The sequence below is a fragment of the Bradyrhizobium guangzhouense genome (assembly GCF_004114955.1).
In the GTDB taxonomy this organism is placed as follows: Bacteria; Pseudomonadota; Alphaproteobacteria; order Rhizobiales; family Xanthobacteraceae; genus Bradyrhizobium; species Bradyrhizobium guangzhouense.
Genome location: NZ_CP030053.1, coordinates 1 through 57,671 on the forward strand (window position 1 = coordinate 1; position 57,671 = coordinate 57,671).

The following is a 57,671-nucleotide window of genomic DNA, read 5'->3' on the forward strand; positions in this document are numbered from 1 at the left end:
ATGATGACGACATCGGAACAGGATCGCTGGTCACGCGTGAAGAGCAGGCTGCGCTCGAACGTCGGTGAGGACGTCTATACGAGCTGGTTTGCGCGCATGGATCTCGAAGGCGTGCAGGACGAGAGCGTGCGGCTCTCGGTTCCCACCCGCTTCCTGAAGAGCTGGATCCAGGCCCATTATGCCGAGCGCGTGCTGTCGTGCTGGCAGGCCGAGATGCCGGAAGTGCATCGCATCGATCTCACCGTTCGCTCCGCAGTGCGCCCGGTCGTTCAACCGAAGGAAACGCCTGCGCCGGTCGAAGCCCGCCGCGCCCCTGCGCCGGAGCTGCGCTCGACCGCGACCGCGCCGGTTTCCGCCAGTCATGACGCGCTCGGCGGCTCGCCGCTCGATCCGCGCCTGACCTTTGCAAGCTTCGTCGTCGGCCGCTCCAACACGCTGGCCCATGCCGCCGCGCGCCAGGTCGCCGAAGGCCGCCGCGGCGACCCCGTGATGTTCAACCCGCTCTACATCCATGCCGGCGTCGGCCTCGGCAAGACGCATCTCTTGCAGGCCGTGACCTGGGCCGGCAATTCCGGCAACGAGCGCAAGGTGCTCTATCTCACCGCCGAGAAATTCATGTACGGCTTCGTCGCCGCGCTGAAGACGCAGACGGCGCTGGCCTTCAAGGAAGCGCTGCGCGGCATCGACGTGCTCGTCATCGACGATCTGCAGTTCCTGCAGGGCAAGTCGACGCAGGCCGAGTTCTGTCACACGCTGAACGCGCTGATCGATGCCGGCCGCCAGGTCGTGATCGCGGCCGACCGGCCGCCGTCCGATCTCGAGAGCCTGGACGATCGCGTCCGCTCGCGCCTCGCCGGCGGTCTCGTGGTCGAGATGGGCTCGCTCGGCGAGGAGCTGCGCCACGGCATCCTCAAGTCGCGCGTCGCAGCCGCCCGCACCCATCATGCGACCTTCGACGTCCCGGAGGAGGTGCTGCATTATCTGGCGCGCGCCATCACCCATAACGGCCGCGACCTCGAAGGCGCGATCAATCGGCTGCTTGCTCACTCCAAACTCAACAACCAGCCGGTGACGCTCGAGATGGCCGAGCGCGAGGTGCGCGATCTGATCCGTCCCTCGGAGCCGAAGCGGATCAAGATCGAGGACATCCAGCGCGTGGTGGCGCGGCAGTATAATGTCAGCCGCTCCGATCTCCTGTCCTCGCGGCGGACCGCCAATGTGGTGCGTCCGCGCCAGGTGGCGATGTACCTCGCCAAGACGCTGACGCTGCGCTCGCTCCCCGAGATCGGCCGCCGCTTCGGTGGCCGCGACCACACCACGGTGCTGCATGCCGTGCGCAAGATCGAGGCGCTGGTGTCCAAGGACAATGCGCTGTCCGAGGAGGTCGAGTCGCTCAAGCGCCAGCTGCAGGAATGAACGCCCAAGGAATATACGCCTAAGGCTTCCTCCCCCACCTCCCGCCGTCCCGGTCATGCCCGGGCGGCGGGTTTCGTTTGGGCGGGTAAATCGTGGGGAACTGGCTCGCGATCCCTTGAATCCCGGGGCCATCCGCGCCACCTTGCGCGACCCTGACGGCTTTGGTCATATCGGCTCGATGACCCGGCCTTCCGGGGTCTTCGGTGCCGCGGCGCGCTGTCCTCCGCCCGGCTTTTTCCATCTTTGGGGATCGGGCGAGTAGTGCAATGAAGGTTACGGTCGAACGCGCGCAACTCCTTAAATCGCTGGGCCATGTCCATCGCGTGGTCGAGCGCCGCAACACGATTCCGATCCTGGGCAACGTGCTGGTGCGCGCCGAAAACGCGAAATTGTCGCTGAAGGCGACCGACCTCGACCTCGAGGTGACCGAGACCCTGCCGGCGGAAACCGCAACCGCCGGCTCGACCACGGTGCCGGCGCACATGTTCTACGACATCGTGCGCAAGCTGCCCGACGGCTCGCAGATCGTGCTGGAGACCGACGGCGATCGCGCGGTGCTGGCGATCCGCGCCGGCCGCTCGCGCTTCACGCTGCAGACCCTGCCCGAGAACGATTTCCCGGACCTTGCCGCCGGCGACCTCTCGCATTCGTTCAATCTCGCCGCCAAGGACGTCAAGCGGCTGATCGACCGCACCCAGTTTGCGATCTCCACCGAGGAGACGCGCTACTACCTCAACGGCATCTATCTGCACGCCGCGGGCACCGCGAAGGCTGCGACCTTGCGCGGCGTCGCCACCGACGGCCACCGCCTCGCCCAGCTCGATCTGGTCCAGCCCAAGGGCGCCGAGGGCATGCCGGGCGTGATCGTGCCGCGCAAGACCGTCGGCGAGGTGCAGCGCCTGATCGAGGACACCGAAGCCGAGATGACGATCGAGCTGTCGCAGGCCAAGATCCGCTTCACCATCGGCAACGTCGTGCTGACCTCGAAACTGATCGACGGCACCTTCCCCGACTATGGCCGCGTCATTCCGCAAGGAAACGACAAGGAACTCGTGGTCGACAAGAAGGATTTCGAGAACGCGGTCGACCGCGTCTCCACCATCTCCAGCGAGCGCGGCCGCGCCGTGAAGCTCTCGCTGTCGCCGGGCAAGCTGGTGCTGTCGGTGACGAATCCGGACTCGGGCAGCGCCACCGAGGAGCTCGAGGTCGAATACGCCTCCGACGCGCTCGATATCGGCTTCAACTCCCGCTACCTCCTCGACATCGCCGCCCAGATCGAAGGCGACGCCGCAGTGCTCCGCCTCGCCGACCCCGGCTCGCCGACCCTGGTGCAGGACAAGGACGACAAGAGCGCGCTCTACGTGCTGATGCCGATGCGGGTGTGAGGCTTACCGGCGTCTATACTTATCACTACATTCGTCTTGGCCGGGCTTGTCCCGGCCATCCACGTCTTCGGAGCCAAGAACGTGGATGCCCGGCACAAGGCCGGGCATGACGGAAAACGGATCAAATGACCCCCTCCCGCATCCATCGCCTGACGCTGACGCATTTTCGCAACTATCGGGCGGCGGGGCTCGAGACGGCGGCTGACATGGTGGCGTTGGTCGGGCCGAACGGGGCAGGCAAGACCAATTGCATCGAGGCGATCTCGTTCCTGTCGCCGGGACGGGGCCTGCGCCGCGCCACGCTGGAGGATGTCGCCGACAACCAGGGCGACGGCTCCTGGGCGGTCTCCGCGCAGGTCGAGGGCGCGCTGGGGCTCGCCACGCTCGGCACCGGCATCGAGCCGCCGCGCGCGGACGCCGCGGTGATCAGGCGCTGCCGCATCGACCGCGAGCCCGTGAATTCGGCGGCCAGCTTTGGCGATCACGTCCGCATGGTGTGGCTGACGCCGGCGATGGACGGACTGTTCATGGGCGCCGCGTCCGAGCGCCGGCGCTTCTTCGACCGCCTGGTGCTGGCGATCGACAGCGAGCATTCCAGCCGCATCAACGCGCTGGAACGCTCGTTGCGTTCGCGCAACCGCCTGCTGGAGACGCGCAATTACGACGACCATTGGTGCGACGCGATCGAGCGCGAAACCGCAGAGCTCGCGGTCGCCGTCGCCGCAACGCGCGGCCAGACCGCAGCGCGTCTGACCGGCATGCTGAATGCGCGCGCGCAACAATCCGCGTTTCCCTCGGCGCAGATCGCGCTCGACGGCTGGATGGAAAATGCGCTGCTGACGGAGACGGCGACATCGGTCGAGGATCGCTATCGCCAGATCCTGCGCAACAACCGCCCGCGCGATGCCATCGCCGGCCGCACCACCGACGGCCCGCATCTCACTGATCTCCAGGTGATCTACGCGCCGAAAAGCATGCCCGCGCGCGATGCCTCGACCGGCGAGCAGAAGGCGCTGCTGATCGGCCTCGTGCTGGCGCACGCGACGCTGGTTGCCGAGATGACCGGCATCGTGCCGCTCTTGCTGCTCGACGAGGTCGTCGCCCATCTCGATCCCAACAGGCGCGCGGCGCTGTTCGACGAGCTGCGCAGGCTCGGCGCGCAGGTCTGGCTGACCGGCGCGGACCCGGCCGCATTTGCCGAGATCGGCGCCGGCGGCGAAGTCTTTGACGTCGAGAGCGGACGCGTTTCGGCCCGGCGATAGCCGTTTTGTTGAACCCGGCTTATTCGGATCGCGACTAGGTCCGTGAGGCCGCGCAGGCGGTGTCGCAGCCGTTGCAATCGCGCGATCGACGCGCGCGATATCCCTGGAGAGAAAGACCATGACGACGGTAAGGCGCGGGACGAAAGTCCCGGCACGATGGCGGCTGTTCGTGTGCGGCCTCGCTTTGCTTGCGAGCGGCGTCGCCACGGCAGGCGCGGCCGGATGGACGCCACATCTGCCGCTGCTGTTTTCGTCCGCGCTCACGCCGGACCCCGACGCCGTGCTGCCCGCGCCGACGAGGACCAGCTATCGCGAGATCGGCACCACAAAAATGCTCGGCATTGACGCGCCGCTGCGGACCAGGCTCACGGCACGCATTCCCGCCGGGCTCGGCGAGGTGCTCGCCTTCTACCGTACCGAGCTCGGCAAGCTCGGCTGGCAGGAGCAGCACGATGGCGCGGACATCGCCAGCGATCACGTCCGGCTCGCCTTCACGACTCCGCTGGGGCCGGCAGCGCTGGCACTCGACCGCAAGGGGTCGAGCACCTCGGTCAATCTGGTGCAGCGAAACAGGGAGGCCGCGATCCTGGCGCATGTGATGCCGAGGCCCGGCCGCGCGGCGCTGATGTTCACCAATCTCGGCAACAAGGAAACCGTGCTCACGCTCGACAATCACACCGTCACGCTTCCCGCCCGCACCGGCAAGGAACGCCCCGAGGCGCCGCTGTTCAATGTTCCGCCGGGCAAATACGCCTACGTCTTGAAGATCGACGGCGAAGCGGACCGCGACACGACGATCGAGCTGGCGGCCGGCGATGCCTGGGAGGTCACGGTCGGCCCCGAAGGCGATTTGTGGTCGCCGCTCCAGCTCTATTGAGTTCGACCCCGCCGGATACCGCTGTTGAACCTGTGAGGTTCCCGCCACGACTAGCTGACAGTGCTGCTCTCGCGAATTCCAGGAGTTTTGCCGATGTCGATGATCAAGCGCGGGATGCAGGTCCCGGCACGCGGGCTGCTGCTTGCCTGCAGCCTTATGCTGATGGCGAGTACCGCACACGCAGCACAATTCGACGCCGGCTTTGTCGATCCTCATACGCTGCCGCTGCTGCCAGGCGCGATCGAGGACACCTCGCGCCCCGATCCCTACCGGATGCAGTACGGCACTCCGACTGTGGTCGCGGTGACATCAGCTGCCGTGAAGAAAATGCTCGTCACTGACGGCTGGGTGCCCTACGTCCGCCCGCTCGACGAGACCAACAGCAATCTCGCCTTCAAGAAGGGGCGGCAGGGACTGTCCGTCTCCTTCACGCAGGGCCTCGGCCGGCCCGATCAATCCGGCGTCACCTACACCCCGAACCGCATCTATTCGAATGTCCCGTTCCCGGACGGCGCGATCGATCTCGTGTTCGACGAGACCCGTCCCTACCTCGGTTGCATCGCGCCCAGCGCTTTCGACGCGACGGTGGAGTTCTACGCGAAGGAAATGGCTGCGATCGGCTGGCGCAAGCTGACGCCCGAAACAGCCACAAGCTGGCCGAACGCGGACCTGAGCGAGACCGTCGCGAACGGTGTACGTGTCTTCTTTGAGCACCCCGAAGGCGACGAGACGCAATTCTACAAGCAGAAGCCGGTGATGCTGACGCTGACCCGCCGCGACGACGGGCGGACCAATGTCGACATCAGGATCGCGCCGTTCGCGTTGCCGACCAACCTCACTACGGAAGAGATGTCCGGCCTGCCGATACCGAAGCCGTACAAGTCGGCAGGCGGCAGAGGCGCCGGCCCGAACCGGCACGACCTGACGGTCGCGGCTCTTGCCGAACCGTCCGCCGTGCTCGCTTTCTATCATCGCGAATTCGCGGCACGCGGCTGGACGGAAGAAGGAAATGCACCTCTTGCCGCAGGCGATGAAGTTGCGCTGAAGTTCTCCTCAACTGAGCAAACCGGCGTGCTGCGGCTCTCGCGCAAATACGACTTCACGATGGTCTATCTGACCGCGCAGGTGAAGGAGAGCGTGCTCGCGGCCCGTGCCAAGGCGAAGAAGGATGCCGACGACCAATTCATGAGGGATGCCGCGGCGATGACGAAGCAAGTCCTCGCCGAAGACGCTATCAGGCGCAAGGCGCAGGCCGCAGCGCTGTCCGATGCGCCCTTGCAGGCGCAGGCCGGCGGCAACACGCCGCTGCCGGTGCCGGTGAACGCACAGGAGGTGGAGTCCGGTGACGGCCGGCTGGAATTCAACTCGGCCTCGAGCGTGAAGGCGCTGGCCGCCTTCTACCGCGCCTCGCTGAAGCCCGCCGGCTGGAAGGAGCAGCCCTCCGTCATCAACCAGCCCAACATGGCGGTGATGGAATTTTCCAAGGCCGGTAAATCGATCTCGATGACCTTGATGCAGATGGGCCCGAAGGTAAACGTCAGCGCCAACGGATCCGGCCTGAGGATGGCTGCCGCCAAGCCTGCCGCCACCAGCCAATCGGCGAGCAACGATCCTGCTGCAAGGCCAGCCGGAGCTCCCGCCCCGCTGGAAGCAGATCCAGACTCCGCACTGCCCGTGCCGAAGCAACACAGCTCGACCTCGCTGGGCACGGCAAAGCTGCCCGGCATCGAGGTGCCGTTCCGCCGCGAGCTCGACGCCAGCGTGCCCGCCGAGCTCGGTGACGTGCTCGCCTTCTATCGCAGCGAGCTGAAAAAACTCGGCTGGCAGGAGAAGCCTGAAGGCGCGGTCACGACCACCGATCGCGTCCAACTCGCCTTCGCCTCTCCGCAGGGACCGGCGACGCTGAAGCTTGGCCGCGCCAAGGGCGAGACGTCGGTCAACCTGGTGCAGAAGAACCCGGAAGCCGCGACCAAGGCGAACATCATGCCGAGGCCAGGTCAGGCCAAACTGCTGCTTGGCAATATGGGCTATCAGGAAGCCGTGCTCACCATCAACAAGCAGACCGTCAAGGTTGCGGCCGGTGCCGGTGGCCCGCAATCGCCGAAAGGGCCGATGCTCGATCTGCCGCCCGGCAAGTACCTGTACGCCCTGAAGGTTGCGGGGCAGCCGGGCCGGAACGCCACGATCGAGCTTGCCGCCGGCGATGCCTGGGGCCTGATGGTGGGGCCGACCGGCGAGGTGCTGCCGCTGCAAATGTATTGATCCCGCCGCATTCGCCTGCGACGGCCGGGTTGAACCTGAGCGGTTCGCGCGGCGACTAGTGGTCCTGAGGCTGCGCAGCGTGTGTCGCAGCCTCCGTAGCGCGCGAAGCTTGAGCACGCGCGACGTCCCTGGAGATTGAGCATGGCGATGGTCAAGCGCGGGCCGAACGTCCCGGCAAGATGGCGGCTGCTGGTCTGCGGCCTCGTTCTTCTCGCGGGCTGTGCGAAGCAGCCGCTGACGGCAGATCCCCAAGTCGAAATGCCGGCACCGAAGCAAAGCAGCTTCAGTCAATTCCGCACCACGCATGCGCTTGGCGCCGAGGCCCCGCTCCGGACCGAGATCGAAGCGCGCGTGCCCGCGGAGCTCAGCGAGGTGCTCGCCTTCTACCGCAGAGAGCTCGGACAGCGCAGCTGGCAGGAGAAGCCGGATGACGCGGTCATCGCCGTCGATCGCGTGCAACTGGCCTTCGTCTCCCCGAAGGGCCCGGCCGTGCTGAAGCTTGGCCGCGCCCAGGGCGAGACCACAATCAGCCTGGCGCAAAGGAATCCGGAGGTCGCGGCCAAGGCCGATATGCTGCCGACATCGGGGAAAGCGCGGCTGATCTTCGGCTATCTAAGGCCGGACGTGGCTTCGCTCGTGATCAACGATCGGACGATCGAGATTGCCGGCGGCGAAAATCATCCGCAGACGCTGGATCTGCCGCCCGGCACGTATCCTTACGAACTGCGCGCGTCGGGCCTTCTGCTGCGCGCCGACACCGTCACTCTGGCCGCAGGCGAGGCCTGGGACCTCAGCGACGATAACAAGCCGTCCCAGATCTACTGAACCCCTGGCCTGTTCTGGGGCGCCATTGCGCCTCGGAACAAGCGTCGGCACCCCCGCAAAATCCACGCCTTTGAAGACCTCAAAAGGGGTCACGAATCGGGCTTTTCGAGGCGCCCGAAATCGGCCTTCGGACACCTTGAAAACCGGCAAAAAATCCCTATTTCGTCAAAGGGTTGCTGGGAGATACTTTGCGCTAGGCGCAAGCCGTCTTTCATGGCACAAATAACCTGCAAATCAGCGCCTTTTGCGCGGCTGATTCGGGCGACATCTCGAAGGCCTCTCATGACAGAACCTGCTCGGCAGACGCCTGCCGAAAACGAGCCCTCAAATCCAAGCGATTACGGGGCGGAATCGATCCGCGTGCTCAAGGGGCTCGATGCCGTCCGCAAGCGCCCCGGCATGTATATCGGCGACACCGATGACGGCTCGGGCCTGCACCACATGGTGTACGAGGTCGTCGACAACGCGATCGACGAAGCGCTGGCGGGCCACGCCACGCGCGTCGATGTCGTGCTCAATGCCGACAATTCCGTCACCGTGCGCGATGACGGCCGCGGCATTCCGGTCGACATCCACAAGGGCGAAGGCATCTCGGCGGCCGAGGTCATCATGACCCAGCTGCACGCTGGCGGAAAATTCGACCAGAATTCCTACAAGGTCTCCGGCGGCCTGCATGGCGTCGGCGTCTCCGTCGTCAACGCGCTGTCGAGCAAGCTCGGTTTGCGCATCTGGCGCGACGACAAGGAACATTACATCGAGTTCGCCCATGGCGATGCGGTCGCACCGCTCAAGGTCGTCGGCGATGCGCCGGGCCGGCGCGGCACCGAGGTGACGTTCCTGGCCTCGAGCGAGACCTTCAAGAACATCGAATATGATTTCGCGACGCTCGAGCATCGCCTGCGCGAGCTCGCCTTCCTCAATTCCGGCGTGAACATTGCGCTCTCCGACATGCGCCACGCGGTCGAGAAGCGCGAGGAGATGTACTATTCCGGTGGCGTCGAGGAGTTCGTCAAATATCTCGACCGCAACAAGAAGGCGCTGGTGCCAACGCCGATCATGGTGCGCGCCGAAGCCAACGGCATCGGCGTCGAGGCCGCTCTGTGGTGGAACGACAGCTACCACGAGAACGTGCTGTGCTTCACCAACAACATCCCGCAGCGCGACGGCGGCACCCATCTCGCCGGCTTCCGCGGCGCGCTGACGCGCCAGGTCAACGGCTATGCCGAGGCCAACGCCAAGAAGGAAAAGATCGCGCTCACCGGCGACGACTGCCGCGAAGGCCTCACGGCCGTCCTGTCGGTGAAGGTGCCGGATCCGAAGTTCTCGTCGCAGACCAAGGACAAGCTGGTGTCCTCGGAAGTGCGCCCCGTGGTCGAGAACGTCCTCAACGAGGCGCTGCAGGCCTGGTTCGAGGAGCACCCGAGCGAAGCCAAGATGATCGTCGGCAAGGTGATCCAGGCCGCCGCCGCCCGCGAAGCCGCGCGAAAGGCGCGCGAGCTGACGCGCAAGAGCCCGCTCTCGGTCTCCTCGCTGCCCGGCAAGCTCGCCGACTGTCAGGAAAAGGACCCGGCCAAATCAGAGCTGTTCATCGTCGAGGGTGACTCGGCAGGCGGCAGCGCCAAGCAGGGCCGCAACCGCGAATTCCAGGCCGTCTTGCCGCTGCGCGGCAAGATCCTCAATGTCGAGCGCGTGCGTCCCGACAAGATGCTGGGCAGCGAGCAGATCGGCACGCTGATCACCGCGCTCGGAACCAGCATCGGCGACGAATTCTCGGTCGAGAAGCTGCGCTACCACAAGATCATCGTGATGACGGACGCCGACGTCGACGGCGCCCACATCCGCACGCTGCTGCTGACCTTCTTCTATCGCCAGATGCGCGACATCATCGACGGCGGCTATCTCTATATCGCCCAGCCGCCGCTCTATAAGGTCTCCAAAGGCAAGTCCGAGCAGTATCTAAAGGACGAGCGCGCGCTGGAAGATTATCTGATCGACGCCGGGCTCGACGATTGCGTGTACATCCCAGGCACCGGCGGCGACCGCTCGGGGCGCGACCTGCGCGCGCTGGTCGATGATGCCCGCGTGGTCCGCAGCATCCTGCGCAACCTGCACAGCCGCTATAATCGCAAGGTGGTCGAGCAGGCCGCCATCACCGGCGTGCTGAACAAGTCGGTCTACGGCAACCCCGAGAACGCCGCCGCCGCGGCGCAGTACATCGCGACCCGGCTCGACAGCCAGGCCGAGGAGGTCGAGCGCGGCTGGGTCGGGCAATTCGTCGAAGGCCAGGGTTTTCTGTTCGAGCGCACCGTGCGCGGCGTCAAGGAATCCGCCGTGATCGACGATGCGCTGCTTGGCTCGGCCGAAGCACGCAAGCTCGACGAATACGCGCCCAAGCTCCAGGACGTCTACGCGCGCTCCGGCAAGCTCCGCCGCAAGGACAGCGAGCATGTGGTGCACGGTCCGTCCGACCTGTTCGAGGCCGTCACCGACGCCGGCCGCAAGGGCATCACGCTTCAGCGCTATAAAGGCCTCGGCGAGATGAACCCGGAGCAGCTCTGGGAGACAACGCTCGACACCGACGTGCGCTCGCTGCTGCAGGTGAAGGTCAAGGAGGTCGACGAGGCCGACGACATCTTCACCAAGCTGATGGGCGACGTGGTCGAACCGCGCCGCGACTTCATCCAGGAACATTCGCTGAGCGCGACGATCGATATTTGAGGCTTGCTTCGCCTCTCCCGCTTGCGGGAGAGGCCGACGCGTAGCGGCGGGTGAGGGTTCTTTCCTCTGGGGGAGTGTCCCGTTGTGGAAACACCCTCTCCCCGGCCCTCCCCCGCTTGCGGGGGAGGGGGCGCACCTCGCTCGCAGCGAAATCAAGCCGAATTGCTCCCGCGCTCGTTTCTCGATAGTTTCCGCCCCCAAAGCAGCCCGCCCCAACCCGACAGGACGGAGAGATCCCAGTGGCGCCCATCCAATACATCGTCGAGGGCGGTCACCGGCTCTCGGGCTCGATCGAGCCGGCCGGCAACAAGAACTCGGCGCTGCCGATCATCGCGGCCGCTCTGCTCACCGAGCATCCAGTGATGCTGGAGAACGTGCCGCGGATCCGCGACACCGAAACCCTGGTCGAGCTGATCCGCTCGGTCGGTGCATCGGCCGAGTGGACCGCCCGCAACACGCTTCACATCCATGCCAAGAGCATCCGCGCCGCCGATCTCGACCCTGAGCTCTGCGTGCGCATCCGCGCCTCGATCCTGCTGGCAGGCCCCCTGCTCGCGCGCTGCGGCGAGGTGATGCTGCCGCCGCCCGGCGGCGACGTCATCGGGCGGCGCCGGCTCGACACCCATGTGCTGGCGCTGGAACAGCTGGGGGCCAAGGTCACCGCGACCGACCGGCTGGAATTCCGTTGCCCCAAGCTCACCGGCGCCGACGTGTTCCTGGACGAGCCGAGCGTGACCGCCACCGAGAACGCGCTGGTCGCCGCTGTCGCGGCCGACGGCGTCACTTACTTGCGCAACGCGGCCTCCGAGCCGCATGTGCAGGACCTCGCCAATTTCCTGGTTGCGCTCGGTGCGAAGATCGAGGGCATCGGCACCAACACCATGGTGATCCATGGTCCGGCGACGCTGGGCTCTGCGACCTATCGGATCCAGCCCGACCATATCGAGGTCGGCTCGCTGATCGGGCTTGCCGCGGTGACGCGCTCGCCCTTGCGCATCGTACGCGCGGGTGTCGAGCATCTGCGCTCGATCCGCATGGGATTCGAGCGGCTCGGCATCGTCTGCCGCGTCGAGGGCGACGACCTGATCGTGCCCTCGAACCAGACGCTGAAGATCCAGGACGATTTCGGCGGCCACGTGCCGAAGCTGGAAGACCAGCCCTGGCCGGCTTTCCCCGCCGATCTGATGTCGATCGCGATCGTCACCGCCACGCAATGCGAAGGCGTGATCCTGATGTTCGAGAAGATGTTCGAGTCGCGCATGTTCTTCGTCGACAAGCTGATCGGGATGGGCGCGCGCATCGTGCTGTGCGATCCGCATCGCGCCATCATCGCCGGCCCCAGCCGGCTGCACGGCGCAACCCTGAGCTCGCCCGACATCCGCGCCGGCATGGCAATGCTGCTCGCCGCCATCTGCGGCGAGGGTACATCCACCATCAACAACGCCGACCAGATCGAGCGCGGCTACGAGCGCATCGACGAGCGGCTGAACGCGCTAGGCGCGAAGATCCGGCGCGTGCCGGAACGCAAGGGGTGAGTTCGTCTGACGTTGGTCTCGTGCCCCGGACGCAGCGCAGCACGTCAGTGATGCGCTGCTGAGCCGGGGCCCATGTCGCAAGCTCGGAGCGTGTGACTCCTAGGTCCCGGCTCGCGCTTTGCGCGTCCGGGACACGAGAGCCATGTTTTGGTCGCGCGGCTGTGCTAATGACGCCGCCATGCTCGACACCGTCCAACCACAACAGCCGCCGCAAACGGGCGTGCAAAGCCATCTCGCGCAGGAATTCGTCGAGACGCTGCGGCTGGCCGTGCCGATGATGCTGACGCAGCTCGGGCAGATCGCGATGATCACCAGCGATCTTGCGCTGATCGGGCGGCTCGGCGAGGATTCGGTCGCGGCTGCGGCACTTGCGCACACCGTCTATTTCGTCAGCTTCACCTTCGGGCTCGGCCTGATGGCCGCGGTCTCGCCGCTGGCAGCCCAGGCGTTCGGGGCCGGCGACGTCAGGCGTGTCCGCCTCTCCTTGCGCGTCGGCCTGTGGGTGGCGCTGCTGATCTCGCTGCCGATGATGGCCTCACCGCTCTATGGCGAGCACATCCTGATCGCGCTCGGACAGGCGCCACATTCGGCCGCGCTGGCGCAGCGCTATCTGAACGGCCTTGCCTGGGGCATCGCGCCGGCGCTCGGCTTCATCGCGATCCGCAGCATGATGAGCGCGGTGAACCGGCCGCAGGCACCGCTGTGGATCACGCTTGCGGCGATTCCTGCGAATTTCGCGCTGGTCTATTGCCTGATCCATGGCCTGTTCGGCTTACCGAAGTTCGGCCTGTTCGGCGCGGGGCTGGCGACGGCGCTGGTCAATCTCGGCACCTTCATCGCCGCGCTCGCCATTGCTGCGTGGCGCAAGCCGTTCGCCGACTACCATCCGCTCAAGCGTCTCTGGCGGATCGACTGGCCGTTGATGCGCCAGCTGATCGCGATCGGCGCGCCGATCTCGTTCTCACTGCTGCTGGAATACGGCCTGTTCTCCTCCGCCGCGCTGCTGATGGGCCTGATCTCGACCACGGCACTGGCCGCGCACCAGATCGCGCTCCAGGTCACCGCCGTGCTGTTCATGGTCCCGCTCGGCATCGGCATGGCCGCGACCGTGCGGGTCGGCCATGCCTTTGGCCGCGACGACCCGGCCGGCGTGCGGCGCGCGGGCCTCGTTGCCGCGGTGCTCGGGGTTGCGTCGGTCTCGGCCCTGACCGTCGCCATCATCCTTGGGCGCTATCAGCTGGGGCGGCTGTTCTTCGGCAGCGACGCGGCCAGCGCGCCGACGATCGAGCTCACTGCGACCCTGCTCCTGGTCGGCGCGACCTTCTTCATCGCCGATGCGCTCCAGACCATCATGGGCGGGGCGCTCCGCGGCATCAATGACACCAGGATGACGCTGGCGTTCGCGGCAACAGGCTATTGGTGCGTCGGCTTTCCGATCGCCTGGATGCTTGCCTTCCACGGCGGCCTCGGCGCGGTCGGCGTCTGGATCGGCCTGTCGATCGGATCGTTCGTCTATGCCGGACTCCTGGTCTTGCGATTCCGGATGCTGACGCGCAAACTGGTGGGATGACAGGACCGGTTCGCGAAATCATTCCCGATGTCGATGCCGGCGCGGTGCTGGCAGGCGCGCAGTTCATCGATGCCTTCCGTGTCGGGGTCGGCGGGGCGCAATTGAGCGCCCGCGAGGCCTGCACCCGAATGGTCGTGCACGGGCCGCGCTGGGTCGATGTACTGACGCGCTTGCGCAACATTCTGGTGAAACCCCTTGGACTGAAGACGTCCGGCGAAGGTGCTCCGGCTCCGCACGGGATGATCGGCCTGTTTCCAGTGCTGAGCGAAACGCCGGAGCGGCTGATCGCCGGCTTTGACGACTACCATCTCGATTTCCGCGTCGTGGTCGACGTCGCCGGCGAGGCGGCGGACCGACGGGTGACATTGACCACGCTGGTGCGGACCAACAATCTGCTCGGGCGGACCTACCTCGCGCTGATCGTGCCGTTCCACAAGCTCGTGGCCCGCAGCATGATGGGGGACATCGCGGAGCCGGCGCGATGACGCTGTCCGTCGACCTGTTCTTTTCCTATCGCAGCCCGTTCAGCTATCTGGCGCTGCCGAAGACGCTGAAGCTGGTCGCGGAGCATGACCTCGCGGTGAACCTGCGGCCGGTCTATCCGCTCGCGGTGCGCGTGCCCGGGTTCTTCAAGAAGGCCAGCCCGAACTTCATCCGCTATGTGGTGCTCGACAGCACGCGTGTGGCGCAGCATGAGGGCATTCCATTCCGCTTTCCGCGGCCGGACCCGATCGTGCAGGACAAGACGACGTTCGATGTCGCAGCCGAGCAGCCCTACATCCACCGGCTGACCCGGTTGGGCGCGATGGCGCAGCTCGAAGGCCGTGCGCTCGCGTTCACGGATGCGATCGCGCGAGTGCTGTGGGACGGTTCGGTTGCGGGCTGGAACGAGGGCGATCATCTCGCCCGCGCCGCGGAGAAGGCCGGCTTCGATCTCGCCGCGATGGATGCGGCGATCAGCGCCGATCCGGATCGCTACGAGCAGGTGATCACGGAAAACGAAAAGGACCACGCCGCCTCGGGCCATTGGGGCGTGCCGACCTTCTTGTTCGAGAACGAGCCGTTCTTCGGCCAGGACCGCATCGACCTGCTGTTGTGGCGCCTGCAGAGCAAAGGGCTGACGAAGCGTTAGCGCACGATGCGCTCAGCCCAGGCCGCTGACAAAATGGTCCATGTAGTCGAGCAGCTCTCCGACATCCTGCTCGCGGACGGCATCCGACAAAACCCGGTCAATTGCGGTTGCCCGCCCTGAATATGCCAGCGCCCAGCCTCCATACCTGCGTTGCTTGATCGCAGGCGTTGCCAGCGTCCGGATATCTGCATGTCTGCGATCCCGGCAAATCGACGCCTTCATCACGGCGAGTTTCTCGTCCGGGCCTTCGAGAAACTGCGCGAAGTGACGGCCGGAGAACATCAGCACGCCGGTGAGCCCAAGCTCTGCGTTTCTGGTTTCCGCAATGCTTCGGATGTTCGCGATCTCGCCATCGGCGCTTTCGCCAAGCAGGCTGCTGCTGACATAGACCCAGGTCGAAAACATGGCTCCGCTCTCAATCCAGATACATCACTCCGCCACCTTCACCGGACCATCCGCCGCGGCCTCCGACCATTCGCCGACGACGCGGTCGAGGTCGCAGAGGTTCTGGTGCATCTGCTCCAGCGAGAAGCCGAGCGCAAAAAAGCGCTCCGCGGTATCGCTCGTGTGGCCGCGGATCAGTCCATCCTGGCGCACCGCGGCGACCGCCTCGGAATAGTGCGCAAGCGCGACGTGCACGGGGTGGATCGGCGGCGCGCCGGCGCCCTCGCGCAAGGCCTCCGCAGCGGATTTGAGGAAGCGCAGGATCGCCGCGCTCACCTCTGCCAGGGGACCTGCGAGCCTCACCTGCACCTCGGCCGGCAGCGGCACCACGGTGGCGCGGCCGATCATCACGACGTCATGGCGCAGCCGCAGGATGGTGCGCAGCAAGGGGCCGGTGTCGGGGCCGCTCGACAGCCGCGCCGAACGCTCGCGCTCGGCTTCAGTGCCGATCGTGTTCATGCCCACCATGGCGGTGCCGATGCCGTCCTGGATCCGATGCAGCGCATCGTTGTCGCGGCCGCGCGTCAGGCCGGCCAGCAGTTCGCCGAAGGCTTCCGCGATCAGATCGAGCAGTTTCGCGGCGCTGGCACGGATCTGCCGGACCGCGCGCGAGGGCAGCACCAGGAAAGAGACGAGCAGTCCGGTCACCGCGCCGACCGAAACCTCGCAGACGCGGTCGATCGCCGAGGCCATGGGATCGGCATGATGCATCGAGGGCAGCACGAGCACGATCACCGCCGTCACCGTCGCCGAGCTCAGATTCGGGTAGATCGCTGCGAGAAAGGAAAGCGGCGCCACGGCCAGCACCAGCAGGCCCAGCAGGCCGAGCTCACCGGAATAGGGAATCAGGACCGCGATCGCGCCGCCATAGATGGCGCCGCCGATCGTGCCGAGCATGTAGTCGCGCGTCGCCTTCAACGAGCGGCCGACGCTCATCTGCGTCACGATGATCGAGGTCAGCACGGCCCAGAGCGGCAACAACAGATGCAGCGCGGTGGCGAGCGCATAGGCGCTGGCGGCCGCGACCGTGACCCGGACCGCCAGCCCCAGTTGCGTTCTGCGCGACCAGACCCGGTCGAACAACTCACTTGCTGAAATCATCGTCTGATGTCCCGGACCGATCCCATTGCGCCGACCAAAAGCATAGCTGATGCCCGCGGGCCCAAGGCCGCTTGAAAGGCAAAATCAGCCCGCCTAACTTGCCGGCCAAAACGAGGAAACACGATGGCCCACGAAACCGCAACGCTCGCCGCGTATGTCGCCAACCTGAAATACCAGGATATTCCGGCGGAGGTGCTGGATCGCGCCAAGGTGCTGACGCTGGACTTTCTGGGCAGCGCCATCCGGGCGCGGCGCGAGGCCGAATCCACCCCGTCGCTGCTGAAGATGCTGGAAGCGCTGTCGCTCGACACCAAGGGCGATTCCACCGTGTTCGGCGATTCCAAGACCTGGACGCCGGCGGTGGCGGCGCTGCTCAACGGGGCGCTCGGCCATTCCCTCGATTTCGACGACACGCATGCGGATTCCTCACTGCATCCGAGCGCGCCGGTGGTTCCGGCCGCCTTCGCCGTCGGCGAGATGGTCGGCGCGTCCGGCCGCGATGTGCTGACGGCGATCGTTGCGGGCTATGAGGTCTGCTGCCGGCTCGGCAACGCGCTCGACCCGACCTCGCATTATGCGCGCGGCTTCCACCCGACTGCGACCGCCGGCACCTATGGCGCGGCCGCGGCGGCGGCGAAATTGTTCGGCCTGTCCGAGCCGCAGATCATCGCGGCCTTCGGCGTTGCCGGCAGCCAGGCCGCGGGCTCGTTGCAGTTCCTGATGAACGGTGCCTGGAACAAGCGCTATCAGGTCGGCGCCGCCGCGATGAACGGCGTGATCGCAGCGACCCTGGCGCGCAACGATTTCGTCGGTGCGACGGAATCGGTCGAAGGCAAGCACGGCCTGCTCGCCGGCTACACCGACGACGCCCATCCCGACAAGGCTGTCGCCGGGCTCGGCAAGACCTACGAGACCATGAAGATCGGCGTGAAGCCGTATCCGAGCTGCCGCTACACCCATGCCGCGATCGATGCGCTGATCGCGATGCGGCGCGAGCACAATCTGACGCCCGACCAGGTCAAGCGCGTCGAGATCGGCCTGCACCGCAACGGCATCACGCTGACCGGCGATGCCGCGACCAAGCGGCATCCGACCTCGATCGTCGGCGGCCAGTTCTCGATGTTCTTCACCGGCGCGCTCGCGCTCGACCAGGGCTCGTTCGGCTGGGACGATTACGCCAGGCTCGGCGATGCCGCGATCGACGCACTCGCCGACAAGTTCGACGTGGTGCAGGACGACCGGCTCGAGGTCGGCCGCACCCATCCGTTCGGCGCGCGCGTCAGCATCACCACTGAGGACGGCGTGCACGAGCGGCTCTATGCCGATCCCTCCGGAGAGCCGAATTCCTTCCCGGATGCGCAGGCGATGCAGCAGAAGTTCCTGACGCTGGCGCGGCCCGTGCTGAACGCGCGGGCCGACAAGTTCGCGGATGCGATCATGACGCTGGAGCGGTTCGACCGCGTGGCAAAGGCGACTGAGCTGGCGCGGCAGTAGCCGTCTAATTCACCCCCGCCATCTTGCCCTTCTCGCGCGTCGTCGCCACGACGTCGCGCACGAGATCGAATACGCCGTCGACTTCCGGCGGCCAGTTCTGCGAGCGGCCCATTCGCACGATCACCAGTCGTTCCGATGGAATGATGATCGTGTACTGCCCGATCGTGCCCTTGGCGAAGAAGGCATCGCGCGGCCAGCCGTGGTCGACGCGAAATCTTGCGCCGAAACTGTTGCCCTGGTTGGTCCAGAAGCCGGCGCCGATGCCGACCCAGCCATGCGGCGTGGCAGACGCCGAGTAGTTCACCCAGCCCTCCGGCAGGATGCGTTTGCCGCCGGCGATGCCGTCGTTGAGATAAAGCTGACCGAAGCGCGCCCAGTCGCGCGCGGAGGCCTGCATCGAGCCGGAGCCCTCGATCGTGCCCGAAGCATCGAGCTGAAGCGTGACGTGGCGCATGCCGAGCGGCGCAAACAATTCGCGGCGCGCGAAGGCAAGCGCATCGGCGGGCTTGCCGCCAGCGGCCTGACGCAGCAGATGCGCAAGAATGACGAAGTTGCCGTCGTGATAGTTCCACGCCGTGCCTGGTGCCGTCGCAAGCGGCGCGCGCTCGGCAAAGCTCGCCATATCGTCCGTGGCGTATTTCATGGTGTTGACCGGTTCGAGCGCGGAGCCCAGCGAGGCCTCCAACGAGCTTCCGAGCGCAATGCCGGCGGTGTGACGCAGCAACTGGTCGACGGTGATCGCATGTCGCGGATCCTCGGGATTTTGCCAGGCGGCGACAGGCGCGGGGCCGTCGAGCTTCAACTTGCCCTGGCGCACGAGAATGCCCGTCAGCGCTGAAATCACCGACTTGGTCATGGAGAAGCCGAACAGCTGTGTCTCCGGCCCGATGCCGTCGGCGTAGCGCTCGGCAATGATGCGGCCGTCCTTCATGACCACGATCGCACGGGTGTGGCGATAAGGCGGCTGCGCAGGTTCGGTGAAGGCGCGGTCGAGCGCGGCAGCCAGGCCCTCGCTTTGCGGGGCCACGATACCGGGGCCGGCGATCTCGGGGAGCAAGGTGGGCTGCTTGTCGTCAGGCGGCAACGCGACCTCGGCGATCCCCTGGCCGTGCTCGAGCGTGCAACCAAGTCCCGCGCGATAGACGGCATGGCTGCGGCCAATCCCGAACAGGGACACCGTGACATCCTTGCGCGTGCGATCGACCTGGAAATCCATCGCCCAGGTCAAAAGACGCGCGCCCGGCATCGCGTCGGTGGTTTCAGCGAGGTCGCGCTGGGGATCGAGGCCGGAGACGAAGATCTCGGAACAGAGCGTATGGGCGATGAAGCCGGTGGCAACCTTGGGTACGTCACGGGCCCGCGCCGCGCCGAGCGCGAGGCCGGCACAGGCAATGGCAGTGGTGAGGAGGAGGATCTTGCGGCGGCGGGTCACGGGCTTTCTCCGGCTATGGGGCGAATGCGGGGATGAAGCCGGAGGTGAGCGAAGTGTGCTCGCCGGATTTGGAAAATGACCTCGTCGAAACTGATCGGGGGCTGGTCGATTTCGAAATTATTATGTGATTTCAAAGATATAAAAATCTAAGCCGCATCGGCCTTGAGGCGGCGGTATTCCGTCGGCGTCACCCCGGTCACCGCCTTGAAGGCGCGGTTGAACGGACCGAGCGACTGGAAGCCGGCGTCCATCGCGATGGTGATGACGGGAACCTCGGCCTGGGTGGGATCGGCCAGCGCGGCCTTGGCTTCCTCGATCCGGTGGTTGTTGAGGAACACATTGAAATTGCGATAGCCGAGCCGCTGGTTGATCAGCCGCCGCAGCCGGTATTCGGGGATCTTCAGCCGGCCTGCCAGCACGCCGATGGTGATGTTTTCCTGACGATAGATCCGCTCGTCCGCCATCAGCCGCATCAGGGCGTCGATGAGCTTTTGATCGGCGGCGTCATCGGCCGCAGGCTGACTGAAAATAACAGGCGGCGCGGGCTCCACTGCGGCCCGAAACAGATCCGCCCCGTCAACGCGCATCATGGCATAGACGATCGCAGCGACCGTGCAGGTCAGCGCGCCGGTATTGATGGTTTCGGCGACAGCGCCGACGTGGTCGCCGGCGGCGGCAATCTGGAGCACCGCGTTCAGCCCGCCATAGAGCGCGATCGCGCAGACAATGAAGAAGCGAACATGGCGGCGGCGCTCGACCAGATCGGCCGGCCAGGAGGCGACCATCTGCCCGACCGCGAGCGCGATGAAACCGAGCACGATCAGATTAACCATCGTCACCGAGAATCGCACATGGCCGCTGGGTGCAATCCAGACGCAGCCCGCGAAGCTGTAGGCCGTCACCAGCGCCCAGATCAAACCGTGCCACCAGCGCAAACGAAACTCGTCGTCGAACAGGGCGCGCGTGAACAGCCAGAACATCACGATGGTGCCGGTCGACAACGCGATCAGCGGTGCATGCCAGAGCGGAACCCGCGACGTGACATCCAGCGAATAGCTTACTGCATGCGCGACCGAGCCCAGCACGAAGGCCGCACCAAGACGGCCAGCCAGCACATTGCGATAATCATGTAACAGCGACACTGCCAGCATCAGCAGCAGCGCGACGCTGGCGGCGCGAAAGGCGAGGTCGAGAGCGGCGAGGGTCATCGATTGATACGGTCGATCGCGGTTACGGTCGGCCGAACATCGTTTGTTGGGCGACTTTTTTCAAGGACCATCCCCGCGCCACTGCTGGAGCGGCATCCACCGCCGTCATCGCCCGGCCAGTGCGCAATTGCGCACTAGGACCGGGCGATCCAGTACTCTGAGACAGCAGTGATTGAATCGAGAGGCCGCGGCGTACTGGATGCCCCGGTCAAGCCGGGCATGAGAGTAGTGTATGTGACCATTGCGCCGCGACGTTTGCCCCTTTGTCGCGACGACTATACGAAATTCTGCTACGATCATAGCAACAAGAAACAGGAGTCCACCATGAGCTGGCAACCCTCTAACGATCCCGTGCTCGGCGATCCCATGTCCTGCGATGCGCTCGATCTCGTCATCGTGCCGCGCACCCGCGATCTCGGTGACGGGTTCGAGGTGCGGCGGGCGCTGCCGCATGGCAAGCGGCAGATGGTCGGACCCTTCATCTTCTTCGATCATTTCGGCCCGGTGCAGTTCGTCTCCGGCAAGGGCATGGACGTGCGGCCGCATCCGCATATCGGCCTTGCCACCGTCACCTATCTGTTCGACGGCTCCATCATGCATCGCGACAGCGAGGGCAACGTGCAGGAGATCGCACCGGGTGCGATGAACTTGATGACCGCGGGGCGCGGCATCGCCCATTCCGAGCGCACGCCGGATGCGCAGCGCGCCTCGGGCCAGAAGATGCTGGGCCTGCAAAGCTGGATCGCGCTGCCTGAAGGCTCCGAAGAGATCGATCCCTCGTTCCAGCATTATGCGGCGGGCGATCTGCCGATGATCTCCGAACGCGATTTTACCGCGCGGGTGATCGCGGGATCCGCCTTCGGCATCACCTCGCCGGTGAAAATGGTCTCGCCCTGGTTCTACACCGAGGTCACCGCCGTTGCGGGCGCGACCATACCGCTCGACCCTGATCATGAGGAGCGCGCGATCTATGTGGTCGACGGCGAGGTCGAGATCGCCAATGAGCGCTACGAAGGTCCGCGGCTGCTGATCTTCCGTCCCGGCGACCGCATCACCGTGAAGGCGCTCAAGGCGACGCGGATGATGTTTCTCGGCGGCGATGCCCTGGAAGGCCCGCGCCACATCTGGTGGAATTTCGTCTCCTCCAGCAAGGAGCGGATCGAGCAGGCCAAGCAGGACTGGAAAACCGGCCGCTTCGCCGCTGTTCCGCAGGAACATGAGTTCATTCCGCTGCCGGAATAGGCTAATCCGGTGTCCGGCCGTGCCACCAGGCGCAGCCGGACTTATTTCCTGAAGGCCAAATCCACGAAAGCCTTGCGATGACCACCATGCTCTCCAGCGACCTGCCCCTGACCAAGATCGGCCGCGGCAAGGTGCGCGATATCTACGCCGTCGACGACGACCGCCTGCTGCTCCTCACCACCGACCGCATCAGCGCCTTCGACGTCGTGATGGGCGAGACCATTCCGATGAAGGGCGCAGTGCTGACCCAGATCAGCGCGTACTGGTTCAACAAGCTCGAAGGCATCGTGCCGCATCACATGATCAGCGCCGACACCGACGAGATCATCGCGGCCGTCCCGGCGTTGAAGCCGCATCGTGGCGAGCTTCTCGGCCGGGCCATGCTGTCCCGCCGCACCACCGTGTTTCCGATCGAATGCGTGATCCGCGGTTACCTCTCGGGCTCGGCCTGGAAGGAATATGCGGCGAGCGGCACGCTGGCGGGGGAGAAGCTCAAGCCCGGCCTCGTCGAAAGCGAGAAGCTCGAACCGTCGATCTTCAGCCCGGCGACCAAGGCCGAGACCGGCCATGACGAAAACATCACCATCGCGAAGATGCGATCAGTCGTCGGCGACGACGTCGCCTACACCCTCGAGAGCATGACACGCGCGATCTACACGCTCGGCGAGGAGCTGGCGCGCGAGCAGGGCATCATCATCGCAGATACAAAATTCGAGTTCGGTCGCGACAAGAACGGGCGCATCATCCTGATCGACGAAGTCATGACCCCGGACTCATCGCGCTTCTGGGCGGTCGATACCTACAGGCCCGGCCAGTCGCAGGCGAGTTTCGACAAGCAGCCCTTGCGCGATTATCTCGACGCCGAACGCCGCGCCGGCCGCTGGAACGGCGACGCCCCGCCGCCGCCACTTCCCGCCAGCGTGGTGGACGCAACCAGCAAGCGATATTTGGAGGCGTATCGGCGGGTGACGGGTCGCGAACTCAAGATCTAGCCCGGCCGCTTCTGCGAACTCCGTCATTGCGAGGAGCTCTTGCGACGAAGCAATCCAGAGTCCCTCCACGGAGACAGCCTGGATTGCTTCGCCCCGCTCGCAATGACGTGGAGAGGCCGGTGCTGCACCCCCAACTGCCATCGCCCGGCTCGACCGGGCGATCCAGTATTCCAGAGACGGATGTGATTGAGCCGGGAAGCCGCGGCGTACTGGATTCCCGGCTTTCGCCGGGAATGACAGCGGTGGGTGGAACGGCCTTCTGTCACAACGCCGCCAGCGCGGCATTTTCGGCTTTCCCCTCAAACATATGATTGACCGTTCACACGCAGGCCCCGGCAGAACTGTCGGATACTTCATATTTGCAAGAATCCCGTTGCGCTAGGCTCGCACTCGTCTACCTCTCCGGGCGGGAATTTTCATGAGCGAGTTTCAGGACGTGACAGATCCGGCAATTGGCTTTGGTCCGGTCGCGGGGCTCAGCCCGTCCGTCAAGCGTGCACTGAATGATATGCTGGGAGGAGGCGCGGCGAGCGTCCTCACCGTGACGTTTGGCCTGTCCTATTCGCTGCTGATCTTTGCCGGCCCGCTTTCGCCGTATCTCTCCTACGGCATCGCTGCGACCTTCGTCAGTTCGGCCGTGCTCGCACTCGTGATCGGGCTCGGCAGCTCGCTGCCCTTCGCGATCGCCGCCCCCGACAGCTCGACCGCGGCCGTCACCGGCATCCTGGCGGCCTCGCTGGTCGAGCGCATCGAAGCGGCCAACGCGGCGGCGCCCCTGCTCTCGCCGGTCCTGATCACGCTCGGTCTGTCGACCGTGCTGACCGGAATCGTGCTGTGCGGGCTGGGCCTGACGCGGATGGGCCGCGCCATCCGCTACGTGCCCTATCCCGTGGTCGGCGGCTTCCTCGGCGCCACGGGGCTCCTGATCGTGATGGGTGCGATCCGGGTGATCACCGGTCAACCCGTGCAATTTGCGACGCTGCTGCGCTTCATCAACGGCGTCACTTTGTCGGAGCTCGGCGCGGCCTGCGCGATGGCGATGGTGCTGTATCTGACCTGGCACCGCTCGCGCAGCCCGTTCGGTTTGCCGATCATCCTCATCGGCGGCATGCTGACGGCGCATCTGGCATTCTGGGTCACAGGCGTCTCGCTCGATGAGGCCCGCGCCTTGGGCTGGACGTTCCAGCCGCCGCCGGCGGCGGCCTTCATGGTGCCCTGGCACATGGACGGCTTCATCCACTATCCCTGGTTCGCGGTGCCCGACCTGCTCGGCAACCTCGTCGCCGTCATCTTCGTCACCGCCTCCAGCACGCTGTTCAACACCACCGGCATCGAGGTCGCGGTACATCGCGAGGCCAATCTGGAACGCGAGCTGAACACGACCGGCGCCGCCAACATGTTGACCGGCGCACTCGGCGGCTATGCCGGCTGCATCTCGGTCAGCCGCTCGATCCTCAATTTCTCGAGCGGCGGCCGCGGACGCCTGTCCGGCCTCACGGCCGCCGCCATCTCGCTGCTGATGCTCGCGGTCGCGCCGGAGTTACTCGGCTTCATGCCGAAATTCGTGCTCGGCGGCCTCCTGCTCTATCTCGGCGCCGACCAGCTGCACAAATGGATCATCGAATCGCGCAAGCGGCTGTCCAGGCTCGAATATCTGTCGCTGATCGCCATCATCGCAATCATCGTCGCCTGGGGCTTCGTGCCCGGCATCCTGATCGGCGTGATCATCGGCTGTGCGACCTTTGCGTTCAGCGCGGCGCGGGTGGAATCGATCAAGTACAGTTTTGACGGCTCGGAATACCGCTCCTCGCTCGACCGCTCGCGCGACGACCAGGAGGTGCTGCTGGCCCATGGCGGCAAGATCCAGGGTCTCAACCTGCAGAGCTATCTGTTCTTCGGCTCCGCCAACCGGCTCTACCAGCACGTCAAGCTGCTGCTGCACGAACGCCCGGAGTGTCGCTATCTGCTGTTCGATTTCAAGCTCGTCACCGGCGTCGATTCCTCGGCCGCCTACAGCTTCGCCCAGATCAAGCGCAGCGCGGCCGATCTCGGCGTCGAGCTGATCCTGGTGCACCTGTCGGCCGCGGCCGAGAAGGTGCTGCGCTCCAGCGATTTCATCGGCGACGGCGTCACCATCATTCCAGAGCTCGATCGTGCGCTGGAATGGTGCGAGAACGAAATCATCGCGCAGCATCAGGGCCTGGCGCGGGAAGAAGCTTCCTTGCGCGACTGGTTCGCCGGCATTCTCGGCAGCGAGGATGATGCAGACGAGCTGATCCGCCGCTGCCAGCGCATCGAGGTCGAGGCCGGCGAAATCATCGTGCAAGCCGGCAATCCCGCGGATTCCATGCACTTCATCCTCGACGGGCGCGTCGGCATCATGATCCCCGCCGACGACGACCGCACCACGCGCGTGCGCAGCCTCGGGCGCTATACCACGATCGGCGAGATGGGCCTGGTGTCACACACGCCACGCAGCGCGACGATCCAGGCGGAAGTCGACAGCGTGCTCTACGTTCTGAACACGCTCCAGTTCGACGAGATCAAGGAACAAGACCCCGCGCTTAGCCACAAGCTGCTGACTTATTTCGTGTCGGTCATGGCCGAGCGCCTGACATTCGCGAACCGGACGATTGCGGTGCTGCGGCGGTAGCGCCAGCCGCGTCAGATGAGCTCCGCAGACCAGGGTTCATGCCGGATCTCGAACGATTGTCCTGTCTTCGACAATCGCGCGAAACCCGGGAAGTTCAGGTGCATTCCAGCGACGAGCTCTCCGGTCGCGGACACCCTCTCCAGCACTTTCTTCCGGGTTGCGCTGGCTGCGGCCTGATCCACGTCGAACGCGATCGTCACGTCGGGTCTCGGCACCTGTATATCCGGGTAGTGAACGATATCGCCCCAGATGAGCAGGGACACACCGCCAGCGTCGATCCTATAGCCGCTATGTCCGGGCGTGTGGCCGGGGAGATGTTCGATCACGATGCCGGGCGCGACTTGTCCCGCGCTGACCGTCCGCCGGCGCACGCCGTAGGCCTTGAACACGGCACGCGCGGCTTGAAAGAACGGCTTCATCGCATCCGGTGACCGATTGAGGTTCGCGTCATCGCTCCAAAAGGCAAACTCGGCTTCGTGCATGACGAGCTCGGCGTTCGGAAACAGGGGCGCGGACGGCAAGACTCCGACGAGACCGCCGATATGATCCGGATGGGCGTGGGTCAGCAGGATCTGGTCGATCGCGAGCGGGTTCACGTTCGCCGCAGCAAGCGCCCCGTGCAGCCGCCCTCCCCACCCGTTGATGCCACCTCCTCCACCGTCGACCAGGATGGTGCGGCCTTTGCCCTCGATCAGATAGATGCTGACGGTCATCGCGGATGACGAAGGACGTCCCGCTGCCACCGTCATGCTCATCGCTTCGTCAGGCCCTATTCCGGCCAGAAGATCGAACGGCGCGGCGACGATGCCGTCGACGATCGCGGTGACTATGTAGTCGCCGACTTTTCGCCGGTTCAGGCCGGGAGCTTGCCAGTTGTTCGAATTCGTCATTCCATCACCCCTTGATTGCGCCGCGCGTTTCAGACGCACGACGACGATCTTCCCGATCTGCTCATTCGATTTTGGCGATGCCGACCAGCTACGACAACGTGTCGCGCACCATCATGTCCAGGCTGCTTGCGGTGACGCCCAACCGTTTCTCCGTATCGTCGGCGTCAAGCAGAAGCGGCTTTTCGAACAGGTAAGACATCTCGACGGCCTCACCGAAGCCGCTGCTTTCGAGATCGGCCGAGGTAAGGCGACGCAAGTTCGGAGCGTCGATCTTCAGCGCGTCCGCGAATTTTTGCACCAGTTCGCGCACCGAGACGGACTGCGACGGCACGTGAAAGGCGCGCCCCCATTCTCCAGTGTAGCGCGACGCAGCGACCAGCGTGCGCGCCGTATCCCCGGTGAAGGACCAAGCGTGCGGCGCATCAAGGTCGCCAAGGAAAGATACCGGTTCGTTCTTGAGTAGCGACGGCAGCGCCAGCAACGAGAAATACGTGACCGCGCCTTTGCCCAGATAATCGCTTGCGCGGACCTCGATCGCAGGAACATTCGACCGCAAGGCGCGCTGCCACATGATGTGGCGGGTCGTGCCCTTTCGGCTGGTCGGGTCCGGCTCCAGTTCGGGCGTGAGAGGGCTGACAGCCCCCGCGCCGTAACCGTAGACATTTCCAGCCACGATCAGCTTCGCGCCGACCTGCTCGGCCGCCTTGACCGTTCCGTCCATGATGGGGAAGAAATCGGTTGGCCATCGATGATAGGCCGCCATGGCGCACATGAAGATCGCATCCGCGCCTTTGGTGAATCCGGCCAGCTGCGCGGCGTCTGTGGCATCCGATGAAACGGTCCGCACGGGCCCGACATCGATCGACCCGGCATTTCTGCTGGTGAGGATGACGCTGTGTCCTTGCTCTGCCAGAAGGCGAGCGGTTTCGCGGCCAACCGGACCGGCTCCAACGACAACGTAATGGCTCACTCTGTCCCCTCATCGTCAGGAAAACGACAGGTGAGCTGTTTGACGCCCGGGCCGTTGAAAATCGCGCATGATGCGCCAAATATCGAACACGTTCCGCCAAGCCACTCTGGAGCCCGGTCATGCGTGCGATATCGCGTTCGGCGTCATCATCGGTCGGCAGCATCGCCGCAGCCACGCGGACGGAGTCCGATCCCGATGCCCTCGAGCCAATCGGCGATCACCGGATCATCATCCATCTCACAGCCACCACGCGCTCCCGTTGCCTCGCGACTGGAGAAAAGTATTTGCGTCGCGCCGGCGATATCGACCTGATCCCGTCGGGTACGGCTTCAGGCTTCATCGCAGAGACGCCCTATCGGTCGCTCCAGATCCGGCTCGCGCCCGGGATGCTCGCGCATGCGGCGTCGAAGGCAGGACGATTGACGTCAGTCCGGCTCGGTACCCATCACATGCTGCGCAATGACCGCATCGTCCTACTGGGACAGGCGCTCGAGAGCGACGTCAAGGCGGGCTCGCCGAGCGGCCCGCTATTCGCCGAGGCTGTCGGAATGGCCCTGGCGGTCGAGCTGCTTGGGCTTACGGATGATGCGCCGCGTGACATCACGCGCCTCTCCGACGCGCAACTCCAGAGGATCGCAGCCTATGTCGATGACAATCTGGACCAGCCACTCACTGTCGACATTCTCTGCCGCGAGGCCGGCGTCAGCAGCTCGCACTTGAGGACGTGGTTCAAGGCGGCCATGGGGGTCACCGTGCACCGCTACGTCCTGCAGCGACGGCTGGAGCACGCACGCCAGCTGCTTCTCCAGGGCGATCGCAAGCTCAGCGACATCGCCCTGGAGGCAGGCTTTTCGCATCAGTCACACCTCGCCAAATGGATGCGCCGCGAATTCGGCCGCAGTCCCGGTGAGCTGCGTCGAAGCAGGAACTGATAGGGGTCCTCACACCCCCGCCATCATCACGTATTTGATCTCGACATATTCTTCCATGCCGTGACGCGAGCCTTCACGGCCCAGGCCGCTTTCCTTGACGCCGCCGAACGGTGCGACCTCAGTCGTGATGAGGCCGGTGTTGACGCCGACCATGCCCGACTCCAGCGCCTCGGCGACGCGCCAGACGCGGCCGATATCGCGGGAATAGAAATAGGAGGCGAGGCCGAACGGCGAGGCATTGCACATCGCGATGACGTCGGCCTCGTCCTTGAAGCGGATGACAGGCGCGAGCGGGCCGAAAGTTTCCTCCTGCGAAACCAGCGAGTCCGGCTTCACATCGGCGAGCACGGTCGGCTCGAAGAAGGAACGGCCGAGCTCGCTGCGCTTGCCGCCGGTCACCACCTTGGCGCCACGCTTGACGGCATCGGCGATGTGACGCTCGACCTTGTCGACCGCCTTCATGTTGATGAGCGGGCCCTGCGTTACGCCGCTTTCGGTGCCGTCGCCGATCTTCATCGCCGCGACCTTGGCCGACAGCTTCTTGACGAACTCGTCGTAGATCTTGTCCTGTGCGTAGAGGCGGTTGGCGCAGACGCAGGTCTGGCCCATGTTGCGGTATTTCGAGACGATCGCGCCTTCGACCGCCGCATCGATATCGGCGTCGTCGAACACCACGAACGGCGCGTTACCGCCAAGCTCGAGGCCGAGCCGCTTCACGCCGACGGAGGCTTGCTGGTAGAGGATCTTGCCGACCGCGGTCGAGCCGGTGAAGCCCACGAAGCGTACCGCCGGATGCTCGCACAGCACCTTGCCGATCGGGGGCGCATCACCGGTGATGATGTTGAGCACGCCCTTGGGGATGCCGGCCTTTTCGGCGAGCACTGCGAGCGCCAGTGCCGACAGCGGCGTCTCGTTGGCGGGCTTGAGCACCACGGTGCAGCCTGCGGCCAGTGCCGGCGAGACTTTTCGGGTGATCATCGAGTTCGGGAAGTTCCACGGCGTGATGGCCCCGCAAACGCCGATCGGCTGCTTGATCGCGAGCAGCCGCGCATCGGGCCGCTGCGTCGGGATGGTCTCGCCATAGACGCGGCGGGCTTCCTCCGCGAAGAACTCGATATAGGCGGCGCCGATATCGACCTCGCCGAGCGCTTCCGACAGCGGCTTGCCCTGCTCGGAGGTCAGGATCAACGCGAGGTCCTCGCGGTTGGCGATGATCAGCTCGAACCATTTGCGCAAAATGTTGGAGCGCTGCTTGGCAGTGTGCTTGGCCCAGGCCGGAAACGCGCGCTGGGCGGCTTCGACGGCCTTGGTGGTATCGTCGGCGCCAAGCTGCGGGACTTTTGCGATCTCGACACCGGTCGCGGGATTGTTCACGGCAAACACCGGCGTGCCGACCCAGGCGCCGTCGATGTAGCAGGCCTCCTTCAGCAGCGACGGGTCCTTCAATCGGTCGCGCAGGTTGGCGGTGGATTGCTGGGCGCGTGCTGCGGCGGTCGGGGTCATGGCGTTGCTCCTCGGGCGATCATTCGGGGCGATCGGATCGGCCGCAATATAGGGACATCAGGTGCCCAATGCACCGTCCCGCAACGCACATCTGCCGGGAGTTAAAGTCGGGAGCGCAGTCCTTCACCTCTCCCTATGGGAGAGGTATAGCACCCAACCTTGTGGAGATGATCAGGCCGCGCCGCTCATATAGGTCTCGCGGCGGCCGATCATGCGTTCAGCCGCGGCCTTGGCGCTGGCCTTCGAGGAGGTCGCGCAGGTCCGGTATTCGAGATCGGGTGCATCGGAGGTATCGCGGCGGCCGAACCAGGATTTTGAGCCGACCGGCAGCAGCGCCAGTGCCTGCGCCAGATTGTCGACCGCGCCGAACGAATAGAGCGCGCCTGATCCGGCGATCCGCACCTCGTAAATGCCGGGCGAGATCGGCGCTTCCAGATTGTCGCCCCGTCCGGGACGGGGATAGCGCTTCCATTCGCTCCAGGTCGAAATCATCTTTAAGTCCCCTCGCGACCGATGGAGGCCGCCAAATTGCATCAAGTTCTAACGTCGGCCGCCGACCGGGCCACAAGCTGAACGCCGCAACGCACAAAATGTTTCAAGTGTTTCAAACACCGGAAAACATATCGCCGGAGCCTATCCAAGGTCACGATCGGATGCGGCCATCCACCGCAGATTGTGAAGAAGTGTTGCAGATCAGTCGTCCCGCGCGGAGCGCAGAGCGTCAAGTCACGACATCGCGACCGGAGGGTGCATATCGCCACGCTTGCCGCACACGACTTGCGGGAGGACAATCCGAACACTTCCAACAATAATCAAACCGGAGGAAACGCTGATGCAAAGCAAAGCCCAGATCGACGAGATTCTGCGCAAGACCAGCGATGCCAAGGAGATTCCCGGCGTTGTTGCGATCGCCGCCAGCGGCGGCGACATTCTGTATCAGGGCGCGTTCGGCAAGCGCGATCTGTCCAAGCCCGATGCGATGACCACCGACAGCGTGTTCTGGATCGCCTCGATGACGAAGGCGGTGACTGCAGCGGGCGCGATGCAACTGGTCGAGCAGGGCAAGCTGTCGCTCGATGCACCGATCGGCGGCGTGCTGCCCGACCTCGCCAATCCGCAAGTGCTGGAAGGCTTCGACGCCAAGGGCGAGCCGAAACTACGGCCCGCGAAGGGCGCGATCACGCTGCGTCAACTCATGACCCACACTGCCGGCTTCTGCTACGACATGTGGAACGGCGAATTCGGGCGCTACATGGAGAAAACAGGCACGCCGGGGATCATCACCTGCCAGAACGCTGCACTGAAGACGCCCGTGATGACCGATCCCGGCACGCGCTGGGAATACGGTACCAACATCGACTTCGTCGGCAAGGCGGTGGAAGCCGTCAGCGGCAAGCGGCTCGACGCCTACTTGCGCGACAATCTGTTTGCGCCACTCGGCATGAGCGACACCGGCTTCAAGATCAGCGACGACATGCGCAAGCGTCTCGTCGGCATGCATGCCCGCGGCGAAGACGGCCAGCTTGCCGCGATGCCGTTCGAGCTCGAGCAGAATCCGGAATTCCACATGGGTGGCGGCGGCCTCTACTCGACCGCGGGCGACTACATCAAATTCACCCAGATGATCCTCAACAAGGGCCGCGGCAACGGCAACCAGGTGCTCAGGCCAGAAACGATCGCCATGATGGGGCAGAACCAGATGGGCGATCTCAACATGACCAAGATGACGACCGCGGCGCCACCTTACACCAACGACGTCGATCTCTATCCGGACCAGGCGAAGAAATGGGGCCTCAGCTTCATGATCAACACCGCCAAGACCGCGGAGGGGCGGAGCGCCGGCAGCCTCGCCTGGGCGGGCCTCGCCAACACTTACTACTGGATCGACCCGGCCCGCGACGTCACGGGCGTCATCCTCATGCAGCTGTTGCCGTTTGCGGATGCGAAATGCCTGCAGGCCTTCGCGGGATTCGAGCGCGGCGTCTATGCCGGGCTCGATGCCGGCAGCGGGCAGAAGGCGGCGTAACTCCTTAGTATGAGGCGCGCGGCGTCGCGCGCCTTCGCTGCAACGGATAACCTCGTGCTCGAAAGCCATCGGCTTCGGGCACGAGGCGATCAGGTTTTGAGGAGACGAACTTGGCGAACGATCTTGCAGGCAAGGCCGACAGCTATGTATGCGGCATCTCGGATACGCCGCTGCTCGGCGACACTATCGGCCGCAGCCTCGATCACGCGGTGCGGCGCTGGGGTACCAGCGAGGCGCTGGTCTCGCCCAGCCACGGTGTGCGATGGAGCTGGACCGAATTCGCCGAGCGCGTCGATGCGCTGGCTGCCGGTTTTCTCGCGCTTGGTCTCGAACGCGGTGAGCGGATCGGCATCTGGTCGCTGAACCGGCCGGAATGGACGCTGACCCAGTTTGCCGCCGCCAAGGCCGGCCTGATCCTGGTGACGATCAATCCCGCCTATCGGCTCAGCGAGCTCGAGTTCGCGCTGAAGAAAGTCGGCTGCGCCGCGATCGTCACCGCGACGGCGTTCAAGACCAGCCAATACATGGACATGCTCAACACGCTACTGCCGGAGCTTTCGAGCGCGAGGCCCGGCCAGCTGCGCGCGGCGCGGCTGCCGGCCTTGCGGATCGTGATCCAGATCGGCGGTCCCTCGGTGCCGGGCACGATCCCCTTCGAGGAAGTCGCGCGCATGGGCAAAGCGGAGCATCGCGAGCAGCTTGCCGCGCTCGGCGCGGCACTGCAGTTCGACGATCCCGTCAACATCCAGTTCACCAGCGGCACGACCGGCTTACCCAAGGGGGTGACGCTGACGCACCACAACATCCTCAATAACGGCTATTTCACGGGACGCGCGATGCGCCTGACGGAAGCGGATCGCATCTGCATTCCCGTGCCGCTCTACCATTGCTTCGGCATGGTGATGGGCAACCTCGCCTCCGTCACGCTGGGGGCGACCATGGTCTATCCCGGCGAGGGCTTCGATCCGCTGGCGACACTGCGCGCGATCGAGCAGGAGAAATGCACGACGCTGTACGGCGTGCCGACCATGTTCATCGCCGAGCTCGATCACCCAGAATTCAAGACGTTCAATCTGAAATCGTTGCGCACCGGCATCATGGCCGGCGCGCCCTGCCCGATCGAGGTGATGAAGCGCGTCAACACCGAGATGAACATGCGCGAGGTCACCATCGCCTATGGCATGACCGAGACCAGCCCGGTCAGCTTCCAGAGTGCGACGGACGACCCGCTGGAGCGGCGCGTCTCCACCGTCGGGCGGATCCATCCGCATGTCGAGGTGAAGGTCGTCGATCTCGAAGGCAAGATCGTCAAGCGCGGCGAACGCGGCGAGCTCTGCACCCGCGGCTACAGCGTCATGCTGGGCTATTGGGAGGAGAAGGAAAAGACCGGCGACGTGCTCGACGCCGCCGGCTGGATGCACACCGGCGATCTCGCCACCATCGACGACGAGGGCTATTGCAACATCGTCGGCCGCATCAAGGATCTGGTGATCCGCGGCGGCGAGAACCTCTATCCGCGCGAGATCGAGGAATTCTTGTACCGCCATCCCAAGATCCAGGACGTGCAGATCTTCGGCGTCGCCGACACCCGCTATGGCGAGGAGCTCTGCGCCTGGATCCGAGTCAGATCAGGCGAGACGCTCACGGCAGAGGAGGTCCGCGCCTTCTGCGACGGCCAGATCGCCCACAACAAGATCCCGCGCTACGTCGAGTTCGTCGACGAATTCCCGATGACCGTGACCGGCAAGATCCAGAAATTCGTGATGCGGGACACCGTGGAGCAGCGGCTGGGGCTGAAGGCTGCGAAGACGGCGTGAGGCCACGACGTCATTGCGAGCGCAGCGAAGCAATCCAGAATCCTTCCGCGGAGGCAGTCTGGATTGCTTCGTCGCAAGAGCTCCTCGCAATGACGGGGAGAGAGCGGAGTCCTTAAACCGTCAGCCCGCGCTGCTGGGCCAGCTCCTTCAGCGACACCTGGGGGCGCGCGCCGATGTGCTGGATGACCTCGGCGGCGGCAAGCGCGCCTAGCTCGCCGCACTGCTTGTGCGAGAGGTCGCGTGAGAGGCCGTAGAGGAAGCCGGCCGCGAAGAGGTCGCCGGCGCCGGTGGTGTCGACCAGCTGCGTGATCGGCGAGGCCGGTGCGGCAACCGCATCCGTCGGCGTCACCACGACGCAACCCTTCTCGCTGCGAGTGACCACGCCGAGCTTGACGTCGCTGCGCAGAAGCTTCAGCGCGGTGTCGAAATCGGAGGTCTCGTAGAGCGAGTGCAGCTCGGACTCGTTGGCGAACACGATGTCGGCGGTGCCGTTGCGCATCAGCCCCAGAAACTCGTCGCGATAGCGGCCGACGCAGAAGGAATCCGACAGCGTCAGCGCCACCTTGCGGCCGGCTTCGTGGGCAATCTTGGAAGCCTTGAGGAAGGCTTCCTTGGCGCCCGGCGGATCCCAGAGATAGCCTTCGAGATAGACGATCTTGGCTGCCGCGATCTCGGCCGGATCGATATCGGCAGGCGACAGATCCTGCGCCGCGCCGAGATAGGTGTTCATGGTGCGCTCGCCGTCGCCGGTGACCAGGATGTAGGAGCAGCCGGTGGCGGGACCGTCCTTCGCGGGTGGCGTGTTGAAGGCAACGCCGGCGGCGCGGATGTCGTGGACATAGAGCTTGCCGATCTGGTCGTCCTTGACCTTGCCGACATAGGCGGCGCGCGCGCCCAGGCTGCCGATGCCGACGATGGTGTTGGCGGCAGATCCCCCCGAGACTTCCGTCGCCGGGCCCATGTCGGCGTAGATGGCCGCGGCCCGCGCCTCGTCGATCAGCGACATGCTGCCCTTGGTCATGCCGTGCTTGACCAAAAAGGCCTCGTCGGTCCGGACCAGCACGTCGAACAGCGCATTGCCGATGCCGAGAACGTCATATTTCACGTCAGCCATTCACCTTGATCCTGTTTGCCGGATTGCGGTACCCGCGGAAATCCGCTTCCTGTGAGCCTGAAATCTGGCTCGCGGCCTATCACGAGGGGACCGCTGCGGGCAAGCAACGGTATTATCAAAGAGCATGATCCGCTCCTTCCTGACCGTCTCCACGGGAACACTGGCCTCGCGCCTGCTCGGCTTTGCCCGCGATTCCCTGATCGCGGCGCTGCTCGGCACCGGCACTGTCGCGGATGCGTTTCTGGCGGCTTTCCAGCTCGTCAACGTGGTGCGGCGGCTGCTCAGCGAAGGGGCACTCAATGCCGCCCTGATCCCGGCCTGGCTGCGCGTCCGTGAGCGCGATGGCGAACGGGCCGCCTCCGCCTTTGCCGGGCGCGTGCTTGGCACGGTCAGCGCATCCCTGATCGTGATTTCGATCGGCATTGCGCTGACGATGCCGCTGATCATCATGATCATCGCACCAGGCTTCGCCGGCAGCGCCACGCTCGATCTCGCCGTCCAGAACGCGCGGCTGATGCTGCCCTATCTCGCCTTTGCCGGTCCGGTCACGGTGTTGATGGGGCTATTGAACGCGCAGGGGCGCTTTGCGCTCACGGCGTTCTCGCCGCTGCTGTTCAACATCGCGCTGATTGCCGCCATCGGCGCGCTGCTGCTGTGGCACGCCGATGCCGCTCTCTCCGCATGGATGCTGGCGGCGACCGTCGGCATTGCCGGCCTGCTGCAGCTGGTGATGCTGGGCTCGCAGCGAAGCGCGCGCCTGGCGACGCCGTTGCGCGCAAGCTTCGACAGGGAGATGCGCGGCTTCTTCGCCAAAGCCATTCCCGGCATGATCGCAAGCTCGGGCCCGCAATGGCTGATGGTCGCGGGCGCCATCATCGCCTCCGCGACACCATCGGCGGTGTCCTGGCTGTATTTCGCCAACCGCCTGATCGAGCTGCCGCTCGGCATCGTCGGCGTCGCCATGGGCACGGTGCTGGTGCCGGAAATGACGCGCGCGGTGGGCAGCGGCGACCGTGTCGCGGTGGCGCACGCCGAATCGCGCGCGCTGGAACTGGCGACTGGGCTGGCGCTGCCAGCCACGCTGGGCCTTGCCATTCTGGCAGGACCGATCGTGCGGCTGCTGTTCGAGCACGGCGCCTTCAGCGCGCAGGACAGCGCCGCAACGGCACACGCGTTGACGTGGCTGGCATTGGGATTGCCGGCGCATGTGCTGATCAAGGCGCTGTCGCCAGCCTTCTTTGCCCGTAGCGACACGATGACGCCGCTGCTCGCTACGGCCAAAGGCTTTGTGGTCGCGGTCGGCCTTGCGGTCCTGCTCGGACATTTCTTCGGCGCAAGCGGGATCGCCGCGAGCATCGCGGCTGGCGCCTGGAGCAGCGCCGTCTCGCTGCTCCGGAAAGGCACCAGCGAATTCGGCTTCTCGGTCGATGCCGCCGCCCGCAGGCGGCTGCCGCGGATCGTGCTCGCTGCCGCCGCCATGGGTGCCCTGCTCTGGCTGACCACGGGTCTGATGCCGGCTGAGGCCCATGGCCTCATTCGCTTCATTGTGCTTGGCCTGCAGATCGCCGCCGGGATCGCCGTCTACGGCGTGCTCCTGCAAATCCTCGGCGCGGCCTCCTGGCGCGAGGCGGCCGCCGCCCTGAAGCGGCCCGGCTGAACAGGCCACGCTGCGAATTGCCCTTGACGGGGCAGCCCCGCTGTTGGAAACGACGGCCGACCACCTATGGGAAGGCGTGCCAGGAAGATTAACCATGCCATTCGTTGAACGGGTTTTTTCGGGCGTCCAGCCGACGGGCAATCTGCACCTCGGCAACTATCTCGGCGCGATCGTCAACTTCGTGAAGATGCAGCAAACCCACAACTGCATCTATTGCGTCGTCGACATGCATGCGATCACGCAAGGGGTGGACGTCTGGGGCGGGCCGACCGAGCTCGCGCGCGTCACCCGCGAGGTAACCGCGGCGTTCATCGCCGCCGGCATCGATCCGAAGAAGCACATCGTGTTCAACCAGAGCCAGGTCTCCGGCCACGCCGAACTCACCTGGATTTTCAACTGTGTCGCGCGCCTGGGCTGGCTGAACCGCATGACCCAGTTCAAGGAGAAGGCCGGCAAGGATCGCGAGAACGTCTCCGTTGGGCTCTACGACTATCCCGTGCTGATGGCCGCCGACATCCTGCTCTACCGGGCCACCCATGTTCCCGTCGGCGAGGACCAGAAGCAGCATCTCGAGCTCTCGCGCGACATCGCCCAGAAGTTCAACAATGATTTCGGCGATTCCATTCGCGCCCAGGGCACCAATGACGGCTTGTTCTTCCCGCTGCCGGAACCCTTCATCACCGGCCCGGCAACGCGCGTGATGAGCTTGCGCGACGGCACCAAGAAGATGTCGAAGTCGGATCCGTCGGACAATTCGCGCATCAACCTGACCGACGATGCCGACACCATCGCGCAGAAGATCCGCAAGGCGAAGACCGATCCGGAGCCGCTGCCGAGTGAAGAGAAAGGCCTGGAAGCGCGGCCCGAGGCCGACAATCTGGTCGGCATTTTCGCAGCCCTGTCCGACCGCTCCAAGGCCGACGTGCTGCGCGAATTCGGCGGCGGCCAGTTCTCCAGCTTCAAGAACGCGCTGGCTGAGCTGTGCGTGACAAAGCTTGCACCGATCGCCGGCGAGATGAAGCGCCTGGTTGCGGACCCCGGTCACATCGACGCCATCCTGAACGATGGTTCCGACCGGGCTCGCGCGATCGCCGAGGAGACCATGAATCTCTCCAAGGACATTGTCGGCTTCATCCGCCGGCGCTGATCACAGCTCGCCCTCCCTGGATGGACCCTCCAGGGGAGGGTAGGTCAGCACCTAACCCGCTGATATGATGGCGAAACGACCGTTTCGCCCCTTGACCGTGCGTTCCTCGTCGCCATCTGCTAGGGAAGAGGCCACGCGCCGGCCTTGAACCGGCGACGTCTGGAGAAAACCATGTTCATTCAAACCGAAGCCACCCCCAATCCCGCCACGCTGAAGTTCATTCCCGGCCGCGTCGTGTCCGACGGCAACCCGATGGAGTTTGCGAGCCGCGAAGCCGCAACCCGTTCGCCGCTCGCGGAAAAGCTGTTCGAGGTGCCCGGCGTCACCGGTGTGTTTTACGGATCGGATTTCATCACCGTCACCAAGGCGAACGGTGAATGGCAGCAGCTCAAGCCCGCGATCCTGGGTGCCATCATGGAGCACTACATGTCCGGCGCGCCGCTGCTCGCAGGCGGCGACGCGCAGGGCGACATCGATCTCGACGACGAGGACGAGTTCTTCGACGAGGCCGATGCCGAGACGGTCGACATGATCAAGGACCTGATCGAGACACGGGTGCGGCCGGCGGTCGCCAATGACGGCGGCGACATCACCTTTCGCGGCTTCAAGGACGGAATCGTCTATCTCAACATGAAGGGCGCCTGCTCCGGCTGCCCGTCATCTACCGCAACGCTCCAGCACGGCATCCAGAATTTGCTGAAGCACTTCGTGCCTGACGTGGTCGAAGTCCGGCCGATGTAACGAGCTGTAGGGTGGGTTAGCCCTGAAGATGCGCGAAGCGCAGCTGCTCGGCGTAACCCACCATTTCTGTCACTGCGGAAACGAAGGAGGTGGGTTACGCCGTGCGAACTGCGCTTTGCGCAGTCGCAGGGCTAACCCACCCTACAAGATCTACGCCGCCTGGCCGATGCTGGCCGCTTCCTCTGCGGCCCTGCGCATGCTCGATGACATGTCCTGCGTCACCGTACTCTGCTCCTCGACGGCGGCGGCCGTTGACGAGACATATTCGCTGACGCCCTGGATCGCGGTCTTGATCGCGTCCAGCGCCGAGACGACGTCGCTGGAGATGCCGTTCAGATTGCCGATCTCCTGCTCGATCCGGTCAGCCGCCTGCTTGGCCTGATTGGCGAGGTTCTTCACCTCGGATGCGACCACCGCAAAACCGCGACCGGCCTCGCCAGCGCGTGCGGATTCGATCGTGGCATTGAGTGCCAGCAGGTTGATCTGGCCGGTGATGTTGCCGATCAGCTGCACGATCGTGCTCATCGATTCCGCCGCCTGGGTCAGCCGCTGCGCCTGCTGATCCGCCGCCTCGACCCGATCGACCGCGGTCGATGCGGTCTCGCGCGAACGCGTCATGGCTTCGGCGATCTCGCGCACCGAGGCATTGAGCTCCTCGGCGCCGGCGGCGACCGATTCCATCATGCTGCGCACCTTTTCGCTGCGCTTGCGCGCGATCACCTGCGCGGTGGTGTCGGAGGCGTATTTCACCACCTTGAACGGCTTGCCGTTGAGATCGCGGATCGGATTGTAGGAAGCCTGGATCCAGACCTCCCGTCCGCCCTTGCCGACGCGTTGATATTCGCCGGACTGGAATTCGCCCGCATTCAGCCTGGCCCAGAAGGCGCGATAGGCCTCGCTGTCGCGCTCACCGGCCTCGACGAACATGCTGTGATGCCGGCCGACGATCTCGGACAGCGTGTAGCCGAGCGCACTGAGGAAGTTTTGGTTTGCAGTCGTGATCTTGCCGTCCATGTCGAACTCGATCACGGCCTGCGACTTGCCGATCGCCTCGATCTGGCCGGCGAAATTCGCGTTCGACAGCTTCTGCGCGCTGACGTCGGTCGCGAACTTCACCACCTTGAACGGCTTGCCGGCGTCGTCGAGGATCGGATTGTAGGAAGCCAGGATCCAGACCTCTTTCCCACCCTTGCCGAAGCGCTTGTACTCGCCGGACTGGAATTCGCCGCGACCGAGCCTGGCCCAGAACTCGCGATACGCCGCGCTGTCGCGTTCGCCTGCGCTAACGAACATTTTATGGTGCTGGCCCTGGATCTCATTCAGCCGATAGCCGACAGTATCCAGGAAGTTATCATTGGCCGTGATGATGGTGCCGTCGAGATTGAACTCGATCACGGCTTGCGCGCGACCGATCGCGGAAATCTTTCCGGCATCTTCGAGGCTGCGAATCTTGCGCGCAGTGATGTCGGTCGCGAACTTGACGACCTTTACCGGCTTGCCTGTTACGTCGATGATCGGGTTGTAGGACGCTTGAATCCAGATGTCGCGGCCGCCCTTGCCGAGCCGCTTGTACTCGGCGGATTGATATTCGCCGCGGGCAAGCTTCGCCCAGAACTCGCGATAGGCCGCACTGCCCCGTTCCTCGGAGACCACGAACATGCTGTGGTGCTTGCCCTTGATCTCGTCGAGCCGATAGCCCATCGCGTCCAGGAAGTTCTGGTTCGCATTGATGATGGTGCCGTCGAGATTGAATTCAATGACCGCCTGAGATTTCGAGAGCGCCGTGACTTGGGCCATTGCCTCGCGCGCTGAAGAGCCGCTTCGCCAAAAAGACATTAATGAAATCCTTCCAATTGCCCGGAGCGTGCGTGGCTTGAGCTGCCAATAATGCATCGCCCGAGTCGCCGTTGACTCGCTTTTCCGCAGTCGAAAGGTGTCAGTTGATTGCTAATGCTCTATTAATTTGAAATAATTTCAATCACTTAGGGATATTTTAGGTTGCAAATGATGCGTTTGCATCAAAACGAGAGAGCCCGGATTGCGCGCTTTTCCCGGCGACGTAGAACTACGGAGGCACGATCGTGCGCCTGTCGAGAAATCAAACTTGGACTGGTTCGATCGCGCCGGAACCGATTAAGCTGATTCGATGCTGATCCTTGCCATCGATACCGCGCTGGAAGCGTGCGCGGCCGCCGTGCTCGATACCGACGCCGGCGAGCTCCTCGCGCAGGAGCAATCGCTCATGAAGCGCGGCCATGCCGAGGCCCTGATGCCGATGATCGCGCGCGTCATGCAATCGGCCGACCTGGCTTTCACAGCGCTCGACCGCATCGCCGTGACGGTCGGTCCCGGTAGCTTCACCGGCCTGCGCGTCGGCATTTCGGCGGCACGCGGTCTTGCGCTCGCAGCCAAGCGGCCGGCGGTCGGGCTGACGACCCTGTCGGCCTATGCGGCCCCCATCGTTGGCCGGAGCGGTTCGACGTCGGTGATCTCGGCGATCGATGCCCGGCACGATCACGTCTATTTCCAGATCGTCGGCGGTGACGGCAGCCAGCTGGTGAAGCCAGGCATCGCCCCCATCGACGAGGCGATCGCGGCCTCGCAATTCGGTGCGCCGCATCTGGTCGGCAACGCCGCAAACATTCTCGCCGAGCGTTGGCCGAAGGATGCGCCACAGCCAGTTGCTGTCGACGCACAGCCTGCACCCGACATCAGCTGGGTGGCGTGGCTCGGCGCTGCGGCCAATCCCGACACCAATCCGGCGAGGCCGTTTTATCTGAAGGCCCCCGATGCAAAGCCGGCTGCGTTGCCGCCGCTGGCACAAGCCGCAAGCTCATCATGAGATCGATTCTGGAATGGTGGCGCGGCGGCACGGCCGCCGTCGAGCCCGCATCGCTGCGCGACGCGCAGCGGCTGGCGCAGCTTCACGGCGCTTCCTTTGCGCAAGGCTGGGGCGAAAGCGAGTTCGAGACGATGCTCAGCGAGCGCAACACGCTGGTCCATCGCTTGCGCGTCGGCCGCAAGACGATCGGCTTTGCGGTGTCGCGGATCGGCGCGGACGAAGCCGAAATCCTCTCGGTCGCGGTCGATCCGTCCCACCGCGGCCGCGGTCTCTCCCGCACGCTGCTGATGACCCATCTCGGTCATCTTGCCGGGCGCGGCGTACGCACGATTTTTCTGGAGGTCGAGGAGAACAACCAGCCCGCGCGACGGCTCTATGACAGGGGCGGATTCGTGGTGGTCGGGCGCCGCGAACGCTACTATAAGCAGCCGAACGGGGAACAATTGAACGCACTTCTGATGCGACGTGACTTGTCGTAACATTGATGGCAGAAAGCGCCCCGTCAGGCGGACACGATATGACCGGACTTAAACCTTCTTCGGCCTCCAAGGCGACCGGCATCGAGGCGCGCTGTGCCGCCACCGGCATGCGCATGACCGAGCAGCGCCGCGTGATCGCGCGCGTCCTTGCGGAAGCGGTCGATCATCCCGACGTCGAGGAATTGTACCGGCGCTGTGTTGCCGTCGACGACAAGATCTCGATCTCGACCGTCTATCGGACCGTCAAGCTGTTCGAGGATGCCGGCATCATCGAACGCCACGATTTCCGCGAGGGCCGCGCGCGCTACGAGACGATGCGCGACAGTCATCACGACCACCTCATCAATCTGCGCGACGGCAAGGTGATCGAGTTCACCTCGGAGGAGATCGAGAAGCTGCAGGCGGAGATCGCCCGCAAGCTCGGCTACAAGCTGGTCGATCACCGGCTCGAGCTCTATTGCGTCCCGCTCGACGACGACAAGCCGGCGTCTTGATGGACGGTTCTTTCGGCAAGCCTCTCTTCACCTCTCCCCGTCGGGGAGAGGTCGATTTGCGCAGCAAATCGGGTGAGTGGGCGCAGGTCCCACGAGAGAGCAGATCCCCTCACCCGGCGCTTCGCGCCGACCTCTCCCTCCGGGAAAGGTAACAGCAAGAGCGCCGCACTCCAGTGTCCATCGATCTCATCATCTTCGATTGCGACGGCGTGCTCGTGGACAGCGAGGTAATCTCCTGTCGCGCCCATGCGGACGTGCTGACGCGCCACGGCTATCCGATCACATCGGAGCAGGTGTCCGAGCGATTCCTCGGCCGCTCGACAAAACAGGCCAATCTCGAAATCGAAACCGAGCTCGGCCGCAAGCTGCCCGACGCCTATCACGGCGATCTCCAGGACGAGCTGTTCCGCGCGTTCGAAGCCGACTTGGAGGCGATCCGCGGCATCCACGACGTGCTCGATGTCGTGACGCAACGCGTCTGCGTGGCCTCCAGCGGTTCGCATCCGCGTATGCAGGTGAGTCTCGGAAGCACCGGACTTTATGAACGCCTCGCGCCTAACATCTTCTCGTCCTCGCAAGTGGCTAACGGCAAGCCGGCGCCAGACCTATTCCTGTTCGCGGCCAAGCAGATGGGCACGCCGCCGGAGCGCTGCGTCGTGATCGAGGACAGCCTTGCCGGCATTGCCGGCGCGCGGGCGGCCGGGATGAAAGTGTTCGGCTTTTACGGTGGTAGCCATTGCGGTGCCGACCATGCCGAAACGCTGCGCCGGGCCGGCGCCGACCTGACCTTCTCGGACATGCATCAATTGCCGGAATTAGTCCGCCAGGTCTCGGCGGACGCCCTGACGGGCTAAATCCGGCGCCAAACCTCGCGATTCCGCACGTAGCCGCCCGGAATGGCCCCTTTCGGCCCCCCAATCGCTGGATTTTCGGCGCTCCAGCCTATATTTGATGGCCATCCTCCACCTCCATTTTCGGGTTCCATGACGCCGCCGCGCAAGCTGCACATCAAATCTTATGGCTGCCAGATGAACGTCTACGATGCCCAGCGCATGGTAGACACGCTGGCTCCGGAAGGATTCGTCGAGACCGGTAGCGTGGAGGACGCCGACCTCGTCATCCTCAACACCTGCCATATCCGCGAGAAGGCCTCTGAAAAGGTCTATTCAGAGCTCGGCCGCCTGCGCGTCGTCAAGGACGAGGCCGCGCGCGAGGGCCGCGCCATGCAGATCGCGGTTGCCGGCTGCGTCGCACAGGCCGAGGGCGAGGAAATCGTGCGCCGCGCGCCCACGGTCGACGTCGTGGTCGGACCGCAGAGCTATCATCATCTGCCCGAGCTGTTGAAGCGCGCCGGCAACGAAGGCCGCGCGATCGAAACCGAGTTTCCCGCCGCCGACAAGTTCGGCTTCCTGGCCCAGCCCAAGCCCGACGCGATCCGCGCGCGCGGCATTTCCGCTTTCGTCACGGTGCAGGAAGGTTGCGACAAGTTTTGTACGTTCTGCGTCGTACCCTACACGCGGGGCGCCGAAGTCTCACGTCCGGTCGCGAAGATCGTCGAGGATGTGAAGCGGCTCGCCGACAACGGCGTGCGCGAGCTCACGCTGATCGGGCAGAACGTCAACGCCTATCACGGCGAGGGACCGGACGGAAAAACCTGGGGCCTCGGTAAATTGCTGGAGCGCCTGGCAGCGATTCCCGGCATTGCGCGGCTGCGTTATTCGACCAGCCATCCCCGCGACGTCGATGACGGTTTGATTGCAGCCCATCGCGATCTCGATGCCTTGATGCCGTTCGTGCACCTGCCGGTGCAGTCGGGCTCCGACCGGATTCTCGCCGCCATGAACCGGAAACATACCGCCGATGATTATCGAGAAGTCATCGACCGTTTCCGCACCGCGCGCCAAGACATTGCTTTTTCATCAGATTTTATCGTCGGCTTCCCCGGCGAGAGCGAGCAAGATTTTCTCGCCACCCTCGCGCTTGTCACGCAAATCGGTTACGCTGCGGCGTATTCGTTCAAATACTCCGCCCGGCCGGGAACGCCGGCCGCGGATATGCAGGAGACGGTGTCCCCCGCCGAGATGGACCAGCGATTGGAGCGGCTCCAGGAATTGATCGACAGCCAGCAATCGGCCTTCAACAAGGCTGCGATTGGCTCAACGGTCGACGTGCTGTTCGAACGTCCGGCGCGCAAGGACGGCCAGATCGTCGGCCGCACCGCCTTCCTCCAGCCTGCCCACGTGATGGCCTCGCCCGACATCATCGGACAGATCCTGCCCGTGCGGATCGACAGCCTCGAACGCTACAGTTTCCTCGGCGAGCTCGCCGTGCCACGCAATGTGCGCGAGCCCGCTTCATCATCCATCGCCACTGGAGCCTGAACCCTTGCCAAAAAGCGCATCGGATTCGTCTTCTATCGCTCCCAGCCGCAAATTTGACCGCGACATGCAAGTTCCGCCCGAGACCCAGGTCGTCATCGACTTCGACGACAACCGCGCCGCATCCGCGCTGGTCGGCCCCTATGGCCAGAACCTGGCGCAGATCGAGCGCCGGCTCGGCGTCGTCGTGGACTCCAAGGGCAACCACATCACCATCGGCGGCACCCGCGACGGCTGCGATGCGGCGCGCCGCGTGCTCGAGACGCTCTATGCCCACGCCGCAAAGGGCCAGGACGTCGACCAGGGCGAAGTCGAAGGCGCGATCCGTGCGGTGATTGCGCAAGGGTCCTTGTTCGAGTTCGACGCCAAATCGTCGAAGTCGGCCTTCGACAGCATCAATTTGCGCAAGCGTCCTGTGCGCGCGCGCACGGCTGCGCAGGATTCCTACATCCGTGCGCTGAAGCGCCACGAGCTGGTGTTCGGCATCGGCCCCGCCGGTACCGGCAAGACCTGGCTCGCGGTTGCGCATGCCGCGCAATTGTTCGAGCGCAAGGAGGTCGACAAGATCATCCTGTCGCGTCCGGCGGTCGAAGCCGGCGAGCGACTCGGCTTTTTGCCCGGCGATCTCCGCGAGAAGGTCGATCCCTATCTGCGCCCGATCTATGACGCGCTGTATGACCTCATGGACGCACGCATCGTCGAGCGCGCGCTGCAGACCGGCGAGATCGAGATCGCGCCGCTCGCCTTCATGCGCGGCCGCACGCTGACCAACGCCGCGATCATCCTCGACGAAGCCCAGAACACCACGTCGATGCAGATGAAGATGTTCCTCACGCGCCTTGGCGAGAACAGCCGCATGATCGTCACGGGCGATCCCTCGCAGATCGATTTGCCGAACGGCCAGACCTCGGGTCTCGCCGAGGCGACCCGTCTGCTCAATGGCGTCGAAGGCATTGCGCAAGTTCATTTCAAGGCCGAGGACGTGATCCGCCACGAGCTCGTGGCACGAATCGTCGCCGCCTATGAAGGCTCGCCGCAGCGGCCGCCCGCCGGCAACAAATCCTGACGAGACAACAGCGGGACCAAGCGGGCGCCGAGACGGCGCCTTATCGTTCCGAACAGAGCCATGTCACATCCCAACCTTCCCATCACCGAGGTCCTCGTCGTCGCCGATTGCTGGCAGAGCGAGCCTGACGCCGAGGCCGTGATCCAGCGCGCCGTTGCGGCTGCCGCCGAATCGGTCGACGAAGACGTTACGGATGCCGAAGTGGCCGTGATGCTGACCGATGATGCCGGCATCCGCACGCTCAACAGCAACTGGCGCGGCATGGACAAGCCGACCAACGTGCTGTCGTTTCCGGCGCTCCAGCCCGAGGGCGCGTGGAAGCCGGGCGATGCGCCGCGCATGCTCGGCGACATCGCGATCGCCTATGAGACCATGCGGCGCGAGGCGGACGAGGAACACAAGCCGTTCGATCATCATTTGAGTCATCTCGCCGTGCATGGTTTCCTGCACCTGATCGGCTACGATCACGAGAACGACGACGACGCGGAAGAAATGGAAGCGCTCGAAACCGAGATCCTGGCTCACCTCGGCATCCCCGATCCCTATGCAGACCGCGCGGGGACGCACTGAGATGCCGGACTCCGAGCCTATTCACGACAATCCGCGCAACACGGCCAATCTGCCGGCCGTCGTGACGCCGGGCGAGGTCATGCGCCCGACGGCGGAAGGCTGGTTGCTGCGCGCGATCCGCACGCTGTTCGGCTGGAAGGCCGGATCGGTGCGCGACGATCTCCAGGTCGTGCTCGATGCGACGACGCCCGGCGACACCGGCTTCTCCGCAGTCGAGCGCACCATGCTGCGCAACATCCTCGGCCTGCACGAGCGCCGCATCGCCGACGTCATGGTGCATCGTGCCGACATCATCGCGGTGAAGCGCGACATTCCGCTCGGCGAATTGATGGACCGTTTCGAGAGGGCCGGCCATTCACGCCTCGTGGTCTACAACGAGACGCTCGACGACCCCGTCGGCATCGTCCACATCCGCGATTTGCTCGCCTTCATGACCGCGCGGGCGCGCGTGTCGGAGGCGACCAAGACCAAGCGCAAGAAGCCGCTGCCGGCCGGGCTCGATCTGAAGGCCGTGGACCTCGCGCTGCCGCTGCAGGACGCGCGCATCATCCGCAAGCTGCTCTACGTGCCGCCGTCGATGCGCGCGATCGACCTGCTGGCGCAGATGCAGGCGACGCGCATTCACCTGGCCCTCGTCGTCGACGAATATGGCGGCAGCGACGGGCTGGTCTCGCTCGAGGACATCGTCGAGCAGATCGTCGGCGAGATCGACGACGAGCATGACAGCGACGAGCCGCCGTCGATCGTGCGGCTGCCCGACAACGCCTTCATTGCCGACGCTCGCGCCAGCCTCGACGACGTGCGCACCGTCATCGGCGAAGACTTCGTCACCGGCGAGGCCGGCGAGGAGGTGGAGACGCTGGGCGGCTACCTCGTCAGCTTCGTCGGGCGCCTGCCGGTGCGCGGCGAGGTGATCTCCGGTCCCGGCAATTACGAGGTCGAGGTGCTCGATGCCGATCCGCGCCGTGTCAAGCGGCTGCGCATCTCGACCCGGAAAGAACGCCCCGCACCGCGCACCCAGCGCGAGAGAAGCCGCCGCGAGGCCACACCCGAGAGCGGCCAGCCGTCTTCCGGCGACACGCCGGCCCCGCCGCCTGCTGACGGGACCGGCCCGCAGTGACCGCATTCCAGCGTTTCAGGCAGATTGCCCTCGCCATCATCCTGACCTGGGGATGGAAGCGCGCGCTCCTCGCGATGGCATGCGGCGCGCTCTCGGTGCTGGCGCTTGCGCCGTTCAACTTCTTTCCGGTGCTGTTCATCACCTTCCCCGTGATGGTCTGGCTGATCGACGGCGCCGGTGCCGGACGCTATGGCGGCGTTCCCGCCGCAGCGTTGACCGGCTACTGCTTCGGGCTCGGCTATTTCGTTCCCGGCCTCTACTGGATCGGCATTGCCTTCTTCGTCGACGCCGACGTGTTCGCCTGGCTGACGCCGTTCGCCGTATTGGGCTTGCCGGCCTATCTCTCCATCTTCACGGCGATCGGTTTCGCGCTGGCCCGCCTGCTCTGGACCAAGGACGCCACCCGCATTCTCGCGCTCGCCGCCAGCCTCACGATCGGCGAATGGCTGCGCGGGCACGTGCTCACGGGCTTTCCCTGGAACGCCTTCGGCTATGCGCTGTCGGAGCCGCTGGCGCTGGCGCAGACCTCATCCCTGATCGGCCAATGGGGCATGACCTTCCTTGCGGTTGCGATCTTCGCGAGCCCGGCCGTGCTGATCGACCGCACGCGCGATCGCAAGCCCGCATGGCGCGTGCCGGCCGCGGCGCTCGCACTGCTGGTCGTCATGGGCATCTTCGGCGCGATCCGCATGTCGCTGCATCCGACCACGATGGTTGCGGGTGCCAAGCTGCGACTGATGCAGCCGAACCTGCAGCAGGACCTGAAATTCAACTACTCCGCCAAGGCGGAGGTGATGAAGAAATATCTGGCGTTGTCGGACCGCGCCTCCGGGCCGCAATCTTCAGGCGTGAGCGCGGCCACCATCCTGATCTGGCCGGAATCGGCGTTTCCGTTCTTCCTGACCCGCGAAGCCGACGTGATGGCCGAGATTGCCGACCTGCTGCCCAAGGGCACGGTGCTGATCACAGGCTCGGTCCGCGCGCCCGATCTGCCGCCGGGCACCCCGGTCACGCGTGCCTACAATTCGATCTATGTGATCGACCACGACGGCAGCGTGCTCGCCGTCTACGACAAGCTGCATCTGGTGCCGTTCGGCGAGTATCTTCCGTACCAGAACATCCTGGAGAAGCTCGGCCTCGAGCAGCTGACGCGCATGCGCGGCGGCTTTATTCCCGGTACGGTGCGGCACGTGCTGCCGGTGCCGAGTGCACCACCCGCGCTGCCGCTGATCTGCTACGAGGCGATCTTCCCCGGCGAGATCGGCACGCGCGACGAGCGCCCCGGCTGGATGGTGAACCTCACCAATGACGGCTGGTTCGGCATTTCGACCGGTCCGTACCAGCATCTGGAGCAGGCGCGGATGCGCGCCATCGAGCTTGGACTGCCGCTGGTCCGCTCGGCCAATACCGGCATCTCGGCGGTGATCGATCCGGTGGGACGCACGGTGGCCAGCCTCGGCCTCGGGATCGAAGGCATTTTGGATGCAAATCTGCCGACCGCAATCCCGCCCACGATCTATGCGAGAGTCGGTGACATCCCCGCAGCCATGCTGGTCGCGCTGGCCGTGATTTTGGCGGTGCGGCGTCGTGTTGCCAAACGGCATCCCTGACTGTCATCGCTAGCGATTTCCGGCGAGGCGGCCGGAATCCTTTGACAACCGTAGTCCCACGGTTGACAGACTGCACGCGGGCTCCCCATTCTGCACGGGCTGCAAAAGACAGCGGTGCATTGCTAAATTTCTCCGCAATGTTTCCCCAATCAGAGTGAAGTTTGACGTCGCTGTCACCTGAGGCAATTCTTTCCATTGCGCCGACGGTGGTGTTTGGAGGGCTGAGGAAATGTCGAAAGCGCCCAACCCTGTTGACAAATATGTCGGCAGTCGCGTGCGCATGCGCCGCATCATGTTGGGCATGAGTCAGGAAAAGCTCGGTGAAGCTTTGGGCCTGACTTTCCAGCAGATCCAGAAATACGAGAAGGGCACGAACCGGGTCGGTGCGAGCCGCATCCAGCAAATCGCAGAGATTCTGCAGGTGCCGGTGTCGTTCCTGTTCGAAGGCGGACCGAGCGGCGTCGCCGGCCCCGACGGCTTCGCCGAAGGCGCATCGCCCTCCTATGTCTCGGACTTCCTCGCGACATCGGAAGGACTGGCGCTGACCAAGGCGTTCACCCGAATCACCGATTCGAAGCTGCGCCGTTCGATCGTCGATCTCGTCGAGCAGATCGCCGCCCGCGAAGGCCCGGACAAGCGCTGAGGCGCTTTTTCATTCCGATTTGAGACTGCGCCAAATCTGGCCTATGTCGTCATTTGCGGACCGCACCTTGCGCTGCCTCCGCCTAAATGATGCGATTCGAAGGCACAGATACGTCCATGGCAAACTCCAATTCGTTCGATTCCCAAACTATCCTCGCTGGTATCCGCCGCTGGGTGGAAATCGAGACGCCGACGGAAGTGCCTGAGCAGGTCAACAAGCTGACCTCGATGGTTGCCGATCATTATCGCGATCTGCCCGTCACGCTCGAGCGTGTCGCCGGTGTCGATGGCTGCGGTGATCATCTGGCGGTGCGTTCGACCTGGGGCCAGGACCGGCCCGGTATCCTGGTGCTCAGCCATCTCGACACCGTGCATCCGATGGGCTTCATCGCGCGGCTGCCATTCAAGGTCGAAGGCGACAGCGCGTTCGGTCCCGGCATCTACGACATGAAGGGCGGCGCCTACATCGCCTATCACGCCTTTCGCGAGCTGTGCGCTGCACCTACCCGGCCGCCGCTCGGCATCACCCATCTGTTCACGTCTGATGAGGAGATCGGCAGCCCGACGTCGCGTGCGCTGATTGAGAACGAGGGGCGCAAGGCCAAGTACGTGCTGGTGACGGAACCGGCACGCGACGGCGGCAAGATCGTCACCGGACGCAAGGGCGTCGGGCGCTTCCAGGTGTTCATCAAGGGCGTGCCCGCCCATGCCGGCTCGCGGCCCGAAGACGGCCGCAGCGCGGTGCGCGAGCTCGCCAACGTGATCCAGACACTGGAAGGGATGAACGACCTGAAGCGCGGCGTCACCGTCAATGTCGGTGTGGTGCGCGGCGGCACGCGTCCCAATGTCACGCCGGAAGAGGCCTATGCCGAAGTCGATTTGCGCGTGCCTGGTATCGAGGACGCGGACGAGTTCGTCGGCAAGATCCTCGGACTGACCTCGAAGACCGATGGCGTCACCGTGACCGTGACCGGCGAGCTCAATCGCCCGCCTTACGAGAAGGGCAATGCCGGCGCCTCGCTGTACGAGCATGCGAAGACCTTGGCCGCCGAACTTGGCTTCGAGCTGATCGATACGCATACCGGCGGCGGCTCCGACGGCAATTTCACGGCGCCGCACACCGGCACGCTCGACGGGCTCGGCGTCGACGGCAAGGGCGCGCACACCCATTATGAGCAGCTCTACGTCTCCTCGCTCGAACCGCGCGCGCGCCTGCTCTATCGCCTGTACCAGACGCTGCGATGAGCGAGCGCAAATCAGATCCCGATCGCGCGGACGGCGAGCGCGCCTTCTTCGGACGGCGCAAGGGTCACAAGCTCAGGCAGCACCAGGCCGAGCTGGTCGATCAACTGCTGCCGCATCTGTCGCTCGACATCACGACGGAGAGACCGGCGAACGCCAGCGAGATCTTCGATTCCGCAGTGGAGGATCTGCGGCTCGAGATCGGCTTCGGCGGCGGCGAGCATCTCGCCGCGGAAGCGCAGAACTTTCCGACGACCGGCTTCATCGGCTGCGAGCCTTACGTCAACGGCATGGCCAAGATCCTCGCGCAGATCGAAGCTGGAAACATCGGCAACATCCGCCTGTTCGCAGGCGATGCCGCCGAGCTGCTGGCCTGGCTGCCCGATGCCTCGCTGTCGCGGATCGATTTGATCCATCCCGATCCCTGGCCGAAACGACGGCACTGGAAGCGGCGCTTCGTGCAGGACAGGACCATCGCTGCAATGGCCCGCGTGCTGAAGGCGGGCGGTGAATTCCGCTTCGTCTGCGACATCGACGATTACTGCGCTTGGACGCTGTCGCATCTGTCGCGCGCGCCGGATTTTCAATGGCTCGCGGAACGCGCCGACGATTTCCGTCAGCCCTGGGCTGGTTACACCATGACGCGTTATGGGCGAAAAGCCGCGCGCGAGGGTCGCAAGGCTGCCTATTTGCGGTTTCGACGGCGCTAGATCGTCGGCCGGTTGCGCCAGAAATTCACGACGCGCTCGGCGGTCGACGGCATCAGGCGGGTGAAGTTCATGCGCGCTTGCTCGAGATCGGCATCAGCAGGGGTGCGCTGCGGCCCGTACCACATCAGGATCAGCGCGCGCACCGTCGGCCAGCTGAGATTCAGCATGCGGCCGAGGATCAGGATCGGATCATAGCGGTCGCCCGAGATCAGGCGATCGAGGATCGACAGCCTGACGCCCGCCATCGCCGAGAGCGTGGCGACCGATTCCTCGTATTTGTGCGCCTTGGCGAAACCGAGCAGCGCGCTCTCGCCGAGATGACCGCCGCGATGCAGACCGAGCACCGTGCGTTGCGCGGCGGAGAAATCGCGCCGCGGTCCCGGCGGCAGCGAAGCCTCCTCGATCGCGGCCATCGCGCGCTTGATCTCGACCTGACGCGCCGGATTGACCACCGTGGAGAGGCGACGCCTGATGACGTCGAGCGTGCCGTCCAGGAGCTCCTTGAGGTGCTCGCCGGAGAGATCCTCGCGCTGGCCGATCTTGAGCGTCAGCACGCCGTCCTGGCTCGCACGCTTGATCAGCTCTGAATAGCCGCCCGGCGAGAAATGCGCGCCGGCATTGCCGGCGGCGCGGCGCACCACGTCGCGATCGCCGCGCTCGACCAGCACGTCGGTGATCTCGGTCGACAAGGTTGGCCGCTCCGTCATCGCCAGCAAATGGCCCTGGCCTTTCAGCCGGGCGATCTCGATCAGCGCGGCTTCATCGAGCACGGGCGAACGGCGCAGCACCGGGGCCGCCACCATGATTTCGTTTTCGCGCGCAAGCTGGCCGACCAGATGAGGCGGCGCATTGTCCAGCCGCGAGAAGCGCTCGGCGAGATCGACCCGCGCGGCAAGCTCGGCATGCGGCACGAGATCGATCAGGAGATTGTCGAAGAGATCGACCAGCTCGGGACGGAGTTTTGCGGCGTCCTGGAAGAACAGCGCGGCAATGGCGCTCGCGATTTCGCCACGACGCCGGGGATCGCCGCGTTTGACGATATCGTCCAGTCCGGGAATGAGCGACGTGGCAACGGTCATGGAACGCAACTCGAATCTGGCACGCCGTGGGCGCGCCATGGCTCAAGCCGCTCCACAATCGGGGAATTTAGGCCCCCTTCGTGAAAGAAGCGTTGCTCCCGGGGGCGCCCGTCGACGCTCCCAGGGTGCCGGCCAGAGACGCAAAAAGCCCGCATCCGCCTGCGATGGGCCTTGTCCGGACGGTCGGAAAGAGCTATATCACCGCCAATTCATCTTCTCATACGATCCGCGTAGTGAGAGTGGGCCCGAAAGGACCCGCTCTTTTTTATTACCTGAACGCGGCTTGGCGGAAGATGCGGCCCGACGCTGTCGGGAAAGTTCAGAAGCGGGCTTTGACCTCTTAGCCAAGCGTTAACCCAAACCTTACCCAAACGAGCGCCTTGACCCCTGATATGACCGGACCGACCACTGGTTCCAACGATGCCGAGTTGCTGGCCGAGCCGAGGCTCGTGGTCGAGCCAGGCGTCGCGGCACGGGTGTCGGCGGTCGCAGCACCGGTGCTCGAGGGCATGGGCTACCGCCTGGTGCGGATCCGCATTTCAGGCGAGGCCGGCTGCACCGTGCAGATCATGGCCGAGCGGCCCGACGGCTCGATGCTGCTCGAGGATTGCGAAGCGATCTCGCGGGCGCTGTCGCCCGTGCTTGATGTCGCCGACCCCATCGACCGCGCCTATCGGCTGGAGATTTCCTCGCCGGGGATCGACCGTCCGCTGGTGCGCCGCTCCGATTTCGAGCGCTATTCCGGCCATCTGGTGAAGATCGAGATGGCGGTCGCCCATGAGGGACGCAAGCGGTTCCGCGGCACGCTCGGTGCCGTCGAAGGCGATTGCGTGCATCTGCATCGCGACGATGCCAAGGCGGGCGACGATGCCGACGTGCTGCTGACGATGGAAGACATCGGTGAGGCACGGCTGGTGCTGACCGACGAGCTGATCGCCGAATCGATGCGCCGCGGCAAGGCCGAGGAGCGCCAGATGCGCCGCGAACTCGGCATCGCGCCGCCGCAGGCGCCGCACGCCGAGATCAGTGCGAAAACCACCAAGAACACCAAGCCGAAAAAGAAACCGGCACCGACCAATACCAAAAAACATCGCCTTGCCGCCGAACGCGCGCGGCGCGGCGAGATCGAGCCTGACGAAGGAGACTAGCCATGGCAGTCAGCGCCAATCGACTTGAATTGCTCCAGATCGCCGACGCCGTCGCCCGCGAGAAATCGATCGACCGCGGCATCGTCATCGCGGCGATGGAAGATGCCATCGCCAAGGCGGCGCGCGCCCGTTACGGCAGCGAGACTGACGTTCACGCCGAGATCGACCCGAAGAAGGGCGAGCTGCGGCTGTCACGCCACATGCTGGTGGTCGACAAGGTCGAAAACCACTCCAACCAGATCTCGCTGATCGACGCGCAGCGCGCCAACCCCGGCGCCCAGGTCGGCGACACCATCGCAGACACCCTGCCGCCGCTCGAATATGGTCGCATCGCCGCGCAGTCGGCCAAGCAGGTGATCGTGCAGAAGGTGCGGGAGGCCGAGCGTGACCGGCAGTATCAGGAATTCAAGGACCGCATCGGCGACATCGTCAACGGCGTCGTCAAGCGCGTCGAATATGGCAGCGTGATCGTCGATCTCGGCCGCGGTGAAGCCATCATCCGCCGTGACGAGATGCTGCCGCGCGAAGTATTCCGCAACGGCGACCGCGTCCGCGCCTACATCTTCGACGTCCGTCGCGAAACCCGCGGCCCGCAGATCTTCCTGTCCCGCACCCATCCGCAGTTCATGGCGAAGCTGTTCGCGCAGGAAGTGCCTGAAATCTACGACGGCATCGTCGAGATCAAGGCGGTTGCCCGCGATCCGGGCTCGCGCGCGAAAATCGGCGTGATTTCCCGCGATTCCTCGGTCGATCCGGTCGGCGCCTGCGTCGGTATGCGCGGCTCGCGCGTGCAGGCCGTGGTGAACGAGCTGCAGGGTGAGAAGATCGACATCATTCCGTGGTCGCCCGACATCGCGACCTTCGTGGTCAACGCGCTGGCGCCGGCCGAAGTCTCCAAGGTCGTCATCGACGAAGACCGCGAGCGCATCGAGGTCGTGGTGCCCGATACCAACAACCAGCTCTCGCTGGCGATCGGCCGCCGCGGCCAGAACGTGCGCCTCGCCTCGCAGCTCACCGGCTGGGACATCGACATCCTGACCGAGCAGGAGGAATCGGAGCGCCGCCAGGCCGACTTCGAGAACTCCACGCGCGTCTTCATGGAATCGCTCAACGTCGACGAAGTGGTCGGCCAGCTGCTGGCCTCCGAAGGCTTCACCTCGGTCGAGGAACTCGCGATGGTGGACCTCAAGGAACTCGCCGGCATCGAGGGCTTCGACGAGGAAACCGCGCAGGAGCTGCAGAGCCGTGCCCGCGAATATCTCGATCAGCAGGAAGCCGAGATCGAGGCCCGCCGCAAGGAATTGGGCGTCGAGGACGCCGTGAAGGACGTGCCCGGCGTGACCTCGAAGATGCTGGTGAAATTCGGCGAGAACGACATCAAGACGGTCGAGGACCTCGCCGGCTGCGCCACCGACGATCTGGTCGGCTGGACCGAGCGCAAGGAAGGCGGCGAGCAGACCAAGTTCGCCGGCGCGCTCGACGGTCTCGGCATTTCCCGCGACGATGCGGAAGCCATGATCATGCAGGCCCGCGTCAAGGCCGGCTGGATCACCGAGGCTGACCTCGCCAAGCCGGCCGAAGAGGCCGACGCGGCCGAAGATCAGCCGGCTTAAGGGCGAAGGAGAATGTCGCCCGGATGCTTGCCAGCACTGACAACGAACTTGACCATGGACCGCGGGCCGAAAGGTCCGCGACCATGCGCATGTGCGCGGTCAGCCGCGAGGTCCGGCCGATCGACGAGCTGATCCGCTTCGTCGTATCGCCCGCCGGCGATATAGTTCCCGATCTCAAGCGCAAGCTGCCCGGGCGCGGCATGTGGGTGACCGCCTCGCGCCAGGTGGTTGCGGAAGCCGTGCGGCGTCACCAATTTAGCAAAGCCTTCAAGCGCGAGCTGCGCACTCCTCAGACGCTTCCCGCCGACATCGAGACGCTCATGGTCCGGAGCGTGACCGAAGCCCTTGGGATTGCCGCCAAGGCGGGCCAGATCGTCGCCGGCTTCGGCAAGGTCGAGAGCGCTCTCAAGGAGGGCACGGTCGAGGTCCTGATCCATGCCAGCGACGGGGCCGCGGACGGAATCCGCAAATTGGACATGCTGGCACGGCAAAATGCCGGAAATCGCGGTACCAGGCCGCAGATTCCCGTCATCACCGCCCTGAAATCGATAGAATTGGATTTGGCACTTACCCGGTCAAATGTGATACATGCTGCCCTGCTCGCGGGCCCGGCGAGCAAGTCATTCCTGTCACGTAGCCAGATGCTGGTCCGATACCGGATGGCGGACGCTGACAAGACTGCCGAAAAGCCCGGCCAGGATTTCTGAGAGACACGACGACCCGATAGGACGGTGCGGCAACGCACAACACTGAATAAATCAGGATTAGGACTGCTGAATGGTTGATACCAAGACCCCTGACGACAAGAAGCTGAGCGTTCCGAGCAAGACGCTATCGCTCAAGCCGCGCGTCGAAACGGGCACTGTGCGCCAGAGCTTCAGCCATGGCCGCAGCAAGCAGGTCGTGGTCGAGAAGCGCGGTAAGCGCCGCATCGACGGCAGCCCTGAGCCGCAGGCGCCCACGGTTGTTGCAAAGCCGACGCCGGCTGCGCCCACGCCCGCCCCGTCGCGCCCGGCACCGCCGCGCAACGCCGGCTCCGGCGTGGTGCTGCGTACGCTGACCGAGGACGAACGCTCCGCTCGCGCCAGCGCGCTGGCTGACGCCAAGGTTCGCGAAGTCGAAGAGCGCCGCCAGGCCGAGGAAGAGGCCCAGCGCCGCGCCGTCCGCGAGGCCGCCGAACGCGCCGAGCGCGAAGCCGCCGAATCCCGCCGCAAGGCCGAGGAAGAGCGTCACCGTCACGAGGACGAGGCCAAGCGCAAGGCCGAGACCGAAGCCAAGAAGCGTTTTGGCGAAGGCGAGCAGCCGGCTTCAGGCGCGCGTCCCGCCGCAGCAGCCTCTGCCCCGGCGGCCAGCGCGCCGCGCCCCGCGCCGACCACGACGCGACCGGGAGCGACGACTACTGCCCGCCCGGCAACGACCACCACGTCACGGCCGGGTGGCCCTGTGGGTCGCGCTCCCGCCGTTGCGGCCGGACCGGACGAGGACGATGGTCCGCGCCAGATCCGTCGCGGTCCCGGCGGCGCCGCGCGTCCTGTGGTCGCGCCAAAGCCCACCCATAAGCCTGGCCCGCAGAAGGAGCGCGGCCGCCTGACGGTCGTCACCGCGCTCAATGCCGACGAAGTGCGCGAGCGCTCGATCGCCTCGTTCCGCCGCCGCACCCAGCGCCTGAAGGGCCATGCCTCGAATGAGCCAAAGGAAAAGCTCATCCGCGAGGTGGTCATTCCGGAAGCGATCACCATCCAGGAGCTCGCCAACCGCATGGCCGAGCGCGCGGTCGACGTCATCCGCATGCTGATGAAGCAGGGCGCGATGCACAAGATCACCGACGTGATCGACGCCGACACCGCACAATTGATCGCAGAAGAACTGGGTCACACCGTCAAGCGCGTTGCCGCGTCCGACGTTGAAGAAGGCCTGTTCGACGCCACCGACGATTCCACCGACACCGAGACGCGTTCGCCTGTGGTGACCGTGATGGGCCACGTCGACCACGGCAAGACTTCGCTGCTCGACGCGCTCCGGCATGCCAACGTTGTCTCCGGCGAGGCCGGCGGCATCACCCAGCATATCGGCGCCTACCAGGTCGTCTCGCCCGAGAGCGGCAAGAAGATCACCTTCATCGACACGCCCGGCCACGCCGCGTTCACCGCGATGCGCGCCCGCGGCGCCAAGGTCACCGACATCGTCGTGCTGGTGGTTGCGGCCGATGACGGCGTCATGCCGCAGACGATCGAGGCCATCAACCACGCCAAGGCGGCGCGCGTGCCGATCATTGTTGCCATCAACAAGATCGACAAGCCCGATGCCAAGCCCGAGCGTGTCCGCACCGAGCT

At 64.9% G+C, this 57,671-nt stretch carries 48 protein-coding genes (1 of these 48 running past the window's edge); 37 read left to right on the forward strand and 11 right to left on the reverse strand.

Going from position 1 to position 57,671, the window contains the following annotated elements; genetic code table 11:
• Nucleotides 1–3 precede the first annotated feature (3 nt).
• The 11 genes from dnaA to XH91_RS00060 all read left to right on the forward strand — a co-directional run bounded on the left by dnaA (nucleotide 4) and on the right by XH91_RS00060 (nucleotide 14,982).
• Nucleotides 4–1,416, forward strand: a complete 1,413-nt coding sequence (dnaA, locus tag XH91_RS00005) for a chromosomal replication initiator protein DnaA (RefSeq protein ID WP_128955086.1) — start codon at nucleotides 4–6, stop codon at nucleotides 1,414–1,416.
• Between the two features lie 266 nt (nucleotides 1,417–1,682).
• Nucleotides 1,683–2,801, forward strand: a complete 1,119-nt coding sequence (gene dnaN, locus XH91_RS00010; RefSeq protein ID WP_128948693.1) for a DNA polymerase III subunit beta — start codon at nucleotides 1,683–1,685, stop codon at nucleotides 2,799–2,801.
• Between the two features lie 125 nt (nucleotides 2,802–2,926).
• Nucleotides 2,927–4,063, forward strand: coding sequence for a DNA replication/repair protein RecF (gene recF / locus XH91_RS00015; protein WP_128948694.1), 1,137 nt, complete (start codon nucleotides 2,927–2,929; stop codon nucleotides 4,061–4,063).
• Nucleotides 4,064–4,181: 118 nt separating this feature from the next.
• On the forward strand, nucleotides 4,182–4,940 hold the full coding sequence (locus XH91_RS00020; protein ID WP_128948695.1) for a hypothetical protein: 759 nt from the start codon (nucleotides 4,182–4,184) through the stop codon (nucleotides 4,938–4,940).
• A 93-nt stretch (nucleotides 4,941–5,033) separates the two neighbouring features.
• Nucleotides 5,034–7,202 (forward strand): hypothetical protein, encoded by a 2,169-nt coding sequence (locus XH91_RS00025; protein ID WP_128948696.1) that lies wholly within the window; start codon nucleotides 5,034–5,036, stop codon nucleotides 7,200–7,202.
• 141 nt (nucleotides 7,203–7,343) lie between these two features.
• Complete coding sequence (locus XH91_RS00030; protein ID WP_128948697.1) at nucleotides 7,344–8,027, forward strand: hypothetical protein; 684 nt, start codon at nucleotides 7,344–7,346, stop codon at nucleotides 8,025–8,027.
• Between the two features lie 282 nt (nucleotides 8,028–8,309).
• On the forward strand, nucleotides 8,310–10,745 hold the full coding sequence (gene gyrB / locus XH91_RS00035) for a DNA topoisomerase (ATP-hydrolyzing) subunit B (protein WP_128948698.1): 2,436 nt from the start codon (nucleotides 8,310–8,312) through the stop codon (nucleotides 10,743–10,745).
• 239 nt (nucleotides 10,746–10,984) lie between these two features.
• The gene (gene murA / locus XH91_RS00045) at nucleotides 10,985–12,280 is read left to right on the forward strand and encodes a UDP-N-acetylglucosamine 1-carboxyvinyltransferase (protein ID WP_128948699.1); all 1,296 of its coding nucleotides are present in this window, start codon (nucleotides 10,985–10,987) and stop codon (nucleotides 12,278–12,280) included.
• Between the two features lie 178 nt (nucleotides 12,281–12,458).
• Entirely contained in the window at nucleotides 12,459–13,850 is a 1,392-nt protein-coding gene (locus tag XH91_RS00050; RefSeq protein WP_128948700.1) for an MATE family efflux transporter, read from the forward strand.
• Entirely contained in the window at nucleotides 13,847–14,335 is a 489-nt protein-coding gene (locus XH91_RS00055; protein WP_128948701.1) for a DUF2867 domain-containing protein, read from the forward strand. Before XH91_RS00050 ends, XH91_RS00055 begins: the two co-directional genes overlap by 4 nt.
• Complete coding sequence (locus XH91_RS00060; RefSeq protein ID WP_128948702.1) at nucleotides 14,332–14,982, forward strand: 2-hydroxychromene-2-carboxylate isomerase; 651 nt, start codon at nucleotides 14,332–14,334, stop codon at nucleotides 14,980–14,982. The genes XH91_RS00055 and XH91_RS00060 overlap by 4 nt, the downstream gene beginning before the upstream one ends.
• Before the next feature lie 12 nt (nucleotides 14,983–14,994).
• On the opposite strand, the gene XH91_RS00065 is transcribed toward XH91_RS00060, so the two are convergent.
• Both XH91_RS00065 and XH91_RS00070 read right to left on the reverse strand, forming a co-directional pair.
• A complete protein-coding gene (locus tag XH91_RS00065; RefSeq protein ID WP_128948703.1) occupies nucleotides 14,995–15,387 on the reverse strand; it encodes a BLUF domain-containing protein in 393 nt (130 codons plus the stop codon).
• Between the two features lie 24 nt (nucleotides 15,388–15,411).
• Entirely contained in the window at nucleotides 15,412–16,527 is a 1,116-nt protein-coding gene (locus XH91_RS00070; RefSeq protein WP_128948704.1) for an FUSC family protein, read from the reverse strand.
• Between the two features lie 123 nt (nucleotides 16,528–16,650).
• Here XH91_RS00070 and XH91_RS00075 point away from each other — a divergent pair, with 123 nt between their 5' ends.
• Entirely contained in the window at nucleotides 16,651–18,021 is a 1,371-nt protein-coding gene (locus tag XH91_RS00075) for an MmgE/PrpD family protein (RefSeq protein WP_128948705.1), read from the forward strand.
• Between the two features lie 4 nt (nucleotides 18,022–18,025).
• Here XH91_RS00075 and XH91_RS00080 read toward each other — a convergent pair whose 3' ends face one another.
• Together XH91_RS00080 and XH91_RS00085 are read right to left on the reverse strand one after the other, a co-directional pair.
• Nucleotides 18,026–19,453 (reverse strand): serine hydrolase domain-containing protein, encoded by a 1,428-nt coding sequence (locus XH91_RS00080; RefSeq protein WP_128948706.1) that lies wholly within the window; start codon nucleotides 19,451–19,453, stop codon nucleotides 18,026–18,028.
• A 146-nt stretch (nucleotides 19,454–19,599) separates the two neighbouring features.
• Complete coding sequence (locus tag XH91_RS00085; RefSeq protein WP_128948707.1) at nucleotides 19,600–20,661, reverse strand: AraC family transcriptional regulator; 1,062 nt, start codon at nucleotides 20,659–20,661, stop codon at nucleotides 19,600–19,602.
• A gap of 324 nt (nucleotides 20,662–20,985) precedes the next feature.
• On the opposite strand from XH91_RS00085, the gene XH91_RS00095 reads away from it, so the two are divergent.
• From XH91_RS00095 to XH91_RS00105, 3 genes are all read left to right on the forward strand, one after another.
• The gene (locus XH91_RS00095) at nucleotides 20,986–21,903 is read left to right on the forward strand and encodes a pirin family protein (protein ID WP_128948709.1); all 918 of its coding nucleotides are present in this window, start codon (nucleotides 20,986–20,988) and stop codon (nucleotides 21,901–21,903) included.
• Between the two features lie 77 nt (nucleotides 21,904–21,980).
• On the forward strand, nucleotides 21,981–22,895 hold the full coding sequence (locus XH91_RS00100; protein WP_128948710.1) for a phosphoribosylaminoimidazolesuccinocarboxamide synthase: 915 nt from the start codon (nucleotides 21,981–21,983) through the stop codon (nucleotides 22,893–22,895).
• A 436-nt stretch (nucleotides 22,896–23,331) separates the two neighbouring features.
• A complete protein-coding gene (locus XH91_RS00105; protein ID WP_128954662.1) occupies nucleotides 23,332–25,548 on the forward strand; it encodes a SulP family inorganic anion transporter in 2,217 nt (738 codons plus the stop codon).
• Between the two features lie 11 nt (nucleotides 25,549–25,559).
• On the opposite strand, the gene XH91_RS00110 is transcribed toward XH91_RS00105, so the two are convergent.
• Together XH91_RS00110 and XH91_RS00115 are read right to left on the reverse strand one after the other, a co-directional pair.
• Nucleotides 25,560–26,438 carry an MBL fold metallo-hydrolase gene (locus tag XH91_RS00110; protein WP_128954663.1) on the reverse strand — a complete coding sequence of 293 codons (879 nt, stop codon included), beginning with the start codon at nucleotides 26,436–26,438 and terminating at the stop codon, nucleotides 25,560–25,562.
• An 88-nt stretch (nucleotides 26,439–26,526) separates the two neighbouring features.
• Complete coding sequence (locus XH91_RS00115; RefSeq protein WP_128948711.1) at nucleotides 26,527–27,408, reverse strand: NAD(P)H-binding protein; 882 nt, start codon at nucleotides 27,406–27,408, stop codon at nucleotides 26,527–26,529.
• Between the two features lie 119 nt (nucleotides 27,409–27,527).
• Here XH91_RS00115 and XH91_RS00120 point away from each other — a divergent pair, with 119 nt between their 5' ends.
• A complete protein-coding gene (locus tag XH91_RS00120; protein ID WP_128948712.1) occupies nucleotides 27,528–28,340 on the forward strand; it encodes a helix-turn-helix transcriptional regulator in 813 nt (270 codons plus the stop codon).
• 9 nt (nucleotides 28,341–28,349) lie between these two features.
• Here XH91_RS00120 and XH91_RS00125 read toward each other — a convergent pair whose 3' ends face one another.
• Together XH91_RS00125 and XH91_RS00130 are read right to left on the reverse strand one after the other, a co-directional pair.
• Nucleotides 28,350–29,843 (reverse strand): NAD-dependent succinate-semialdehyde dehydrogenase, encoded by a 1,494-nt coding sequence (locus tag XH91_RS00125; RefSeq protein ID WP_128948713.1) that lies wholly within the window; start codon nucleotides 29,841–29,843, stop codon nucleotides 28,350–28,352.
• Between the two features lie 171 nt (nucleotides 29,844–30,014).
• The gene (locus XH91_RS00130; protein ID WP_128948714.1) at nucleotides 30,015–30,335 is read right to left on the reverse strand and encodes a hypothetical protein; all 321 of its coding nucleotides are present in this window, start codon (nucleotides 30,333–30,335) and stop codon (nucleotides 30,015–30,017) included.
• A gap of 340 nt (nucleotides 30,336–30,675) precedes the next feature.
• Between XH91_RS00130 and XH91_RS00135 the strand changes: the two genes are divergently transcribed.
• The gene (locus XH91_RS00135) at nucleotides 30,676–31,869 is read left to right on the forward strand and encodes a serine hydrolase domain-containing protein (RefSeq protein WP_128948715.1); all 1,194 of its coding nucleotides are present in this window, start codon (nucleotides 30,676–30,678) and stop codon (nucleotides 31,867–31,869) included.
• Nucleotides 31,870–31,979: 110 nt separating this feature from the next.
• A complete protein-coding gene (locus XH91_RS00140) occupies nucleotides 31,980–33,686 on the forward strand; it encodes an AMP-binding protein (RefSeq protein ID WP_128948716.1) in 1,707 nt (568 codons plus the stop codon).
• A gap of 112 nt (nucleotides 33,687–33,798) precedes the next feature.
• Here XH91_RS00140 and XH91_RS00150 read toward each other — a convergent pair whose 3' ends face one another.
• Entirely contained in the window at nucleotides 33,799–34,800 is a 1,002-nt protein-coding gene (locus XH91_RS00150) for an adenosine kinase (protein ID WP_128948718.1), read from the reverse strand.
• A 124-nt stretch (nucleotides 34,801–34,924) separates the two neighbouring features.
• Here XH91_RS00150 and murJ point away from each other — a divergent pair, with 124 nt between their 5' ends.
• From murJ to XH91_RS00165, 3 genes are all read left to right on the forward strand, one after another.
• Nucleotides 34,925–36,457 (forward strand): murein biosynthesis integral membrane protein MurJ, encoded by a 1,533-nt coding sequence (murJ, locus tag XH91_RS00155; RefSeq protein WP_128948719.1) that lies wholly within the window; start codon nucleotides 34,925–34,927, stop codon nucleotides 36,455–36,457.
• 94 nt (nucleotides 36,458–36,551) lie between these two features.
• Entirely contained in the window at nucleotides 36,552–37,604 is a 1,053-nt protein-coding gene (trpS, locus tag XH91_RS00160; protein ID WP_128948720.1) for a tryptophan--tRNA ligase, read from the forward strand.
• Between the two features lie 171 nt (nucleotides 37,605–37,775).
• Nucleotides 37,776–38,345, forward strand: a complete 570-nt coding sequence (locus XH91_RS00165; protein WP_128948721.1) for a NifU family protein — start codon at nucleotides 37,776–37,778, stop codon at nucleotides 38,343–38,345.
• Nucleotides 38,346–38,495: 150 nt separating this feature from the next.
• Here XH91_RS00165 and XH91_RS00170 read toward each other — a convergent pair whose 3' ends face one another.
• Nucleotides 38,496–40,142 carry a methyl-accepting chemotaxis protein gene (locus XH91_RS00170; RefSeq protein WP_128948722.1) on the reverse strand — a complete coding sequence of 549 codons (1,647 nt, stop codon included), beginning with the start codon at nucleotides 40,140–40,142 and terminating at the stop codon, nucleotides 38,496–38,498.
• A gap of 349 nt (nucleotides 40,143–40,491) precedes the next feature.
• Here XH91_RS00170 and tsaB point away from each other — a divergent pair, with 349 nt between their 5' ends.
• The 12 genes from tsaB to trmB all read left to right on the forward strand — a co-directional run bounded on the left by tsaB (nucleotide 40,492) and on the right by trmB (nucleotide 51,498).
• A complete protein-coding gene (gene tsaB / locus XH91_RS00175; RefSeq protein WP_128948723.1) occupies nucleotides 40,492–41,187 on the forward strand; it encodes a tRNA (adenosine(37)-N6)-threonylcarbamoyltransferase complex dimerization subunit type 1 TsaB in 696 nt (231 codons plus the stop codon).
• Complete coding sequence (rimI, locus tag XH91_RS00180) at nucleotides 41,184–41,666, forward strand: ribosomal protein S18-alanine N-acetyltransferase (protein ID WP_164933562.1); 483 nt, start codon at nucleotides 41,184–41,186, stop codon at nucleotides 41,664–41,666. Before tsaB ends, rimI begins: the two co-directional genes overlap by 4 nt.
• A 38-nt stretch (nucleotides 41,667–41,704) precedes the next feature.
• Complete coding sequence (locus XH91_RS00185; protein ID WP_128948724.1) at nucleotides 41,705–42,160, forward strand: Fur family transcriptional regulator; 456 nt, start codon at nucleotides 41,705–41,707, stop codon at nucleotides 42,158–42,160.
• 173 nt (nucleotides 42,161–42,333) lie between these two features.
• Nucleotides 42,334–43,014, forward strand: a complete 681-nt coding sequence (locus tag XH91_RS00190) for an HAD family hydrolase (protein ID WP_128948725.1) — start codon at nucleotides 42,334–42,336, stop codon at nucleotides 43,012–43,014.
• Between the two features lie 129 nt (nucleotides 43,015–43,143).
• Nucleotides 43,144–44,541, forward strand: a complete 1,398-nt coding sequence (gene miaB, locus XH91_RS00195; protein ID WP_128948726.1) for a tRNA (N6-isopentenyl adenosine(37)-C2)-methylthiotransferase MiaB — start codon at nucleotides 43,144–43,146, stop codon at nucleotides 44,539–44,541.
• Between the two features lie 64 nt (nucleotides 44,542–44,605).
• Nucleotides 44,606–45,604: a PhoH family protein gene (locus XH91_RS00200; RefSeq protein ID WP_128948727.1), complete on the forward strand. Its 999-nt coding sequence runs from the start codon at nucleotides 44,606–44,608 to the stop codon at nucleotides 45,602–45,604.
• 60 nt (nucleotides 45,605–45,664) lie between these two features.
• On the forward strand, nucleotides 45,665–46,174 hold the full coding sequence (ybeY, locus tag XH91_RS00205; protein ID WP_128948728.1) for an rRNA maturation RNase YbeY: 510 nt from the start codon (nucleotides 45,665–45,667) through the stop codon (nucleotides 46,172–46,174).
• A gap of 1 nt (nucleotide 46,175) precedes the next feature.
• Entirely contained in the window at nucleotides 46,176–47,294 is a 1,119-nt protein-coding gene (locus XH91_RS00210) for a hemolysin family protein (RefSeq protein WP_164933564.1), read from the forward strand.
• Nucleotides 47,291–48,904 carry an apolipoprotein N-acyltransferase gene (gene lnt, locus XH91_RS00215; RefSeq protein ID WP_128948730.1) on the forward strand — a complete coding sequence of 538 codons (1,614 nt, stop codon included), beginning with the start codon at nucleotides 47,291–47,293 and terminating at the stop codon, nucleotides 48,902–48,904. The genes XH91_RS00210 and lnt overlap by 4 nt, the downstream gene beginning before the upstream one ends.
• Before the next feature lie 229 nt (nucleotides 48,905–49,133).
• Nucleotides 49,134–49,547 (forward strand): helix-turn-helix domain-containing protein, encoded by a 414-nt coding sequence (locus XH91_RS00220; RefSeq protein WP_057746952.1) that lies wholly within the window; start codon nucleotides 49,134–49,136, stop codon nucleotides 49,545–49,547.
• Nucleotides 49,548–49,633: 86 nt separating this feature from the next.
• Nucleotides 49,634–50,791: a M20 family metallopeptidase gene (locus XH91_RS00225; protein WP_128948731.1), complete on the forward strand. Its 1,158-nt coding sequence runs from the start codon at nucleotides 49,634–49,636 to the stop codon at nucleotides 50,789–50,791.
• Entirely contained in the window at nucleotides 50,788–51,498 is a 711-nt protein-coding gene (gene trmB / locus XH91_RS00230) for a tRNA (guanosine(46)-N7)-methyltransferase TrmB (RefSeq protein WP_128948732.1), read from the forward strand. Before XH91_RS00225 ends, trmB begins: the two co-directional genes overlap by 4 nt.
• Here the strand turns inward: trmB and XH91_RS00235 are convergent.
• Nucleotides 51,495–52,577: a DUF2336 domain-containing protein gene (locus XH91_RS00235; RefSeq protein WP_128948733.1), complete on the reverse strand. Its 1,083-nt coding sequence runs from the start codon at nucleotides 52,575–52,577 to the stop codon at nucleotides 51,495–51,497. The genes trmB and XH91_RS00235 overlap by 4 nt on opposite strands.
• Before the next feature lie 392 nt (nucleotides 52,578–52,969).
• Between XH91_RS00235 and rimP the strand changes: the two genes are divergently transcribed.
• The 4 genes from rimP to infB all read left to right on the forward strand — a co-directional run.
• Nucleotides 52,970–53,725: a ribosome maturation factor RimP gene (rimP, locus tag XH91_RS00240; RefSeq protein ID WP_128948734.1), complete on the forward strand. Its 756-nt coding sequence runs from the start codon at nucleotides 52,970–52,972 to the stop codon at nucleotides 53,723–53,725.
• Between the two features lie 2 nt (nucleotides 53,726–53,727).
• Nucleotides 53,728–55,338, forward strand: a complete 1,611-nt coding sequence (nusA, locus tag XH91_RS00245; RefSeq protein ID WP_128948735.1) for a transcription termination factor NusA — start codon at nucleotides 53,728–53,730, stop codon at nucleotides 55,336–55,338.
• Between the two features lie 23 nt (nucleotides 55,339–55,361).
• Nucleotides 55,362–56,045, forward strand: a complete 684-nt coding sequence (locus tag XH91_RS00250) for an RNA-binding protein (RefSeq protein ID WP_128948736.1) — start codon at nucleotides 55,362–55,364, stop codon at nucleotides 56,043–56,045.
• Nucleotides 56,046–56,115: 70 nt separating this feature from the next.
• Nucleotides 56,116–57,671: the 5' portion of a translation initiation factor IF-2 gene (gene infB / locus XH91_RS00255; protein WP_128948737.1), read on the forward strand. The gene runs 1,135 nt beyond the window's last position; 1,556 of the gene's 2,691 nt are visible here — the first part of the coding sequence; the start codon lies at nucleotides 56,116–56,118; the stop codon falls past the right edge of the window.

Bases quoted from the DNA above. Each gene is read 5' to 3' on its own strand.
- XH91_RS00075 (WP_128948705.1), top strand. From the start codon at position 16,651: ATGGCCCACGAAACCGCAACGCTCGCCGCGTATGTCGCCAACCTGAAA.
- XH91_RS00050 (WP_128948700.1), top strand. From the start codon at position 12,459: ATGCTCGACACCGTCCAACCACAACAGCCGCCGCAAACGGGCGTGCAA.
- recF (WP_128948694.1), top strand. From the start codon at position 2,927: ATGACCCCCTCCCGCATCCATCGCCTGACGCTGACGCATTTTCGCAAC.
- trpS (WP_128948720.1), top strand. From the start codon at position 36,552: ATGCCATTCGTTGAACGGGTTTTTTCGGGCGTCCAGCCGACGGGCAAT.
- XH91_RS00150 (WP_128948718.1), bottom strand. From the start codon at position 34,800: ATGGCTGACGTGAAATATGACGTTCTCGGCATCGGCAATGCGCTGTTC.
- XH91_RS00120 (WP_128948712.1), top strand. From the start codon at position 27,528: ATGCGTGCGATATCGCGTTCGGCGTCATCATCGGTCGGCAGCATCGCC.
- XH91_RS00030 (WP_128948697.1), top strand. From the start codon at position 7,344: ATGGCGATGGTCAAGCGCGGGCCGAACGTCCCGGCAAGATGGCGGCTG.
- XH91_RS00060 (WP_128948702.1), top strand. From the start codon at position 14,332: ATGACGCTGTCCGTCGACCTGTTCTTTTCCTATCGCAGCCCGTTCAGC.
- XH91_RS00225 (WP_128948731.1), top strand. From the start codon at position 49,634: ATGATGCGATTCGAAGGCACAGATACGTCCATGGCAAACTCCAATTCG.
- XH91_RS00250 (WP_128948736.1), top strand. From the start codon at position 55,362: ATGCTTGCCAGCACTGACAACGAACTTGACCATGGACCGCGGGCCGAA.
- XH91_RS00055 (WP_128948701.1), top strand. From the start codon at position 13,847: ATGACAGGACCGGTTCGCGAAATCATTCCCGATGTCGATGCCGGCGCG.
- trmB (WP_128948732.1), top strand. From the start codon at position 50,788: ATGAGCGAGCGCAAATCAGATCCCGATCGCGCGGACGGCGAGCGCGCC.
- dnaN (WP_128948693.1), top strand. From the start codon at position 1,683: ATGAAGGTTACGGTCGAACGCGCGCAACTCCTTAAATCGCTGGGCCAT.
- rimP (WP_128948734.1), top strand. From the start codon at position 52,970: ATGACCGGACCGACCACTGGTTCCAACGATGCCGAGTTGCTGGCCGAG.
- XH91_RS00170 (WP_128948722.1), bottom strand. From the start codon at position 40,142: ATGGCCCAAGTCACGGCGCTCTCGAAATCTCAGGCGGTCATTGAATTC.
- ybeY (WP_128948728.1), top strand. From the start codon at position 45,665: ATGTCACATCCCAACCTTCCCATCACCGAGGTCCTCGTCGTCGCCGAT.
- gyrB (WP_128948698.1), top strand. From the start codon at position 8,310: ATGACAGAACCTGCTCGGCAGACGCCTGCCGAAAACGAGCCCTCAAAT.
- nusA (WP_128948735.1), top strand. From the start codon at position 53,728: ATGGCAGTCAGCGCCAATCGACTTGAATTGCTCCAGATCGCCGACGCC.
- XH91_RS00235 (WP_128948733.1), bottom strand. From the start codon at position 52,577: ATGACCGTTGCCACGTCGCTCATTCCCGGACTGGACGATATCGTCAAA.
- rimI (WP_164933562.1), top strand. From the start codon at position 41,184: ATGAGATCGATTCTGGAATGGTGGCGCGGCGGCACGGCCGCCGTCGAG.
- XH91_RS00220 (WP_057746952.1), top strand. From the start codon at position 49,134: ATGTCGAAAGCGCCCAACCCTGTTGACAAATATGTCGGCAGTCGCGTG.
- XH91_RS00200 (WP_128948727.1), top strand. From the start codon at position 44,606: ATGCAAGTTCCGCCCGAGACCCAGGTCGTCATCGACTTCGACGACAAC.
- murJ (WP_128948719.1), top strand. From the start codon at position 34,925: ATGATCCGCTCCTTCCTGACCGTCTCCACGGGAACACTGGCCTCGCGC.
- XH91_RS00095 (WP_128948709.1), top strand. From the start codon at position 20,986: ATGAGCTGGCAACCCTCTAACGATCCCGTGCTCGGCGATCCCATGTCC.
- XH91_RS00185 (WP_128948724.1), top strand. From the start codon at position 41,705: ATGACCGGACTTAAACCTTCTTCGGCCTCCAAGGCGACCGGCATCGAG.
- XH91_RS00210 (WP_164933564.1), top strand. From the start codon at position 46,176: ATGCCGGACTCCGAGCCTATTCACGACAATCCGCGCAACACGGCCAAT.
- XH91_RS00125 (WP_128948713.1), bottom strand. From the start codon at position 29,843: ATGACCCCGACCGCCGCAGCACGCGCCCAGCAATCCACCGCCAACCTG.
- XH91_RS00130 (WP_128948714.1), bottom strand. From the start codon at position 30,335: ATGATTTCGACCTGGAGCGAATGGAAGCGCTATCCCCGTCCCGGACGG.
- XH91_RS00110 (WP_128954663.1), bottom strand. From the start codon at position 26,438: ATGACGAATTCGAACAACTGGCAAGCTCCCGGCCTGAACCGGCGAAAA.
- XH91_RS00025 (WP_128948696.1), top strand. From the start codon at position 5,034: ATGTCGATGATCAAGCGCGGGATGCAGGTCCCGGCACGCGGGCTGCTG.
- XH91_RS00070 (WP_128948704.1), bottom strand. From the start codon at position 16,527: ATGATTTCAGCAAGTGAGTTGTTCGACCGGGTCTGGTCGCGCAGAACG.
- dnaA (WP_128955086.1), top strand. From the start codon at position 4: ATGACGACATCGGAACAGGATCGCTGGTCACGCGTGAAGAGCAGGCTG.
- tsaB (WP_128948723.1), top strand. From the start codon at position 40,492: ATGCTGATCCTTGCCATCGATACCGCGCTGGAAGCGTGCGCGGCCGCC.
- miaB (WP_128948726.1), top strand. From the start codon at position 43,144: ATGACGCCGCCGCGCAAGCTGCACATCAAATCTTATGGCTGCCAGATG.
- XH91_RS00135 (WP_128948715.1), top strand. From the start codon at position 30,676: ATGCAAAGCAAAGCCCAGATCGACGAGATTCTGCGCAAGACCAGCGAT.
- XH91_RS00165 (WP_128948721.1), top strand. From the start codon at position 37,776: ATGTTCATTCAAACCGAAGCCACCCCCAATCCCGCCACGCTGAAGTTC.
- XH91_RS00020 (WP_128948695.1), top strand. From the start codon at position 4,182: ATGACGACGGTAAGGCGCGGGACGAAAGTCCCGGCACGATGGCGGCTG.
- XH91_RS00065 (WP_128948703.1), bottom strand. From the start codon at position 15,387: ATGTTTTCGACCTGGGTCTATGTCAGCAGCAGCCTGCTTGGCGAAAGC.
- XH91_RS00100 (WP_128948710.1), top strand. From the start codon at position 21,981: ATGACCACCATGCTCTCCAGCGACCTGCCCCTGACCAAGATCGGCCGC.
- XH91_RS00085 (WP_128948707.1), bottom strand. From the start codon at position 20,661: ATGACCCTCGCCGCTCTCGACCTCGCCTTTCGCGCCGCCAGCGTCGCG.